Origin of the sequence: Actinomadura rubrisoli (assembly GCF_004349215.1) — a bacterium.
GTDB lineage: Bacteria > Actinomycetota > Actinomycetes > Streptosporangiales > Streptosporangiaceae > Spirillospora > Spirillospora rubrisoli.
On the sequence record NZ_SMKU01000037.1, the window covers coordinates 1 to 42714 of the forward strand.

Consider the following 42714-nt stretch of genomic DNA (forward strand, 5'->3'; position numbering starts at 1 on the left):
GCGCCAGCTCGCCCACGGGCGGGGCGGGCGTGCCGGGGCCGCGGTGCCGGAGCACGGCGCCCAGCAGGCGGCGGCCGGAGAGGGGGACGCCGAGCGCGCGGGCGCGGGCGGCGGCCTCCTGCGGGTCGGAGTAGGCGTGCGCGAGGATGCGGGCGATGATCGTGCCGTGGGCCTGGCGTTCGACGCTCTCGGCGTGCCGGTCCAGGAGGCGGCCGAGGGCGAGGGTGGTGGCGGCCCGCTCGATCAGGACGGTCTCGCGGGCGGACGGCGGGGACCCCAGGACGATGATCAGCCGCCCCCAGTCCTCGCCGCGCGCGCCGACCGTCGTGACCAGCCACCCGGACGTGGCGTCGAAGCCGGTGCGCTGCTCGGGACGGACGGCGCGCGAGCGGGTCTCCCAGGCCGACAGCAGCTCGGAGGGGTCCCCGCCGTCGGCGTCGGCGGCGAGGACCTGGTGGGACAGGTTCTCCAGGACGACCGGGTGCCCGCCCAGCGCGGCGACCTGGCGGACGACCTCGTCGGTGGAGGCGCCCTCCACCGACAGCTGGGTGAAGATCTCGTGCAGCTGCTCGGACGCGCGCAGCTCGGCGAACTGCTCCTGGACGATCCGGCCGTGCACGGACTCGGTGATGTCCACGAACGCGGGCTCGTGGGCGAGGACGATCACGGGCAGGCCGTGGTCCTCGGCGGCGGCGATCAGGGCGGGCGGCAGCACGCTGGCGTAGCGGCGGCCCAGCTCGATCATCAGGCCGCTGGCGCCGACCTCGGCCAGCTCGCCGATGTAGGCGCGCAGCCGCTCCGGCTCGTCGGGCAGGGCGATGCCGGTGGTCAGCACCAGCTCGCCGCCGTGCAGCAGGTGGGCGATGTCGGTGACCTCGGCGACGTGCACCCAGCGGACCCGGTTGCCGGTGCGGTCCGCGCCCGCGACGACGTGCGGCTGGCCGCGGCGGACCGCGTCGAGCTGGAGCACGTCGTCGAGAGTTGGCAGCATCAGCTGTGATGATATCCGGCCCCTGAACCCCCGTATGGGCCGTCACCAGGGCACCGCCGTCCAGCACACCGTCAAACCTTCGTGCCGGGTCGTGACACTCTGCCTGTGGCCGGGCGGGCTCCCGGCGGCACAGACTGAGGGCATGTCGGAACACGCGAACCTGCTGCGCCGCCACAGGGCGGTCATGCCGTCCTGGCTGGCGCTGAACTACGAGAGTCCCATCGAGATCGTCGGCGGCAAGGGCGCCCGCGTGACCGACGCCGAGGGGCACGGCTACCTCGACTACTTCACGGGCATCCTCACGAACATGATCGGGTACGACGTGCCCGAGGTGCGGGAGGCGGTGGAGCGGCAGATCGCCACCGGCGTCGTCCACACCTCCACCGCGTACCTACTGCGCGGGCAGGTCGACCTCGCCGAGAAGATCGCCCGGCTGTCGGGCATCCCGGACGCGAAGGTGTTCTTCACCAACTCCGGGACCGAGGCCAACGAGACGGCGCTGCTGCTGGCCGCGTACGCGCGGCGCAGCGACCAGGTGCTCGCGATGCGGCAGAGCTACCACGGCCGGTCCTTCGGCGCGGTCGGCGTGACCGGGAACCGGGCGTGGACGAACATCTCGTACTCGCCGCTGAACGTCCACTTCCTGCACGGCGCCGACCGGCGGCTCCCGCAGTTCGCCGGGATGTCGGACGGGGCGTACGTCGACGCGTGCGCCGAGGACCTGCGGCACGTGCTGGCCACCGCGACGGGCGGGGACGTGGCGGCGCTGATCGCCGAGCCGGTCCAGGGCGTCGGCGGCTTCACGATGGCGCCGGACGGGCTGTTCGCCGCCTACAAGGAGATCCTGGACGAGTACGGGATCCTGTTCATCTCCGACGAGGTCCAGACGGGCTGGGGACGGACCGGCCAGGGCTTCTGGGGCATCGACAACCACGGCGTCCAGCCGGACATGATGACCTTCGCCAAGGGCCTGGGGAACGGCTTCGCGGTCGGCGGCGTCGTGGCCCGCGGCGAGCTGATGGACGCCCTGCACGCGGTGGGGCTGTCCACGTTCGGCGGGAACCCGATCTCCATGGCCGCCGCCAACGCGACGCTCGACTACGTTCTGGACCACGACCTCCAGGCCAACGCGGCGCGGCAGGGCGAAACGATCATCGGCGGGCTGAAGGGGGCCGCCCGGCGCTTCCCCGTGGTGCGGGAGGTCCGGGGCAAGGGCCTGATGTTCGCGGTGGAACTGGCCGACCCGGGCACCGGCGAGCCGAGCCCGTCGCTGGCAGCTGCGCTGATGGAGGCGGCCCGCGAGCGGGGGCTGCTGGTCGGCAAGGGCGGCTTGTACGGCAACGTGGTGCGCATGGCACCACCGCTGACCCTGACCGACGCCGAGGCCGCCGAGGGCCTGGGCATCCTGATCGCATCTCTCGAAGCAGTGAACGAGGCCGCCGCATCATGACCGACGCCAAGCACATCACCCACTGGATCGGCGGCAAGCCGTTCGACGGCGACGCCGACCGCCGGGGCGAGATCTACGAGCCGTCCACCGGGCGCGTCTCGGGGACGGTCGACTTCGCCGGGCAGGCGGAGGTCGACGCCGCCGTCGCGGCGGCCAGGGCGGCCTTCCCCGCCTGGCGCGACGCCTCCCTGACCAAGCGGGCGAAGGTCCTGTTCCGGTTCCGGGAGCTGCTCACCGAGCACCGCGACGAGGTGGCCCGGCTGATCTCGTCCGAGCACGGCAAGGTCGTCTCGGACGCGGCGGGCGAGGTGGCCCGCGGGCTGGAGGTCGTGGAGTTCGCCTGCGGCATCCCACACCTGCTCAAGGGGGGCTTCTCCGAGAACGTCTCCACGCGGGTGGACGCGTACTCGATCCTCCAGCCGCTCGGCGTGGTCGCCGGGATCACCCCGTTCAACTTCCCGGCGATGGTGCCGATGTGGATGTTCCCGGTGGCGATCGCGTGCGGCAACACGTTCGTGCTCAAGCCCTCGGAGAAGGACCCGTCGGCGTCGGTGCGCATGGCGGAGCTGTGGGCCGAGGCCGGGCTGCCGGACGGCGTGTTCAACGTCCTGCACGGCGACAAGGCCGCGGTGGACGGGCTGCTCGCGCACCCGGACGTCAAGGCGGTCAGCTTCGTCGGCTCCACCCCCATCGCCCGCTACATCTACGAGACGGCGGCGCGGGGCGGCAAGCGGGTGCAGGCGCTCGGCGGCGCCAAGAACCACATGGTCGTGCTGCCCGACGCCGACCTCGACCTGGCCGCCGACGCGGCCGTGTCGGCGGGCTTCGGCTCGGCGGGGGAGCGCTGCATGGCGATCTCCGTCGTCGTCGCCGTCGACCCGGTCGGGGACGAGCTGATGGCCAAGATCCGTGAGCGCGTCGCCAGGTTGAAGATCGGCCCGGGGGACAACCCCGAGTCGGAGATGGGGCCGCTGGTCACCCGGCAGCACCGCGACAAGGTCGCCTCCTACCTCGACAGCGGCGTCGAGCAGGGCGCCACCCTCGCGATCGACGGGCGCGGCACGCCGGTGCTGGGCGGCGGGGGCGACGGGTTCTGGCTCGGCCCGTCCGTGCTCGACCACGTCACCCCGGAGATGGACGCCTACCGGGACGAGATCTTCGGCCCGGTGCTGTCGGTCGTGCGGACCGGCTCGTACGAGGAGGCCGTGGGGCTGATTTCCGCCAACCCGTACGGGAACGGCACCGCGATCTTCACCAACGACGGCGGGGCTGCGCGCCGCTTCCAGAACGAGGTGGAGGTCGGGATGGTCGGCATCAACGTGCCGATCCCGGTGCCGATGGCCTACTACTCGTTCGGCGGCTGGAAGGCGTCCCTGTTCGGCGACAGCCACGCGCACGGGATGGAGGGCGTCCACTTCTACACGCGGACGAAGGCCATCACGGCACGGTGGCTGGATCCGAGTCACGGTGGCGTGAACCTCGGGTTCCCCACCAACGGCTGACGCCCTTCCCGCCCCCGGCGCCGGCGTCGTCGCGCTCCTCGCCCTCGCCGCCGGTGCCGCCGTCGCCGCCGGCCTCCCCGGTGCCGTCGGGTTCGCCCTCCGCGTCCGCACGTCCGGTCTCGTCCTCGGACGCGCGGGCGCGGAGGGCCGACAGGGCGAGGCCGACCGCCAGGCAGGCGAACGGCATGGCGGGCACCACGTAGCGGTAGTCGAAGTCGGCGCTGGCGATGGGGAACAGCAGCAGCGTCACGCCGGTTCCCCACGCCATCAGCACCTCCCGGCGCCGCCGCCGCGCCACCGCGACCCCGGCGGCGCCCAGCGCGAACAGCGCCCCGAGCGCCGGTCCCGGCACGAACCAGCGGTCCTGGTAGTCGATCATGCGGCCGGCGTGCGGCTGGACGACCTCGCTCGGGGTGTCGGTCCGGCCGTAGCGCATCGCGTCCGACAGCGCCGTCCCCCCGCCGCCCCAGCTCCGCCCGCCGGGGAAGACCTGCGGGCGGTCCGGGAAGTGGTACAGCCCCTCGGTCGCGGCGGTCGGATGGGGCGAGCGGTCCCAGGCGAACGCCATGCCGACGCCGTGCCCGACCGTCCGCAGGTAGGCGCCGGGCTGGGCGAGGATCGCGCGGATCGAGAAGTCGCGCAGGGCGGCGTTGGCCTTCGGCGTGACGACGCTCCCGTAGATCACGCGGGGCGGGACCTCGGCCCGCCAGATGAGGTGGCCGGGCGGGTCGTGCTCGGCCTTCGTCGCCGCGTCGAGGCAGAGCGCCTGCTCGTTCGAGGGCAGGTCGATCTTCGAGCAGTCGGCGAAGCCGGCCGTCCGGCCCCACAGGTAGATGCCGTCGGACGTGGTCAGCGCGTAGGTGCCGCGCTCGGCGTGGAACCACATCGCGTACGCGACGAGCGGGACGGCCGCGGCGGCGCCGAACGCGAGGGCGGGCCGCCACCCCTGGCGCCGCATCAGCAGGCAGAGCAGGACCACCGGGACCAGCGGGGCGCCCGCCGAGCGGACGAGGACGGCGTAGCCGAGCAGCAGCCCGGCGGCCAGCGCCATCCACCAGGTCGGTCCCGCGTCCTTGCCGGGGGCCGCCTTGACGCGCCACAGCAGCAGCGTCAGCGCGGCGGCGATGAGGAAGGTGAACAGCGCCTCGGACATCAGCAGGTGTTCGAGCTCCACCTGGTACGCGTCGTACAGCAGGGGCAACGTGACGATGGCCGCGCCCCATCCGGGCAGGCCCGCGCGGCACAGCACCGCGTACGCCATCACCGCGACGGCCAGGCCCATCAGGTGCTGCACCGCCACCACCGCGGTCAGGCTGTGCAGCGGCTCCATCAGCCGCAGCAGGAACGGGTAGCCCAGGGTCTTGCTGGGGGACGGCTGGGGATGCAGCGCGTAGGCGACATAGAAGTAGGAGTCGCCGGTGAACCACAGGCCCTTGGGGTAGGCGCGCATCGCCGTCCAGCGCAGGAGCGCCCCACCGGCCAGGGCCAGCAGGAACGGTGCGTGGCGGAGGTGGGGATGGTACGCCCGGATCGCCTTAAGGGCCGCGAGAAGCCGTGAGGGCACGCGGATCCGCCTCGCCGGTCGGTGACAAGGATTGTCACGCTAGGTCGCCGCGGTGTCGTCCAGGTGAACGCTGAGTGACCTCAGGCGAGCCGCGACGGGCCCGCGACGCGAACGGGCAGGTCCGGCGGGCCGCCCCCGGCCCGGCCAGAGACTTTCTCCCATCCGGACATTTTCGTCGTCAATTTTCGTCCGGACGGCTCGGACAAATAATAGCTACAACCATTGACTGGATCTGTGCCGGGCGACACAATCTGACTGTCTCAATTAAATGCAACGAATAAAAAGGTCAGGACCCGAACTCGGGTTCATGGCCGCGGGGCCGGCGCAGGGAGCCGCGCTATGACTGCTGACGACCACGCCGCGGAGGTCGACGCGCTCGGGAGGCGATTTCCGGGCTGGACCATCTGGTTCGGCTTGTTCACCGGGCGCTGGTGGGCGCTGCCGCCCCGCGACCGCGACGTGGGCGACCTCCTGGAGGCCGACACCCCGCAAAGGCTCATCGCACGGATCGAGGTGGTCAGGCAAACGGTACCGAGGCGACCCTTGATCGACGACGGCCCGTGGCCGTACACAGACCCCCGGCAGGACGCGCGACGTCCCTCGAACCTCCTCCGTCTCGAGGGCGTCACACCGTCGCCGTTCGGCCGGGTACCGGTGAGCGCGTGGCCAGGCAGCACTGCAAGGTGATTCCGCTGTTCCCCAACCTCGTCACGCCTCCCGGTGCCGCCGCGGCCCCGTGAAGGACAGCAGCCCGCGCCATATCCCTCTCCAGCAACCTCCGTATGTGGCGCGGACGCCAGCACACGCTGTCCTTCCCGGGTCGCGGCGGTTTCTCCATTATTAAACCGTCCGAAAATGGCCAGACTAAGCGTCGTTTCCAGGCGGCCCGTTTCAGGGCGGGCGGAAGGGGCGAAAAAGTCCCCGGCCCCGATCTCCTGTAATCGGCGGTGCGCCCGCCCCGACTCGGCGGGAAAGTTCCGGTGCGGCGGCGATTCGATCGCGGAAGGCCCCCGGGACCGATGAGAGAAGCGGCGGAGGGCGGCCCGGACGGCCGTCCGGGCCGGGTACGGAGATCACGCAGGGCCGGAGACGCTACGCTGCGCCGACGGGCCCGTTCGCGAGGGGGACGGTCCGGCGGACGGATCGGGAGCGACATGCGGCGGATGGCCACGGCGCGGGCCAGGATGACGACGGCGCTGGTGGTGGCACTGGTGCTGACGGGCGCCTGCAGCGGTCAGGACGAGCCGGTCGGCACCGTCAAGGTGGCCAGCACGCTGGGCCCGGGCGAGGGCAACCTCAACCTCGTGACGCTGCCCGGCGCGATGGAGAGCGGCGGCAACGACCCCCGCGTCGACTGGGTCACCCCCTTCCAGGAGCGCACCGGCTGCAAGGTCGCCTGGAAGGTCGCGCGGAACCCGCGCGAGATGACCGACCTCATGAGCGACAAGGACCGCCGCTACGACGGCGTCGCCGCCTCGCCCGAGGTCGCGGGCCAGCTCGTCGCCACGCACCAGGCCACGCCCGTCAACACGAACCTCGTGGACGGCTACAAGAAGCTGGAGCCGCGGCTGCGGGCCCTGCTCAAGCACAGCGGCAAGTACTACGGCGTCCCGTACATCTGGGGCTCCAACCTGCTCATGTACGACACCCGGGCCGTCCAGGCGCCGTCGAGCTGGGCGGCGCTGTTCGAGCCCGAGCAGGCCCGCAGGTACTCGGGACGGGTCATCGTGCGCGACAGCCCGCTGGCCATCGCCGAGGCCGCCCTCTACCTCAAGGGCAAGGACCGCAAGCTCAAGATCGGCGACCCGTACTCGCTGACCGCCAAGCAACTCGCCGCGGTCGGACGCGTGCTCGCCAAGCAGCGCCCCCACGTCAAGGACTACTGGGCGCTGCCCGCCGACGCCGTCAGCGCGTTCGCCGGGGGAGAGGCCGTGCTCGGCGAAGCCTGGCCGTACCAGGTGGACGTCCTGACCCGCGCGTCCAAGCCCGTCCAGGGCGTGGCGCCGTCCGAGGGCGTCACCGGCTGGATGGACGCGTGGATGATCGGCGCGCGCGTGCAGCACCCCAACTGCATGTACCAGTGGCTGCAATGGACGGCCTCCCCGGACGTCCAGCAGCAGGTGGCCGAGTGGACCGGCGTGGCCCCCGCCAACCCCCAGGCATGCTCGGGCGACCGCCTCAAGTCCGGCTTCTGCAACGCCTACCACGTCGGCGACCGCGCCTATCTGGACAAGGTCATCTTCGCCCACACCCCCACCAAGGAGTGCCGCGGCCCCGGCGACAACAAGGGCAAGCACGAATGCACCGACTACGCCGAGTGGATGAAGACCTGGATCGAGTCCACAAAGCAGTAACGGCCCTGCCCCTGCCCCCGCGCCGGGGTCCGTCCCAAGAGAGCCCGGCGGCGGTGTCACGACAGGCTCAACCGTCACGCGATCGCGCGACCTGACCTGTGGGGCGAAGCCGAAGGCGAGCCCCTCCGGGAAGATCGCGAAGCGATGTCGCGATTCGCCCCAAGAACGGTCAGGGGGCGAGCCGTCAGGCGAGCCCCCTGGGCCGGGGTTTGAATAAATAAGAGGCGCGCCCGACCGCCCCCAGCCGGGCGCGCCTCCTTGGGGTGGTCCCGGGCTTCCCCCCGAAGGCCCGGGTCACCCTTCTCCTGGAGAGCTCTTCATGTCGGCGGCGCGTAGGCCGCCGTCGTCATTCACGAACTGCCGACAGGGGGAGCCGATGTCGGCGGTTCCCGCCCTCCCCGCTGTGCATGGGGTGCCGGGCGGGGGTCGCTTCACGAGTGGCTTAACCGCCATGCGATCGGGGGCCCTGACCGGGGGTGCGAAGCCGGAGGCGAGCAACCCCGAGAAGATCGCGAAGCGATGTCGCGATCGACCAAGCACGGCCAAGCTGCGAGCCGCCAGGCGAGCAGCTTGGGCCGGGATTGAGTAGACGCTGCCGCCAGGCGGGCACCTTGGCCCGGGATTGCGTGAACACTGCGCAGTCGTCGCAGGCGAACACTCCGGACGAATCGGGCAGGCGGCCGACGCGGACGCGCGGCCGGGGCCATCTCTTGCGGCAGACGGCGCAGGCGTCGCCGAGGCGCTGGGCGGTGCTCAGCGCGCCCGGGTCGAGCGTCGGCTCGCCCCTCTGGCCCATGTCCCCATCCCCCCGGCGGGAGTCGACCCCGCGTGACTCCTTTATAGGCGGGGAAGTGTGTTGTCCCTGTTACCGCAGGTGAAAGGGGTGGCAAAGCCTCGCATGCCGCCCGCCGTGTCGGTTCCCCGGACAAGATCGTCCAACGCTATGCGCTCCACGAGGGGGCACTTTGCCGTTCTTTGGGCGATCAATGCGTACAAAGGAGGCATGTCGGTCCGGAACGTCCTGCCGCGCGTCCGGCCGCACGGGCCGCGCTCCACCCGGGCGCGGGCGACGCTGGCGGCGACGAGCCTGATCGGCTCCCTCCTGGTGGCCGCGGCGGCCGTGTCGGCCGTCGTCCTGCGCCTGCTCATCGGCCCCCGCCACGACGCCGCGCTCGCGTCGACCATGGCGGTGCTGTGCGCCGTCGCCGTCGGCCTCGCGGTGTGGGGTGCCCGTCGCGCCGCCGGGCGGGCGCTGGGGCGGGTGGCGCGGCTGGAGGCGGAGATGCTGGACATCACCGTGTCCGACCCGGCCCGCCGGGTGGCGGTCCCGGCGACCGGCGACGAGGTCGCGCGGCTGGCCGGCCGGGTCAACGCCGTCCTGGCCCGGCTGGACGGCGCCGCCGCGCAGCGCCGCGCGTTCATCGCCGACGCCTCGCACGAGCTGCGGACGCCGCTGACCGGGCTGCGGACCCGGCTCGAACTCGCCCTCGGCGATCCGGACCCGGAGGACGGCGACCTGCTGGACACCCTGCGGCACGCGCTCGACGACACCAAGCGGCTCCACCAGATCGTGGAGGACCTCCTCGCCCTGGCCCGCCTGGACTCCGGCGACCGCGCACTCCACGAGGCCGTGGACCTCGGGGCGGTGGTGGAGGCCGGGCTGTCCCGGCGCACCCCGCCGGTCCCGGTGGCGGTCAAGGCCGAGTCGGACCTGGTGGTGGAGGCCAACCGGCCCCAGCTGTGCCGCGTGCTGCTCAACCTGTTCGCCAACGCCGAGCGGCACGCCGTCGCGATGATCGAGGTGGAGGCGCGGCGCGAGGGCGGCGAGGCCGTCGTGGAGGTCCGCGACGACGGGCCCGGCATCCCGGCCGCGGACCGGGACCGCGTCTTCGAGCGCTTCACCCGTCTGGACGCCGCGCGCAGCCGCACCGACGGCGGCAGCGGCCTGGGCCTCGCCCTCGCCCGCGAGATCACGCTCGCCCATGGCGGGCGCCTGTACGTCGGCGAGGGCGCCTTCGGGGCCCGCCTGGTCCTGCGGCTCCCGCTCCTCGGGGCCGAGGCCGAGCGCCCCTGAGGCCCCGCGGCGCCGCGCGCTCCGAGCGGCGATGCCCGACAATGGGCGGGTGATGTCTCCCTCAAACGCCTCCCGCGACGTGGTCGTCCTCGGTTCGACCGGCTCGATCGGCACCCAGGCGCTCGACGTGATCCGACGCAACCCCGGCCGGTTCCGGGTGGCCGGCCTCGCGGCCGGCGGCGGCCGGGTCGGCCTGCTGGCCGAGCAGGCGCTGGAGTTCCGGCCCGAGATCGTCGCCGTCGCCAAGGCGTCCGCCGCGCAGGAGCTGCAGCTCGCCTTCTACGCCGAGGCCAAGCGGCGCGGCTACGCGTCCGGCGACTTCGCCATCCCGAAGATCGTGGCCGGTCCCGAGGCGGTGGCCGAGACCGCCGGATGGCCGTGCGACGTGGTGCTGAACGGGGTGACGGGGGCGCTCGGCCTGGCCTCGACGCTGGCCGCGCTCGACGCGGGACGGACGCTCGCCCTGGCCAACAAGGAGTCGCTCATCATGGGCGGCCCGCTGGTCAAGGAGCGCGCGCGGCCGGGGCAGATCGTCCCGGTCGACTCCGAGCACTCCGCGCTGGCCCAGTGCCTGCGGGGCGGGCGGGCGCAGGAGGTGCGGCGGCTCGTGGTGACCGCGAGCGGCGGCCCGTTCCGGGGACGCGGGCGCGCGGAGCTGGCCGATGTCACCGTGGAGCAGGCGCTGGACCACCCGACCTGGGACATGGGGCCCGTCATCACGATCAACTCCGCGACCCTGGTCAACAAGGGCCTGGAGGTCATCGAGGCGCACCTGCTCTTCGACATCCCGATGGACCGGATCGAGGTCGTGGTGCACCCGCAGTCGGTGATCCACTCGATGGTGGAGTTCACCGACGGCTCGACGCTGGCGCAGGCGAGCCCGCCCGACATGCGGCTGCCGATCGCGCTCGGCATCGACTGGCCCGACCGCGTCCCGGACGCCGCCCCGGCCGTCGACTGGACGAAGGCGCACACCTGGGAGATCGTCCCGCTGGACGACGAAGCGTTCCCGGCCGTGGCGCTCGCCCGCCGCGCCGGTGAGCTGGGCGGCACCGTCCCGGCCGTGTACAACGCCGCGAACGAGGAGTGCGTGGAGGCGTTCCGCTCGGGGCGTCTGCCGTTCCTCGGGATCGTCGACACGGTCGTGCGGGTGGTGGAGGAGCACGGGTCCGGCGCGTCCGGCGGGCTGACGCTGGACGACGTCCTCGACGCCGACGCGTGGGCCCGCACCAGGGCCAGGGAGCTGACCGGCACCTGACCGGCCCGGAGCGCCGGATGATCGGCGGGCCGCGCGCGGCGGCGTTCTTCGGGGGTTCGGGGGTAGTCCCCAGGGACCAGAAGACCCCGGGGTGTCCGGGGACGAACCCTTTGGGAGGGCCCCGATGGCCTTTCTCCTCGGCGCCGCCGCCTTCGTCGTCGCGCTGCTGGTGTCGGTGATGCTCCACGAGGGCGGGCACCTGCTGACCGCCAAGCGGTTCGGGATGAAGGCCACGCAGTACTTCGTCGGGTTCGGACCCACGCTGTGGTCCCGGCGCCGGGGCGAGACCGAGTACGGCGTCAAGGCGATCCCGCTGGGCGGCTTCGTGAAGATCGTGGGGTACACGCCGCTGGAGGAGATCGACGCGGCCGACCGGGAGCGCGCGTTCTACCGGCAGCCCGCCGGCCGCCGCGCGATCGTCATCGGCGCGGGCGTCGCCGTCAACCTCGTGTTCGCGTTCCTGCTGCTCATGGCGATGGCGATGACGGTCGGGGTGCGCGAGCCCGGCGCGGTGACGACCACGGTCGACGAGGTCACCGCCTGCGTTCCCGACCGGGTCCAGGACGACTGCTCCGGCGGCGGGCCGCGCTCCCCGGCGGCCGCGGCCGGGCTGCGCGCCGGCGACCGCGTCCTGTCGTTCAACGGCACCCGCGTCGGCGACTGGGACGAACTGCGCGACGCGATCGGCGAGGCCAGGCCCGGGCAGACCGTCCAGGTGGTGATCCAGCGTCCGGGCGCGGCCCGGCCGCTGACGCTTCCGATGCGGCTCGCGGACGTGGACGGCGCGCCGTTCGTCGGCATGTCCGCGCGCGTCGTCGGCCAGGGGTACGAGCGGACGGGCCCGCTGAACGCGGCGGTCTTCGCGGCACGCGGCATCGGCACGGCCGTCGCCGGGATCGGCGAGGTCATGGCCGACCTGCCGTCCGCGATCCCCAAGCTGTTCTCACCCGAGCGGGAGAGCACGCCCGGCGGGCAGGTCGGCAGCGTGGTGGGCGCGACGGACGTGTCCGGCCAGATCTTCTCCTCGGAGAGCTCCGCGCGGGACAAGCTCACCCTGTATCTGTCGCTTGTCGTCTCGGTGAACATCTTTCTAGGTGCGCTCAACGTCTTGCCGCTGCTGCCCTTGGACGGCGGGCACCTGGCCGTGGTCGCCTACGAGCGCGCCCGCGCGCGCGTCGCCCGCGTCCGGGGCCGTCCAGACCCGGGGACGGTCGACATGACGAAGCTCCTTCCCCTCACCTACCTGGCCGTCCTGGTGCTGGTGGGCCTCGGGGTGCTCCTGATCCTCGCGGACCTCCTGAATCCCCTGCGGATACCGCAATGACTCCGAAGGTTTACGCACCGTAGTTGAGCGGTCACACTATTGCGTACCGGTTGTCGTCACCGCATTCCTCCAGGGCGCCTAGTCTTGGACGGGCCGGGGCGACCCCGTCGCGCGGCGAGTCAGAGGAGAGGGATGAGCGTTTCACTGGGAATTCCGACGGTCCGGGGCGACGACGGGCAGGGGGCGCCGCGTCCGGTGGCGGCGCGCCGCCGGTCCCGGCAGATCATGGTCGGGAACGTGCCGGTGGGCGGCGACGCCCCGGTGTCGGTGCAGTCGATGACCACGACCCTCACCGCCGACGTGAACTCCACGCTGCAGCAGATCGCGGAGCTGACCGCGTCGGGGTGCCAGATCGTGCGGGTCGCCGTGCCGTCGCAGGACGACGCGGACGCGCTCCCCGCGATCGCGCGCAAGTCGCCGATCCCGGTGATCGCCGACATCCACTTCCAGCCCAAGTACGTCTTCGCCGCCATCGACGCGGGCTGCGCGGCCGTCCGCGTCAACCCCGGCAACATCAAGAAGTTCGACGACAAGGTCGGCGAGATCGCGCGCGCCGCGCAGGCGGCGGGCACGCCGATCCGGATCGGCGTCAACGCGGGCTCGCTCGACAAGCGGCTGCTGGAGAAGCACGGCAAGGCCACCCCCGAGGCGCTGGTGGAGTCGGCGCTGTGGGAGTGCTCGCTGTTCGAGGAGCACGGCTTCCGCGACATCAAGATCTCGGTCAAGCACAACGACCCCGTCGTGATGATCGAGGCGTACCGGCGGCTGGCCGCCGCCTGCGACTACCCGCTGCACCTCGGCGTCACCGAGGCTGGGCCCGCCTTCCAGGGCACGATCAAGTCGTCCGTCGCGTTCGGCGCGCTACTGGCCGAGGGCATCGGCGATACGATCCGGGTGTCGCTGTCGGCGCCGCCGGTCGAGGAGGTCAAGGTCGGCACGGCGATCCTGGAGGCGCTGGGGCTGCGCACGCGCGGCCTGGAGATCGTGTCCTGCCCGTCCTGCGGGCGCGCGCAGGTGGACGTGTACACGCTGGCCGAGCAGGTCACCGCCGGGCTGAAGGACTTCCCCGTCCCGCTGCGCGTCGCCGTGATGGGCTGCGTGGTGAACGGGCCGGGCGAGGCGCGCGAGGCCGACCTCGGTGTCGCCTCGGGCAACGGCAAGGGCCAGATCTTCGTCAAGGGCGAGGTCGTCAAGACCGTCCCGGAGGCCCAGATCGTCGAGACCCTGATCGAGGAGGCCATGCGCATCGCCGAGGACATGGGGTTCCAGATCACCGAGGACGGCGAAGTGATCGGCGGGGACGGGGCGGCCGGCGGCCCCGGCGCCGAGGTCGTGGTGAGCTGAGCGGTCCGCGCCGGGCCGGCGCCGTTGGAGCGGTGAGCTGAACAGGTAACGGCCAGACCGTTAGAAGGCCCCCGGGTGCGAACCCGGGGGCCTTCTTCACGCTGTGCGTGTGCCCGGAACCTGAACGTTCGCGTGCATCACAAAGTTCCGAGGATCTTGTCACGATTTTGCATCCACTTGTGACAGGGCCTGTCGGCCTGTGCGAATCCATCGTCACAATCTTCACTCATTTACCCGTATGTCTGACTCACCCTGAGTCGGGCCGTAATAGGGGGATATGTGAAGAGGATCGTCGTCGTGGCCGCTGTGGCCGGGCTCGGTCTCACCGGGCTCGGAGCCGTCAGCGCGCAGGCGGCCGCGGGCCCGTCCGGCACGGCAGGGGGCTTCGACCCGGCCGCGGCCAAGTGGCACGCGTGTCCCGCGGATTTCGTCAAGCAGGTGCATGACCTCTACGACGTGCTGTACCCGGTCTCCAAGATCGTGCAGTGCGGCGAGCTTCAGGTTCCGCTGGACTACGCCAAGCCCAAGGGCAAGAAGATCACCCTTCAGCTGACCCGCACCCCGCACACGGGCTCGGGCGCGGCGAAGGGCGACATCGTCGTCAACCCGGGCGGTCCGGGCGGCGGCGGCGCGCTGTTCGGGCCCCGGGTCTTCGCGCAGAACTCGGCTCCGATGCGCGAGGCGTTCAACGTCGTCGGCTTCGACCCGCGCGGCGTCGGCAGGAGCGTCCCGGCGCTGAGTTGCGACCCCAACTACACGAACGCCCCGCGTCCCGACTACGGCACCGGTGACGCCAAGTCCGTCGCCGTCTGGCTGAAGAAGGCCAAGGGCTACGCGGACGCGTGCAAGAAGACCGACAAGATCGGGCTGCTGAACCACATCAAGACGATCGACTCGGTGAAGGACGTCGAGTCGATCCGCAAGGCGCTCGGCAGCAAGAAGCTCGACTACTACGGCGCCTCGTACGGCACCTACCTCGGCTCGACGTACGCCACGGTGTACCCGAAGAACGTCGGCCGCATGGTGCTGGACGGCAACATCGGACCGTCCGACGTCTGGTACGACGCCAACCTGAATCAGGACGTCGCGTTCGACGAGAACATGGAGTACTACTTCGGCTGGATCGCCCGGTACGACTCCGTGTACCACCTGGGCACCAAGCAGGCCGACGTCCGCAAGTTCTTCTACGGGCTGCGCGCCAAGCTCAAGACCTCGCCGGTCTACTACAAGGACCCCGACAGCGGCCAGACCATCGCCGTCGGCCCGGACGAGCTGACCGACACCATCCAGAACGCGGCGTACCGCCGCAACCAGGCCCTCTGGCACGGCTACGCCACCGGCCTGTCGGCCTACAAGAGCGGCAACAACGCCACGTTCGCGCTCACCTTCGGCGCCCAGACCACCGGCGGCGCCGACGACAACGGCTACGCGGTCTACAACGCGGTGCAGTGCACCGACGTGCAGTGGCCGCTCAGCTGGAAGAAGTGGCAGCGCGACAACGAGAAGATCAACAAGAAGCACCCGTTCCTCACGTGGGGCAACGCCTGGTACAACGCTCCCTGCCTGTTCTGGCCCGCCAAGGCCGGCAAGCCGGTGAACGTCGGCCACACCAAGGACCTGCCGAGGAACATTCTGATGTTCCAGTCCACCGCCGACGCGGCGACCCCGTACGAGGGCTCCCTGGAGCTGCACCGCAGGCTCAAGGGCTCGCGCCTCGTCGTCCAGGACGGCGACCGCACGCACTGCATCGTGCACCGCGGCTCGGCGGCCGTGGACGCCTACTTCGACGCGTACTTCCTCAAGGGGCAGCGCCCGAAGGAGTCGACGGTCCACGTCCCGCAGCTCGGCGACCCGAAGCCGCCGTCTCCGGCATCGTCCACGAGCCTGTCCGGCGCCGGTGCGCTGGCGAACGACGTGATCCGCTGACGCGGCACGCCGTTCTGACCGGCTGAACACGAGGGGCCCTGGGGAGCGATCCCCGGGGCCCCGATTCAAGGGGGTTTGGTGAAGAGGATCGTCATCGTCACGGCCGCGGTGGCCGTGGCAGCCGGCGGCACCGCCGCCGCCGTCTCCACGAGCGCGTCCGCGGGCACCACGAGTGCGGCGGACCCGGTCGCGGCCACGGGCATCGCCTGGGGCAAGTGCCAGGTCACCGGGCCCAACGACCCGATGGGCAAGGCGGAGTGCGCCCAGGTCGCGGTGCCGCTCGACTACAGGAAGCCGAACGGCCGCAAGATCTCGATCGCGGTCTCCCGCTTCAAGCACACCGACACCAAGAACTACCAGGGCGTCTTGTTCGTGAACCCGGGCGGCCCCGGCGCGAGCGGCCTGCCGTACGCGCCGGCCCTCGCCCGCTGGCTGGGCGGTGTCGGGCACGCGGCGACCGCCGCCAAGTACGACATCATCGGCTTCGACCCGCGCGGCGTCGGATCGAGCCGGCCCGCGCTGACCTGCGATCCCCACTACTCCGACCCGATCCGCCCGGACTACGTCCCGGGCTCGGCCAAGGAGGAGCTGGCCTGGATCGCCAAGTCGAAGAAGTACGCGAAGGACTGCGCCAAGAAGTTCGGCTGGATGCTGCCGCACATGCGCACCACCGACGCCGCCCGCGACATCGAGACGATCCGCGCGGCCCTCGGGCAGCAGAAGATCAGCTGGTACGGCTTCTCGTACGGCACCTACTTCGGCGCCACCTACGCCACCCTCTTCCCCAAGCGCGTGAAGCGCATGGTGCTGGACGGCAACGTCAACCCGAAGACGGTCTGGTACGACTCGCAGCTCGAACAGGACAAGGCGTTCGAGCGCAACATCAAGGCATGGTGGGCCTGGACCGCCAAGTGGGACTCGGTCTACCACCTCGGCACGACCGAGAAGGCCGTCGAGGCGCAGTACTACAAGGCCCGCACCGACGCCAAGAAGGCCCCGATCGGCGGCAAGATCGGCCCGGACGAGCTGGACGACATCGTCCTGAACGCCGGATACAACACCGGCTACTACATCCCGTACGCCCAGGCGCTCTCGCAGTGGATCAACGGCAAGGACGCCTCCGGCCTGCTCGACTGGCTGAACACGGGCGGCGAGGACAACGGCTTCGCCGTCTACAACGCCGTCCAGGCCGCGGACGCCAAGTGGCCGCGCAACTGGAGCAAGTGGCACAACGACGCCGCGAAGCTCTACAAGCAGGGCTACCGCTTCAACACCTGGAGCAACGTCTGGTACAACGCCCCGATCGCCTTCTGGCCGTTCCAGGGCGGGCCGAAGCTGAAACTGGGCGCCAAGGGCCTGCCGGGCATCCTGATCGTCCAGTCCACGCTGGACGCGGCGACCCCCGTCGCGGGCGGCCTGGAGATGCACAAGACCCTCCCGTCCTCGCGGCTGGTGGAGGAGGTCGGCGGCAAGACCCACGCCAACACCCTCAACGGCAACGCCTGCCTGGACGACAAGGTCGCGGCCTACCTCGACAGCGGCGCGCTGCCGAGGAGCCACCACGGCCCCGACGCCTACTGCAAGGCGGTCCCGGAACTGAACGACCCGGACCCGACAGCGAACTCGGCGAAGGCCGCCGGTGCCATCGCAGGCAAGGACCTCCCCATCGGCCGTCCATAAGTCAAATGCGGATCCGCTCTGCGGTTCGCTGATGTGCGGCGTGCTCGTCGATCCCCTGCGGGGGCGGCGGGCGCGCCGCGGATTGTTGGGGATGGTCCTGGTTCGAGGGAGAATCGCGCAATCGGCTTGTTCCTGGGGCTCGCGGGGGCGGGGCGGTAGAAAGCGGGTGTGCTGAACCTCGCTGGAAAGAGGGCCGCCGCCGGGACGGCCGCCGCCGCAGTCGCGCTCGGCCTCACCACGGCCGCGGCGCTGGAAGCCCCCGCGAGCGCGGCGGCGCGTGGAGCCGCCGCGGCCCCCGGGACGCAGGCGGGGCCCGACCCCGCGCCCCGTCCCGCCGGGCTCGCCTGGACGTCCTGCCCCGCCAAAGACCCGGTGGAGGGGGGACGCCTCAAGGGCCTCCAGTGCGCGACCATCCGGGTGCCCCTCGACTACACCCGGCCGCAGGGCGAGCAGATCACCCTGGCCCTCACGCGGGCCCCGCACACCGCGTCCCGCTCGCAGGGCGCGGTGCTGCTGAACCGGGGCGGCCCCGGCGCCCACGGACGCGACCTGCCGGGCGTGTTCACCTCCGGGCTGCCCAAGAAGGTCGCGGCCGGCTACGACTGGATCGGCTACGACCCGCGCGGCGTGGGCGCGAGCAAGCCCTCGCTGACCTGCGCCAAGAGCTACCAGGACCCCGGCCGCCCGCGCCCCGACCCCATCCCCGCCGACGAGCGCGAGGAGCAGGCCCTGACGCGGCGGGCCAAGGCGTACGCCGACGAGTGCGCGAGGAGGTACCGCAAGGTCCTGCCGCACATGGGCTCGGCGGACTGGGCCCGGGACATGGACGCGATCCGCCAGGCCCTCCGCCAAGACAAGATCAGCTTTTTCGGCTACTCGTACGGCACCTACCTCGGCGCGGTGTACGCGACGATGTTCCCCCAGCGGGTCCGCCGCATGGTGCTCGACAGCGTCGTCCGCCCGAGCGGGGTCTGGTACGACGACAACCTCGACCAGAACGTGGCGTTCGAGAAGCGGATCCGGGCGTACTTCGCCTGGATCGCCCGCCACCATAAGGTCTACAAGCTCGGCGCGTCGGCCGACCGGGTGGCCGCCGCCTACGCCAGGGCCCGCGCCGCGGTGAAGGTCAAGCCCATCGGCGGACGGGTCGGCGCCGCCGAGCTGGACGATGTGTTCCTCGCCGACGGGTACGGCGACTACGGCTGGGCCGTCCACGCCGCCGCGCTGTCCGCCTACGTCGTGCGGCACGACCCCGCCCCGCTGCGCAAGGCGTGGCAGCCGCCCGGACCGCTGGACCACAACAACTACGCCGTGTACAACGCCGTCCAGTGCCGCGACGCGGCGTGGCCGCGCGACTGGAGCCGCTGGCACGCCGACAGCGAGCGCCTCTACCGCGCGGGCTACCGGTTCGAGACCTGGAGCAACACCTGGTACAACGCGCCGTGCGCGTTCTGGGGCGTCCCCGGCGGGCCGCCGCCCGCGGTGGGCACCGCCGCGGCGCCGCCGATGCTGCTGGTCCAGGGCACCGAGGACGCGGCCACCCCGTACGCGGGCGCGCTGGAGACGCACCGCAGGTTCCCGAGGTCCCGGCTGCTGGTGGAGACCGGCGGCGGCAACCACGGCGTCTCGCTGACCGGCGACAAGTGCGTCGACGCGGCCGTCGCCCGCTACCTCGGCACCGGCGGCCTGCCCGCCGGCCGTCCCGGCGCGGACGCGAAGTGCCCCGCCGGGCCGCCGCCGGAGCCCACCGCCGCCAAGAACGGCCGGCGGGACGGGCAGGGCGCCGCCCAGCGGTGAGCCGGGCGGCGACGCGAACCGGTCGGACCCGCGCTTTGTCGGGGGGCCTGGGGGGTCGTCCCCCCAGAATGTGAGGGTAACCGGACGGTGAGGGAACCCGTGGCGGTCTCCGGCCTGGCGACGTCATAGGCTTGTCGGCGTGGTGCTGACAGTGAAGGCCGCACGGGGCCCGGTCCCGTCCCGGAGCCGGTAGCCATGCGCATGCTGGGGTCGCTGCCGGTACGGGTCCTGGACGACCGGTACCGCGCCGAGGCGCTCGCGATCCTCGACGCCGACCCGGTGGAGAACGTGTTCGTCAGCTCCCGGGTGCACGCCGCCGGGCTCGACCCGCGCCGCCTCGGCGCCCAGATGTGGGGCTACCTGCGCGACGGGCGGCTCGTCTCGCTGTGCTACTCCGGCGCCAACCTCATCCCCGTCGCCGCCGGGCCGGAGGCCGTCCGCGCGTTCGCCGAGCGGGCCCAGGCCCAGGGGCGGCGGTGCTCGTCCATCGTCGGGCCGGTGGACTCCGTCGGCGAGCTGTGGGAGATCCTGGGGCCCTACTGGGGGCCGCCCCGGGCCGTCCGCGCGGCGCAGCCGGTCATGTCCACCTCGTCCGTCCCGGCCGTGGAGCCTGACCGGGCGGTGCGGCGGGTCCGCATGGAGGAGTTCGACGTCGTCTACCCGGCCTGCGTTGCCATGTTCACCGAGGAGGTCGGCGTCTCGCCCAACACCGGCGACGGGGGAGTGCTCTACCGGGCCCGGGTCGCCGAGCTGATCCGCGACGGCCGCGCGTTCGCCCGGATCGAGGACGGCCGGGTCATGTTCAAGGCCGAGATCGGCGCCGCCACCCCGCGGGCCTGCCAGGTGCAGGGCGTGTGGGTGCCGCCCGACCTGCGCGGGCAGGGCCTGTCGGTCGCGGGCATGGCCACGGTCGTCCAGGAGGCGCTGCGCAGCATCGCGCCGACCGTCTCCTTGTACGTCAACGACTACAACACGCGGGCGCGGGCGACCTACCGGCGGGTCGGGTTCACCGAGCTCGGCTCGTTCATGTCCATTCTGTTCTAGAACATTCGATATTGCGGTCTTGTTCGAGCGTGCCAGGTATATCCAGATACCTGACTGAACGCTCGTAGCCGGGTACCATCCGCCCGTGGAGTTCGCCGGTGCATTGCGGCAGGCCATCCAGGCGAGCGGGCTGACCCTGGAGCGGATTCGCCACCGGCTCGGCCAGCGCGGTCTGACGGTCAGCGTGGCCACCCTCAGCTATTGGCAGCGAGGGCGCAGCCGCCCGCGTTCGCGTGCCGTCGTGGCGACGCTGGAGGAGATCCTCCAGGTGCCGGCCGGGACGCTGACCGATCTGCTGGACGACCCCGCGCCCAGCGCGCCCCCCGTGCGCGGCGGTGCGGGACGAGGGGGCCTCGCGACGGGCCCGCCCGGCCCGGGGGACCGAGGCCGCGCCGCGAGCGATCTGTGGCCCGATCCCGACCGCTACGCGTGCCTTGTCGGCCAGCTCGACCGGTCGGGCGACCACCGGCTGGAGCGGCTCAGCATCCACGACGTGTACCGGCTGGACGAGGTGCGCCGCTCGTGGAGCCTGTCCGTCCGGACGGTCCTGCGCGCGGCCGGCGACGACATCGACCGCGTCGTCTGCGTCCACCAGACCGCCACGTCCAAGGACGGGGAGGCGGAGATCACCGGGGTGCGGTACTGCCGTCCCGGCCGGGTCCGCACCGACGACGGGCTGATGGCGTTCGAGCTCGTCCTCGACCGGGTGCTGGCGGCGGGCGACACGGCGGTGGTCGAGTACGAGCTGGGCCCGGTGGTCGAGGCCGACGTCGCCTACGAGCGAGCCCTGGACGGCTGGGTGGCCGACAGCTACGACCGGCGCTTCTCCCATCCCGTCCACGACTACGTCGCGATCATCCAGTTCGAGGGCGGGCGGCTCCCGGCGCGCTGCTACGGCTTCACCGCCGAGACGTCGGACGCGCCGCGCCGGCGCCTCGGCGAGCTGTGGATCGGCACGTCGGGCAGCGCGAACCTCGCGGTCGGCAACGTGCGGCGCGGCATCGTGGGCATCGAGTGGGAGTGGCATTAACACTGAAATCCAGTCGGCGCCGAAATATTGACGGTTTCTCATGTTCTGCCTGAATATTCACAGCGTTCGTGCTTCGCGAATCGGTCGGCCCCATACGGTCGGGCGCTTCACCACCGCCACGGCGGCGGCGGACACGGACAGTGACGAAAAGGCGTCCTACGGCAACCTTCTGCTCAGCCAGTGTGACTTCTGGGAGGCCAGCGGAATACTCCGCCCGCGCGTAAACCGGGCCCCGACCACCGCATTGCGGCAGTCGGGGTTCCGGCTTGTGACAAATTGCCTGTTGGCAACACGGCCGCAGGGCCTTACAGTGAGCCCTGAAACTGCAAGCGCAGTTGTCAAGGCCGTTGACGGGGGCCGGCCGGAGCGGATCCGGAGGCCGAGTGATGCAGAGCGTGACGGAGGACGATCTCCTACAGGTGCTGCAATACGGTCCCTTCAACGTGGCATTGCACGCGGCCATCCAGGCGCGTGGTCTCAGCCTGGAATCGTTGAGGCGGCGCCTGGAGGAACAGGGCATCGCGGTCAGCCTGTCCACGTTGAGCTATTGGCAGCGGGGGCGGACCAGACCCGAGCGCGCCGACTCGCTGCGGGCCGTCCGCGGCCTGGAAGTGATCCTGGAGCTGCCGCGGCATTCGCTGCTCACGCTCTTGAAGCCCACAGCGGAACGGTCCGCCGGGCCGTGGCTGCCGGTCGAGGAGCTGTGTCCCGAGCCCGGCGTGAAGGATCTGCTGGACGAGATCGGCGACCGCGGCGAGCGGCTGCTCACCGGCCTCAGCCTGCACGACCAGCACGTCATCGGACGGCGCCGTGAGCTGCTGGAGGTGCGCACCCGCGCGGTGTTCCAGGCCCAGCAGCGCGGCGTGGACCGGTGGATCGCCGTCTACCACCACCCCCAGGGCGTCCTGCCGTCCTCGCGCACCGCGCGCGGCTGCCGGTTCGGACGCGTCCGGATGGACGAGGCCAGCGGTCTGATCGCCGCCGAGCTGCTGTTCGACCGCGCCCTGGGCCGCGGCGAGACGTACCTGCTGGAGTACGGGTTCGGGTTCGACGAGATGGGCCCCACGGTCACCGAGGAAGGGCGCGGGTTCCGCACGCCGCAGCACGAGTTCCTGATCGAGGTGCGCTTCCATCCGGCGATGCTCCCCGCTCGCTGCTACCGCACGTGGCGCCCGGACGGGCACACCGCGCTGAAAGACTCAGCCGACCTGCGAATGTCCAGTTACCACAGCGTTCACTTCATTGAGTTCGGCATGGCGGCCGGCTATCACGGCATCCGCTGGGAATGGGATTGAACTCAACTGAATACCCATGCGGATAGGCGCTACTTGACCAGGAGGTCGAGCAGGCGGTCCAGTTCGGCCTCGGGGTTCTCGGTCAGGCCGGCGTGGACCGGGCCGGGCTGGACGGTCGTGCTGCGCGGGGCCGTCAGCCAGCGGAACCGCGCGCCCGGCGGCTCCGCCCCGGCCTGGCCCGCGCGCTCCCCGCCGAAGCAGATCGCGTCCACGCCTTTCAGCGCGGCCCGCACGCCCTCCAGGTCGAGGGACGAGTCGAGCGCCAGCAGCCGCCGCTCGTCCAGATGGACGCGGCAGCCGAGGTAGTCCCGCGCGCGGCAGTACACCACCACGCCCACGTTCATCGCCTCGCCGCGCTCGACCCGGGGGATCACGCGCAGCGCCGCGTACTCGAAGACGGTCGGCTCGGCGGGCGTCCTGATGTTGCTCACGATCGCCCGCCCAGCCATCCCGGACGGTTCTCGCCGCGCCGCGCGCCCGTGCGCCGCGTGCGGCCGCCGGCGTCCAGGTCGGGCAGCCAGTCGCGCGGCTTCCCGGCGCGCGGCAGAAGGATGTCGATGTAGGCGTCCCGGAGCGCGTCCGGGCCGTCGAACCCCGGCTCGCCTTCCAGCCAGCGATCGGGCACGAGCCCGGCCACCTCCCGCAGCAGCCCCTCGGTGATCTTCGGAGCCAGTTCCGCCTCGGCCGCCTCCAGCCGCGTCGCGTACGGCGTCAGCACGTGGTCGTCCAGGTCGTAGGGGCCGGAGAACAGCCGCGCCGCGTTCGCCCAGGCGTGGTGGAAGATCAGGCTCGCCCCGTGGTCGATCAGCCAGACGTCGCCATGCCAGACGAGCATGTTCGGGTTGCGCCAGCTCCGGTCGACGTTGCCGATGAACGCGTCGAACCACAGCACCCGGGACGCGAACATCGGGTCGGGGCCCCAGCCGAGCGGGTCGAACCCCAGCGATCCGGGCAGGAAGTCGACCCCGAGGTTCCAGCCGGGGCTCGCCTTCAGCAGGTCCTGCACGTCGGAATCGGGCTCGTGCCGTCCGATGGCCGGGTCCAGGTCGATGAGGACCTGGTCGGGCACGCGCAGCCCGAGCCGGCGGGCCAGCTCGCCCGCGACGACCTCGGCGATGAGCGCCTTGCGGCCCTGCCCGGCGCCGTGGAACTTCATGACGTACGTCCCGAGGTCGTCGGCCTCGACGACGCCCGGCAGCGACCCGCCCTCGCGCAGCGGCGTCACGTAGCGGATGGCTGTCACATGAGGCAACACGCACGCCACGCTATCGGGTGGGCACGCACCCGGAATAATCGGCGGCATGGGCGTTGAGCTGGTCGACCTGTCGGTACCGATCGTCACGGGCATGCCCGTCTACCCGGGGGACCCAGAGGTGGAGGCCGTCCCCGCGCTGACGGTCGCCGGCTCCGGCGTGAACGTCCTGCGCCTGCACATGGGCTCGCAGTCGGGCACGCACGTGGACGCCCCGTTCCACATAGACGACGCGCTGCCCCGCCTGGACGAGCTGCCCCTCGAACGCTTCACCGGCCCTGTGGCGGTCATGGACGCCCGTGGCCTCCCTCCGCGCACGCCCATCACCCCCGACGCCCTCCCGGACGTCCTGGCCCCCGGCATGGTGCTCCTGATCGCCACCGGGTGGTCGGAGCACTGGGGGACCGGCGCCTATCTCGCCCACCCCTACCCTTCGCCGGAGACGGCCGAGGCGATCGTGGCGGCCGGGGTCCGCACCGTCGGCATCGACGCCCTCAGCGTCGACCGCACCCCGCCCCCGGGCGACGAGGACTTCTCCCTGGCCGCCCACCGCGTGCTCTGCGGGTCCGGCACCGTGATCGCCGAGAACCTCACCAACCTCGCCCGCCTCCTGGACGCCCAGGACGAGGGCTGCGCGATCGAGGTCTCCCTCTTCCCGATCGCCCTGTCCGCCGCCGACGGCGCCCCCGTCCGCGCGATAGCCCGCGTGGACGACCGCGCCGTCCTCGTCTAAACGCGTCCCGCTGGACGGGCGGTCGGCCTTCGGACGAGGACGAGCGCCACGATGACGGCCGCCGCGGCGAGCGCGGCGTCGATGAGGTAGCCGGTGGAGTATCCGCTCACGGCCCGCTCGGCGGCGTCTCCACCGGCCGACCGCGCGCGGGCGGCGGCGACGGCGGCGACCGTGGCGATCCCGATGGCGAAGCCCACCTGCTGGGCCGTGTTCACCAGGCCGGAGGCCAGGCCCTGGTCCTGGTGGTCGATCCCGTGGGTGGCGGCGATGGTCACCGCGACGAACGCGAGTCCGAGCCCTAGGCCGGTGAGGGCGAAGCCGGGCAGCACGTCGGCGGCGTAGTCCCCGTCCGCGGAGATGCCGCTCAGCAGCAGGCACCCGGCGGTGAGCACGGCGAGGCCGCAGGCGAGGACCGTCCCCGCGCCGGTGCTGCCGGCGAGCCTGGAGCCGAGCGTGGAGCCGGCGATGACCAGGACGCTGTTCGGCAGGAACGCCGCACCGGTCTCCAGCGGGGAGAAGCCGAGCACGTCCTGGACGTAGAGGGTGGTGAAGAACAGGTTGGACGCGACGACGGCGTTGAGCGCCATCGCCGCCGCCAGGGCACCTGGCACGCCGGGCGTCCGGAAGATCGCGAATCTGACCAGGGGACGGCGGACGCGCCGCTCCGTGACCGCGAATCCGGCGAGCAGCGCGGCCGCGCCGGCCAGGAGGGCCGCGACGCCGGGTGCGGCGTAGCCGTCCTGCTCGCCGCGGGTCAGCCCGTACAACAGGAGTCCCAGCCCGGTGGTGAGGAGGACCGCGCCGGGCAGGTCCAGCCCGCGGCCGTGCCCGGCCGGCCGCCTGGTCGGCCGCCCGGACGGCAGCAGGCGCAGCGCGAAGACCGGGGCGATCAGGCCGATCGGCACGTTGATGAAGAACACCCACGGCCAGCCGAGCGTGTCGGTCGGGCCCCCGCCCAGGATGAGCCCGCACGCGCCGGCCGCACCACCGGTCGCGCCCCACGCGCCCAGGGCGCGGTCGCGTGCCGGGGGTTCGGTGAACAGGGTGGTGATCAGGGCCAGCGCGGCGGCGGAGACCATCGCCCCGGCCAGCCCCTGGAACGCGCGCGCGGTCAGGAGCACGGCGGGACGCGAGGCGAGCCCGCAGGCCAGGGACGCGGCGGCGAACACCGCCAGGCCCGCGGTGAACAGCAGGCGCCTGCCGAACAGATCGGCCGCCCGGCCGGCGAGGATGAGCGTCCCTCCGAAGACGAGCGCGTACAGCGAGATCACGTACTGCAGCCCGTCCTGCGAGGCGAAGCGCAGCTCGTCCTGGATCGCGGGCAGTGCCACGTTCACGATGGTCGTGTCGAGGATGACCATGAACTGGGCCAGGCACAGCAGGCCCAGCGCCCGGCCTCGCTCCATGCGCCCTCGCCTCCACGCGCGGACCGGGAGGGACCGCACCCATGACGACCGCCGCACCGCCGCCCGGCGAGGACCGGCCGCCCGTGCTCGGGCGACCGGCGGAGCGGGCGGACGCGTCGCGCAACCGGGCGAAGATCCTGGCCGCCGCCGAGGATCTTGTCCGCTCGCGCGGCATGGCCGCCCTGACGATGAACGAGGTCGCCGCCGCCGGGGTCGGCGTCGGCACGGTCTACCGCCGCTTCGGCGATCACGCGGGCCTGGTCGAGGCGATGATGGACGACCGTGAACGCCGGCTCCAGCGGGCGATGTCCGCCGGACCGCCCCCGCTCGGGCCCGGCGCGCCCGCGCCCGAGCGCATCCGCGCCTTCCTGCACGCCTATGCCGACGTGCTCGACACCTACGGTCCGCTCATGGCCGCGGTCGAGGCGACCATGCCGACCCCGCGCCGCTACCGCACCGGTCCCTACGCCGTCCACCACGAGCATCTGGCCGCTCTGATCACCGAGGCCCGGCCCGGTGCGGACGCCTTCTACCTCGCCGACGCGCTGCTGGCCCCTCTCGCCGCGGGGCTGTTCACCCACCAGCGTCAGCATGACGGGATGAGCAGCCGCCGCATCAAGGCCGGTCTCGACGACCTCCTCCGAGGCTTCGGCCTCGACCGTCCGAGCCGGCGGTAAGGCCCGCTTGGGAGCGGGCGGGTCAGCGCAGGGGGCGGGCCTTGGCGGAGGCGCGGACGGTGGGAGAGTCGGCGTCCGGGATGAGCAGGCGCGGCGCGCCGCCGCGCAGGGGCACGGACCAGACGTCGGCGTTGCGGCCGCCCGCGCCGCCCTTGGGCACCGCGTACATCACGTGGCCGTCGTCGAGCCACGCCGCCTGGTCGTCCACGCTGCGGTTCTCCGGGAGCGGGGTCTCGACGCCGGTCGCCAGGTCGAGGACATGGAAGCGCCAGACGTCGGAGCTGAGACCGGTCCGCTTCTTGTAGACGAGGCGCTGGCCGTCCGGGGACAGCGACGGGCACTCGACGTTGTCGCGCAGGGCGGTGAGGGTGCGCCGCCCGATGTCGCCCTCGACGAGGTATCTGCGGTTCTGCGTGGCCACGGTGGCGAAGAACCGCTCTCCGCCGGGGACGAACGTCACGCCCCACACGTTGCGGTCCACGTTGTTGTTCGGCTGCCCGTTCAGCAGGAACGTGAACTCCTCGACGTTGCCGACCGGGTCGCCGCCGACCCGTCCGATGACGGTCTCGGTGGAGAAGCCGTCGGAGAGGTACGAGTGGCCCGTCACGAAGGCCGTCGTGGCGTAGTAGCGGCCGTCCTCGGAGATCCGGGCGCGGCTCGGGATCCCGTTGAGCGGGACCTGCTCGCCGGGCCTGAGCCGCTCGTCCAGGACGGAGACGGCGAACAGCCGGATCGGGTTGCGCGTCTGGCGCAGGCACAGGCCGCCCGCGGACGAGGCGGCCGTCCGCTCGCAGCGGGCCCCGAGGACGACGCGCTCGCGCCGCGGGTCGGACGCCGGAAGCGCGGCGAGGTGGCCGAACGCGGACCCGGCGCGCAGCGACCGGAACACGATCAGCCGCCCCTTGGGAAGCTGCGCCGAGACGTCGCCGCGCCCGCCGCCGTCCGCGCCCGCGCGCAGCACCGAGGAGGTGACGCAGCTCGCGGCCACGGCGACGACGAGGATGGCGAGCACCGCCATGATCTTGCCGTTCTTGGTCCCGCGCGGGCCTGGCTGGGTCATCGGGCCTCCGTCCGGTGGTCGCGGGCTCGGGTGATCAGCGATGCGGCCGCGAGCAGCGCGGCCGTGAGGGCGGCGGCGAAGGTCCACACGGCGGCGTCGCCCTCGGCGGCCGTCCAGACCGCGCCGAAGGCCACCGCGCCGAGGGCGCGCCCGCCCGCCACCGCCGCCTGGACGACGGAGATCCCGGTCGCCGTCAGCTCGGCGGGCAGCAGCGGCGCGGCCGCCGCGGGCAGCACGCCGTCGGTCGCCGCGTAGTAGGCGCCGAGGAACACCAGGCACAGCGCGGCACCGGCGGCACCGCCCGCGAGGATCGCGGTGAGGTAGGCGCACAGCAGCAGGCCGTACCCGGTGGTGAAGACGCGGTTCCTGCCGTACCGGTCGGAGACCCGGCCGAGCGGCACGGCCAGGGCGAGGTAGACCAGGCTCGTGCAGACGAACAGCAGCGGGAACCAGCGGATCGTGACCGAGTCGTTGCGCAGCAGGACGAGGTAGAGGAAGCCGTCGCCGATCGTCGCCGCCGACAGCACGGCCGCGGCGCACAGCAGCCGCCGGAACCCGCCGATCCGCAGCAGCTCCGCGACGTCTCGGAGCGAGACCGGCCGCTTCCCCTCGCGCGCGCCCGGCGCACCGGTCTCAGGCACGCCGCGTGCGTCCGCGCGGCGTTCCGGGACGCGGTGGACGAACAGCAGCACGCCCAGGACGGCGACGCAGAACGAGACGACGAAGACCATGTCGAAGTCGCCCGGCGCGAGCGCGAGCAGGCCGAACGCGACGACGGGCCCGAGCAGCGCGCCCGTCGCGTCCAGGGCCCGGTGCACGCCGAAGGACCTGCCGAGCCGGTCCCGCGGACCCGCGGTGGCGATGAGCAGGTCGCGCGGCGCGGTCCGCAGCCCCTTGCCCGCGCGGTCCACGCCCACCGCCGCCGACAGCGCCCCCGCGCCCGCCACCGGGAGCAGCATCAGCTTGGCGGCGGCCCCGAGGGCGTACCCCGCGCCCGCCACGAGCTTGGGACGGCGCAGCCGGTCGGCGAAGAAGCCGCCGAGCAGCCGCACCACGACGGTCGCGCCCTGGTAGAGGCCGTCCAGCAGCCCGTACGCCAGGGGAGTGAGCCCCAGGGCGAGGGTCGCGTACAGCGGCAGGACGGCCGTCACCATCTCGGTGGAGACGTCGGTGATCAGGCTCACCAGGCCGAGCACGACGACGACCCGGGGCACCCGGGCCGTCGTCGGTCTCGCACCGTGCGGGATGTCGCGTACTGATACGTACACGTGGCCTCCGGAGGAAACCAGCGGGTGGGCGTCGTCGAAGGGCGGTTTCGGGTCAGCCGGTGCCCGGCAGCGGCTTGTCGGCGGAGAAGGCGTCCAGGACGTTCCCGGTGATGGTGGCGATGTCGTTGTCGTACTTGTTGTAGAACAGGCTGCCGGCCCAGGAGATGGAGCTGGCCGAGAAGACCGCGCCTCCCTTGGGGTACTGGGTAAGGGTGACGTCACCGCGGACGAGCCAGTTGACGGTGCCGCCCTCCATCAGGTTGGCGGTGTTGTTCTCCTCCTTGACGAACATGTACTCGTCGCCGAAGCCGGTGCCCGAGGCCAGGACGATCGTGTTGTCGGCGGTGCCCAGGCCGTAGTCGGCGCGGTCGACCTCCTCGCCCATCGGTCCGCCCGGGCTTTGCAGGGAGACGAAGTCTCCGATGGGGCCGGTGGCCTTGACGCCGTCGAAGACCCAGGCCGCCCTGGGGCCGCGGCTCTCGGGCGTGCGGTCCAGCGGGCGGCTGTACATGCCGGTGCCCATGCGGGAGCCGAAGCCCTGGGCGGTGAAGCCGACGCCGACCAGCTGCTGCGGGGGCCGGCCGCGGAAGCGCCACAGGCCGCCGTACTCGCCGGTGGTGCTGTGGTAGTACTCGCCGGGTGCGCCCTGCCAGGCTTCGGTGCCGTCGTGGCGGCGCAGCTCGGAGTAGGTGCCGGTGCGGTCGAGCGGGGTGACCCAGTAGAAGCCGTTGCCGCCCAGGTACATCATGCGGCCGCCGTCGTTCAGCCAGCCCTGCATGGCGTCGAGCATGGATTCCGAGGTGTACTCGGGATGGCTGCCGGTGAGGACGACCTTGTAGTCGTCCAGCAGCTTCCTGCCCTCCTTATGCAGATCGTGGTCGGTGATGTAGTCGACGGTGCGGCCGGTGGACTCCAGCCAGTCGGTGATGTGGGTGTCGGCCTCGAACTGCCACGGCCTGCCCTCGCCCTTGCTCCCCGTGGAGTACGGGCGCATGTTGTTCATCGGACGCAGCCGCGACGAGTAGACCACGCCGCTGCCGTCGGTGTGCCGGGAGTACTGGCTCAGCCCGTTCGAGAAGTTGCCCGTCACGCCGTAGGCCAGGTAGCTGAACGTCGGCACCAGCAGCGCGACCTTCGAGCCCGGCTTGCCCTGCTTGGGACGGACGACGAATGTGGCGTGGTAGACGCGCCCGCCCGCCTCCAGCTTGGCCGCGTACACGCCGCTGCGGGCGTCGGCGGGCACCCGCCAGGTGAAGCTGGGCTCCCAGGCGGCGTCGCCCAGGTCGTCGTCGTGGAAGTACATCGCCCCGTACTGGTCGCGCGCCCGGGTGTAGTTCTGCTCGTCGGCCTTCCAGTTGTGGCCGGTGACGGCCCGGACCGGCAGGTTGACCGCGCGGCCGCGCAGCCGGTTGCCGGAGGTGTCCACGACCTGGTCGGTGTCCATCTTCTGGGAGAAGTCGAAGGCCGCCACCGCCCCGTCGGCCTGTCCGCCGCGTCGCAGGGCGGCGATCTCCTTGTCGTCCAGTGCCCGGTCGAACACGCGCGGGGCGTCGACCTTGCCGTTGTAGAACCCGGCCGGCTTGCCCCCGCCGCCCTGGTAGGCGGCGATCAGCAGCGGGGCCTTGGCGTTCTTCAACCCGCGGGCCCCGATCGTCCGGGTGACGACGGCCTCGGAGTCGTTGGGGTGGCCGGTCAGCGGATTCTGGTACAGCTTCACCTTGCCGGTCCCGGCGTCATAGGTGACCGCGGCGAAGTACCAACCGGAGGAGTTCACATGCTGCGGCCGGACGCCGCCGCCGGGCTCGACGCCCCGCAGCGCCGGAGCCCACGGCTTCAGCTTCACGCCGGTGCTCGCGGTGTGGGCGCGCCCGGACCGGTCGGCCAGCCGCACGCCCAGCCCGCCGTCCCGGTCCACGACCATGCCGTACCCGGCCTGGTCCTCCTCCGACCACTTGGTCACGATCCCCTGCACCGCACCCGTGCCGACCGGGGTCCGCTTGTAGGCGATGGGGTTGAGCTTGGAACCGGGGACGGTCGTCGGCGCGATCCACGCCGCGATGGTGAAGCTCCCGTCCGGCCGCAGGGCGTCACTGTCGGGGACGGTCACGTGCGAGCCCAGCGGCAGCGTCTGATACCGGCCCGGGTACTCCTTGTTCACCTCGGACGGGACGACCTGCTCCTTGATCCCCGGCCCGCGCGGATCCGCGTCGCCGTGCACCACCCGCACGATCGTCGCCCGGAACGCCGGGCTCTTGGTGCTCACCCGGACCTTCACGGACTCGCCCGGCTGGACGGACATCCGGTCCGCGTACCCGCTGATCCCGAGGCTGTCCAGCGCCTCCTGAGGCGTCGTCGGGTCGGCCGGGAGCGGGGGCGGGTCGACCTTCGGGGTCTCGGGCCGCTCCGCCGTCGCCCCCGCCCCGGCGGACAGGGGCCCGGACCCGCCGGCCACGGCGGCCAACACCGCGATCACCAGGGTCGTCACCGCTCGACTGCGCGCAATCACTCGATCACCTCTCCACTGGCCCTGGACCCTGGACGCACTTGGACGGTGTACCGCCTCACCGGTCACCGAAGACGTGATCTCAAATTAGGACGAAGGGGAGGAAGCTCCTAGAGTGCGTATATCGGTCAGAGGACCGAAAGTGGCGCACCGGGCCTGCCGTTGCGCCCGGAATTCCATCGCCGCCCCTCGCCGCCGTGGCTAGCATCGGCCGTATGGACGAGTTCCTCGGCTGGGGCGTCGCCGCGAACGTCGTCCAGGAACGGCTCGCCGGGCCCGACCTGGAGGTCCGGCGCGGGCTCAAGCATTTCGCCGGTGGCGCCAAGGTGTGGATATCGCTGCCGTTCAGCGGCGACGGCGGCGAGCGCCTGTACGTCGTCGGACGGCACCGCGGCAGCCACCGGTACATCCGGATCATCATCCAGTCGTGCCATCTCGAACACGCACGCGCCAAGGCCGTCTACAGCCCGGCGGTCCACCGGCTCCTGGCCGAGCCGGTGGCACGGATGCTGTTCGACTCCGAGGAGGACGCGGCCGACTGGGCGGCGCACCTGAACACCCGGGGAATCGAGGCCCACTTCGACGGCCGGCGCTGGTACTGGGTGCCGGACCCTCCGCCGATGGAGTTCGAACTCGACGGCAAGACGTACTACCTCGCACATTTCAACCACCGCCGGGCGCGCTACTCGTCACTGCCCCCTCCCCACGAGCCCTGACAGCGAACGCGGCTGAATGGTCGTGAGCTGGGGTGTTCATCGGCCAATGATCTCTCGCTATGGCAGTGGCGGGCGTGGGCCTGGTGGCGTCGTTGCCAGTTCGACCAGCGCAGATCGTGTCCGGGCGGTGCGCGCCGGGTGGCGGCCAACCGGGCCATGAGGCGCTGGACCTCGGCCAGGGTCAGCGGGATGAGGCCGGACTCGGTGGGGTGGGCGGCAGCGGCGGAACGGTTGCGGCGGATCAGCAGCCACCGTTATCGGGCCCGGGCCCGGCTGACGGCACGGTCGATGTCGATCAGTGCCCACTGGCAGAACCGCTGTCCCTTGGCGCCGGGGTCGATGGGCAGGCCGCATTCAGCGTGCTGGACCGCCGCGACCGTACTGGGGATGACAGTCCGCTCGACCTGACCTCCATAGACCTGCACAGCAAAGCCCTGCCCGGGACGCCAAGGTCAAAGGTGTCCCGGGCGGCCGGTCAGCGACGTGGCTGGTTTCCCGTGTGCCTTTGTAGGTGAGAGGAGGCACCCTTTGTCCGGTGCGACATGCTCGTAAAGCGCGACAGGTTCCTAAAGCGCGACATGTTCGCGGCCCGGTGCCCCTTGGCGCGGGTGGCGCGACGAGCGTTACTTGAGGGTAGGTGTCCCGGCCGACGCCGTGGAGGGTGCAGATGACCGGTCGGTACCGGCGGGCCGTGCATTGTTGAGCCAAAACAGGACCGGGTCGACCATGGCAATCGACCAGCAAGAAGGGAGATGGGCAGTACCGGTGACCACCGGCCCGACCAGCGCGGCCTCCGATACTGCCACCACGACCACAGCCTCGTTACAGGTCAGCGCCGACGCCGGTGACTATCCCGCAGCGACCTCGACAACGTTCGCTTGAGAGGAAGGAGCGTGGAAGAGTACCGAATTCCCCAGGGGCGGCTTCCCGTCCAGCACGGTGGACATCGCGCTGGGCCACATCCACAGCTTCGTGCAGTTGTTCGTGCACACCCGCGGCCTGTCGGCGCAGCAAGCCATCGACGAATGTGCGCGGATGAGCGAAAGACCTGGTCCGCAGATACCAGGAAGCCGAACAGGAACTGAGCGCGCTGATTCCCGATACCTCACGGCAGCGAGCACAGATTGGGCGGGCTTTCAAGTTGTTCACATGAACCGGCAACCAAAGCGACGGTGAAGACGTGAGTGCATCTCTCAATAGCGGTTTGTTTGATTCCAGACTACCGCAAGGACCCAGGCTCGATGCCCATGCCTGGCTGGATTTCGAGCGGCGGCAGCCACAATCATTGGAGGAGCTCCAAGCGCGATATGGGCCCATGTTCACGGTTTGGTCCGAGGGTAGGGCTCCGCGTGTCTACGTCGCAGATCCAGCCGCACTACGCCAAGTCTTCATCTCCCACGGCACCGACCTTCGGGCACAGGGACCGAGTCTGTTCAAAGATCTGATCGGCCGTCGATCACTGGCCTTCCAAAATGGAGAATCCCACCGCCGCGCACGTCACATACTCGGACGTGCGCTGGCAGCCCAGGATCATCGCAATCAGGCAGAGATAATCGCCGGCATCACGCGGGCGCAGATTTCCCGCCAACGCCAGATCCCGCTCGATGCCTTCACAAGCGACCTGACCCGTAAGATCATCATTTCGCTGCTATTCGGAGAAGCCGCGCAAAGTCGCTGCACGCAATTGCCGGACCAGCTCGAACGTTCCATGACGAGCTTGCACAATCGCTACAGCGCCGAACTCGTGGGAGACCGCCACCAGGCCCTCTGGGCTCATCGGGCCTTCACGCGGGCACGTCGGGCCCTCCGGGAGACACTCCTGGAAGAGATCAAGGCCGCGCGGCGTGCGCCCTCGCCCTCAAGCATTCTCGCCACGCTCCTGGACGGCTCAGAGGGCCAGGACCTCTCCAACGAGGAACTCCGCATGCATCTGATGACACTACTCGTCGCCGGTCACGAGACCACCTCTGCAGCCCTTTCCTGGGCATTGCTGCACGCCACAAGCCAGCCGCACTATGTCAACAAGATCCGTGAGGAAACCTGGCACCAACCCGTCGCGACCTACCCCACAACGCCTTTCCTGCAAGCCTACTGCCACGAAGTCCTACGGCACACATCACCCGTTCCCAATGGCCACACCCGCCGTACCCTGCGGGAACTGAACATAGCCAAGTACACCTTCCCGTCCGGCACCGAACTGTGCCCCTGCATACACAACTTGCACCACAACCATCGCCTCCATCAGCAACCAGACCACTTCCGCCCCGAACGTTTCCTCAACGCCGCTACGAACACCGACACCTACCTCCCCTTCGGAATCGGCTCCAGAAGATGCCTGGGCGAGTCACTGGCCATGCAAGAACTCGCCATCGCGGTCGCGATCACCACGCACCATCCTGACCTGAAAATCGAGGCCCCCGAAACCGCAAACCCCGAAAAGGTATCCATGGGGCCAACAATCCGCACACCCGATTCAATGATCCTTCGGACCTGAACCCACCGGCGAGGAGAAGGCCGACAAGACCGGCAGATCTCGGAGATCTGCCGTGTCGATCCGGATCGTCGGCTGGATCATCGGCCGCCCATGAGGGCTCCGCGCGTGTCGATGGCGGTGATGCACTGAGCGGGCGTTTACGTAGACTTGGTGGGAACGAGTCTTTTGCGGCCAAGGGCTTGTGATGCACTTCGCGCTAGTCGTCGCACATCCACAGCCGGCACTTGTGGTCCGCGATTGCCGCCTTCAGCGGCTTGGCCTGCCGAAGCGGATTGCCGACGATGCGCCATGCCTGGCGGCTTATCTGTGCCCAGTCCGCGTCGACCCTGCGAATGCGTGGCCGGTCTACCACGGGACGGTTTCGCCGTGGCGGTTCAGGAACCGCAGGCCGGGGGCGCCGACCTGGGCTTCGAGGACGTCGACGACGGCCGGGATGCTGTCCCGGGGGAGGAGGGGCGCGCCGGGCCCGCCGAGCGGGGTCTGGTTGTGGCCGGGGTCGATGAGCAGCTTGGTGTGCCCGTCGTCGGCATGGCGGTTGGCGTAGCTGCGCATCAGCTGGTTGAGCGCGGCCTTGCTGGCCTTGTAGAGCTCGAAGCCGTCCTCGGTGTTCCGCGAGATGCTGCCCTGCTCGGAGGACATGACCGCGACGGTGCCGCCGGGCGCGACGAGCCCGCGGAGGGCCTCAAGGGCGCGGAGCGGGCTCAACGCGTTGGTGATCATCACTTCGGTGAACATCTCGGTCGAGACCTCGTCGATCGGCAGATCGCCCCGGTCGATCGCGGCGTTGACGAAGAGCAGGTCGAGCCGGCGGCCTTCCAGGCGTTCGCGCAGAGCGGCCAGCTTCTCGGAGCTTGTCATCTCCAGCGATTCGACCTCCAGCCGTCCATGCGAGGCGTCGGCGTCGGCTTGCAGCTCGCCGCCGCTCTGGCGCGTGGTGGCGATGACCCGCCGGCCGCGTCGAGCGAGCTCGTTGGCGAGGACGAGGCCCAGACCTCGGGAGGCTCCGATGATGAGGGCTTGGCGGTTGGACATGGCGGACACATTCACTCCATGTTTAGACGAGACGTTGCGTCTAGTCTACGTCATGGCAGCTCGGACCGGTAATGTGTCCCGTATGCCCGCCGCGAACTCCCAGCCCCGCAGGGCGCGCTCCGGCAACCGGCGCGACGAGGCCGCGCGTCTGGCCGTGCTCCACGCGGCGGACGATCTGCTCGTCGAGCGCGGCTTCGGCAATCTGACCGTCGAGGCGATCGCGCGTCGTGCCGGGGTCGCCAAGCAGACGATCTACCGCTGGTGGCCCTCGAAGGTCGAGATCCTCCTCGACACGCTCATCGAGGACACCGAGAAGCGGCTTCCCATGCTGACGGAGAGGACCACGGCGGAGAGCATCCGCGGCTACCTGCTCGGCTTCGCGCGATTCCTCACCGGCGACCCCGCGGGCAAGATCCTGCTCGCGCTCATCGCCGAGGCGCAGCACGATCCCGGTACGGCCGAGAGCCTCCACAAGCGTTATCTCGGTCCACGCCGTGATCAGGAACGCGACATGCTCGTGCGCGCGATCGACGCCGGCGAGGTCTCGCCCAGGCTCGATCCCGACGCCACGATCGACGCTCTTGTCGGCCCGATCGTCTATCGCGCTCTGACGGGGTCGAGCATCCCCAGCGGTCTGGTGGACACCCTTGTCGCAGACCTGCTCCTGCCCCGCTGAGTGAACCGCTTTCCATGGTCCAGCCCAAGACATTCCTAGCGATAGTCCAACTTCCGGTAAGTTGTCGTTTCGAGTGAATTGAGATGCCGAAGACCCCTATGCATGGGAACTTCAGTATCCGTTCGAAAGACCTCGAACGCCCGACGGTTCGCCGTCGGCAGGTGCGCGACAAGCGCCCTCCTGACCGGCGTGCTCGGGCTTGCCGCGCTGCCAGGGTGCAGCGACGACAGCCATCCCGCAGGGCGGCGCGGGGCGACCGAATCCAGCGGTCACGGAGCAAATCGATTCACCGTTGCGGGGACCGGCGATTTCCTCCTGCACGAGGTCGTGACCCGGCAAGCCGCCTCGGACGCGCGCGCTCAAGGGAAGAACGGGTTCGACTTCACTCCGATGCTCGCCCAACTCAAGCCTGTCATTAGCAAGACGGATCTGGGAATCTGCCACATCGAGACGCCATTGGCCCCGCCCTCGGGGCCTTTTGTCGGCTACCCGGCGTTCAGTTCCCCGCCACAGATCGTGGACGCGGTACACCGGCTCGGCTACGACACCTGCTCCACGGCCTCCAACCACTCCCTCGACCAGGGAGAACCGGGCGTGCGCCGCACGATCGACGACCTGGACAAGGCGGGCATCCGGCACACCGGCACGGCCCGTGACGCGGAAGAGGCGAAGAAGATCAACATCTTGGACGTGAAAGGGGTGAAGGTCGCGCAACTCTCCTACACCTACGGCACCAACGGCATACCGAAGCCACCGGCAAAACCCTGGCTCGTGAACGACGGCCTGAACCCCGAAAGGATCATCGCCGACGCGGCGCGCGCCAAGGAGTCCGGGGCCGAAATCGTGATACTCAGTCTCCACTGGGGAACGGAGTACCAGCACGAGGCCACGCCCGAGCAGCGCCGCCTGGCGACGACGCTGCTGCGCGCCCGCGATGTCGATCTGATCCTGGGCTGCCACGCACACGTCGTCCAGCCTTTCGAGCAGATCAACGGCAAGTGGGTCGTGTACGGCATGGGAAATCAGATCGCCAATCCGACCGCGAACTCTCGGGCCACGCACGAGGGAATCGTCGCACGGGTCACCTTCACCCGAGATTCCGGGAAGCAGTGGAAGACGCAGCCCTCCTTCGTCCCCACTCTCGTCACGCCCGGCTCCGTCAGGCTCCGCACGCTGAGCAGCAATTCACCGGACCAGGCCACAGTGAACCGCACCACGCAAGTCGTACGAAGCCTCGGATACAACGTCCCACTCGCCCCGTCCCGGAACTAGAAGTCATCTGGACGAGAGGTCGCGGCTATCGTTCGGACGGCTTCACCGTTTTGAGCAGCAGGCAGAACTCGTTGCCCTCGGGGTCGGCGAGCACCTCCCAGGGCTCCTCGCCCGTCTGCCCCACATCGGCCCTTCGGGCCCCGAGGTCGAACAGGCGCTGGAGTTCCTCGTCCTGGTCCCGGTCGACCGGGTTCACATCGAAGTGCAGGCGCAGCTTGCCCGGCGCCAGGTCGGCGGACCGGCTGAGGACCAGCGTGAGCCCGGGATTGTCCCGCTCGGTGCCGGCGGCGCCGATCTCGATGCTCCCGTCGTCCTCTGTTTCCAGGACGACGAAGCCGAGGACCTGGCACCAGAACTCCGCCAGGCGCTCGGGGTCCCGGCAATCCAGGACGAGCTCGGTTATGCGACATGCCATTGCGCGAGCCTACTCCGCCGTGCGCCGTCACCCGGGCGGAGACGCCTGCGGCGGAGGCCCGCGGTCACATCTTGGCGATGACCTTCTCGGCGAAACGCTCCATGGTGGCGATCTTGAGGGCCAGAGGGTCGGGGTGGGCGGCCTTCTCCTCGGGGGTGGCGAGCCACCAGGGGGCCGAAAGCGTGCCCTGGACGCCCCGGTCGGCCCATTTGCGGTAGAGATCGGCAGTGGGGAGCGCGCCGATGGGGGCGATGACGGCCAGATCGTCCAAGGTCCGGCCGTGTTCGGCGAGGAAGCCGGTGAGGCGGGCGAGGAGCGCTTCGAGCTGCTCTTCGGAGTAGATGCGGTTGCCGATCCAGCCGTCGCCGACGCGGGCGGCGCGGCGGAGGGCGGCGTCGCTGTCGCCGCCGATGTAGACGGGCACCGGCTCCGCCGGGACGGGGGTGATGCTGAGGGGGCCGAAGTCGTAGAACGGGCCGTGGTGCTCGACCGTCCCGCCCTGCCAGAGGGTACGGAGCGCGGGGATCATCTCGTCGAGGCGTCGGCCGCGGGTGTGGAAGTCCTGGCCCGTCTGGAGGAACTCGTCCTTGCACCAGCCGACGCCGACGCCGAGGATCGCGCGGTCGCCGGAGAGGGCCGCGGCCGTCGACACCGCCTTGGCGACGGTGAACAGGTCGCGGACGGGCGGGATGTAGACGTTGGTCGCGAACCTGACCCGCTCCGTCACCGACGACATCGCGCCGATCGTCACCCAGGGGTCGGGCCAGTGGGTGTCCTGGGAATAGGGCGGCGTGCCCGTCCGGGTGTAGGGGTAAGGGGTCTCGTAGTCGGCCCAGAACAAATGGTCCGACACCGTGACGACGTCATAGCCGAGCCGGTCCGCCGCACGGGCGAGGCCGGTGTACTCGCCCGTATCGGCGAACGACGCGCCGAGCCAGAATTCCATCAGTCCTGGAATTCCGGGATGACCTTGGTGGCGAACATCTCCAGATTCCGCTTGACGGTGTCGAGCGGAAGGACGCCCTGCTGGCCCTGCATGAACAGGCCGAACCATTCGAGGTCGGGCATCCGGTCGAGCATGCGCTGGATGCCGCGCTTGACATCGTCCGGGGTGCCCAGGAGGGCCATCTCGACCTCGTTCATGCGCTTGAAGTCGCCCTTCTCCGGCGAGATGGGCTGGTGCCTGTCGTCCTCCTTCTTGCGCAGCACCTCCAGGTAGCCGAAGGGGCCGAAGAAGGACGCGAAGTCCTTCTGCATGCCCTTGCCGTAGGTGGCGATGGCCTCCTCGCGGGTGTCCGCCATACCGACGATCTTGAGGATGCCGGTGTGCTCGCCGAGCTTGTAGTCCTTGCCCTGGCGCCCGCATTCCTCCTGGTAGAGCTTCGCCTTGGCGGCGTGGTCGTCGGGGTTCGGGGTGAACATCCAGGGCATGATGCCCTCCTGCGCGGCCCGGATGACCGACCGGTCCGAGACGGTGAACGGCTGCCACAGCTCGGGGTGCGGGTTCTGGTAGGGCTTGGGGCAGACGGACACCTGCTGGATGATCCCGTTCTCGTCGATCTCGCCGGGGGCGCCGAACGTCTGCGTCCACTCCTGGGCGGGCCAGCCCTCGATGCCGCTGTAGGGGGCGGGGACCTCGTAGTCGAGGACGTCGCTCTTGTAGCGGAGCGAGTCCTGCGCCCACGCCATCTTCATGATCTTGAGGACCTCGCCGAACACGTCGAAGTTGCGGTCGTCGGACTTCGAGCCGTCCGAGCGGGCCGCGGCGGCGTGCCAGCGCTGCCCGAGGACGTTCATCCAGCGGTTCTGGTAGCCGCGGGCGACGCCGAGGCGCAGCCGTCCCTTGGAGAAGTGGTCGAGCAGGGCGACGTCCTCGGCGGCGCGGATCGGGTCCCAGGCGGGCAGGACGATCCCGAGCGGCGCTAGCAGGATCCGCTCGGTGCGGGCCGCGAGGTCGGTCAGGAACATCAGCGGGTTGACCGAGAACTCGAAGCCCTCCGAGTGGAAGTGGTGCTCGGTCATCATCAGGGCGTCGAAGCCGATCCGGTCCGCGTGCACCGCGATCTCGCGGACCTCGTGCAGCAGCCGCTGGTACGACTCGACGTCCCGTCCGATCGGCCGCTTGGCCTTGGCGTTCTCCTCGGCGGCCCAGCCCGACCCGGGGATCTGCGGGTTCAGGAAGATGGAAAACTTCACGCGGACTTCTCCTTGTCGAGTTCCTCGAACCAGTTCTTGACGGCGTGCAGGAATCTGTCCGGCCGCTCCTCGTGCAGCCGGTGCCCGCACTCGGGCCAGGCGACGGCCCTGGAGGCGGGATGCTCGAACAGGGCGCCCTCCCAGGACGCCCGTTCCTGGTCCGCCCAGACGGTCAGCACCGGGCAGGTGCGGGCGGCGACGCGGGCGTCGGCGGCGGGCCGGGCGCCCCAGGCGTCCGCGTCGGTGAACATCGCGGGGAACGCCTGGGCGAGCACGTGCGCGGGCGTCGCGAGGATCTTGCGGGTGTGGGAGGTGCGGACGAACTCCGGGGTGGACGCGACGTACAGCACCGGCTCCATCGCGAGGGCGGTCCCGTGGGGGTCGCGGCGCAGCCCGTCCGCCATGCCGGGGAGGAACCGGGCGATCTCCTCGGGCTGCCCGTAGCCGGGGTCGGCGCAGACGAGCGCCTCGACGCGTCCGGGATGGGCCAGGGCCAGGGCCGTCACGACCATCGCTCCCATCGAGTGGCCGAAGGCGATGACGCGCCGGACGCCGAGGTGGTCTAGGAGCCGGGCGAGGTCGGCGGCCAGGTCCTCGGGGCGGTAGCCGGACCCGGGGGCGGACGACATGCCGTGGCCGCGCAGATCGGGCGCGATCACGCGGTGCCCGGCCGCGCGCAGGCCGGCGATGTGCCACGCCCAGTCCTGGGAGTCGGCTGCGTAGCCGTGGACGAGCAGGAGCGGCGTGCCGGGGCCCGCGCCGGGCTCGGGGGCGTCGTCGGTGTAGAAGAGGCGCACGTCTCCCAGGTCGGCGACTGGCATGGGACCCCTCCCCGGACGCGGCGCGACAGACCGAACAAGCGCACGCTACCTCACATCCAAATAGCCGAGCAATCGCTTGGTTACCTCGCTAGGGTGTGACGTGCATCGCGCGGGACGGCCGGGCGGGAGAGGAGGCCGCGGGCATGCGGCTGGGGATCACGATGTTCGCGACGGACCGCACGATGGAGCCGCACGCGCTCGCCCGGGAGGCGGAGGCGCGGGGCTTCTCGTCCCTCTACGTCCCCGAGCACACGCACGTCCCCGTCTCCCGGAAGACCGCCCCGCCGACCGGCGCCGAGACCCTGCCGGAGGAGTACGCGCGGACGCTCGACCCCTTCGTCGCGCTCGCCGCCGCCGCCATGGTGACCGAGCGGATCAGGCTGGGGACGGGCGTCCTGCTGCCCGCTCAGCGCGAGCCGATCGTCACGGCGAAGGCCGTCGCCACCCTCGACCGGCTCGCCGGGGGACGGTTCACGCTCGGGGTCGGCTACGGCTGGAACGCCGAGGAGGGCGCGGGCCACGGCGTCCCCTGGAAGCGGCGGCGGGCGATGGCGCGCGAGCACGTCCTGGCGATGCGCGCGCTGTGGACGCGGGACGAGGCGTCCTTCAAGGGCGAGTTCGTGGCCTTCGAGGCGAGCTGGTCATGGCCCAAGCCGACCGGGCGGGTGCCGGTGCTGCTCGGCGGCGCGCCCGGCCCCACTCTGTTCGCGCACATCGCCGAGTACGGGGACGGATGGATGCCGATCGGCGGCGCCGGGATCCGCGAGGCGCTGCCCGTCCTGCGCCGGGCCTGTGAGGACGCCGGGCGCGCGATGGTGCCGGTCGTCCCGTTCGGGACGGTTCCGACGCGCGGGAAGCTCGGCTACTACGCCTCGCTCGGGATCGAGGAGGTCGTGCTGCGCGTGCCCGCGGACGGCCGCGACGTCGTCCTGCCGCTCCTGGACGACTACGCGAGCGCGTACCTCTGACCTTTCCAGCCGCCCCGGCCGATCGCGCGGCCGGGGCGCCGCGTCAGCGGATCATGCGGAAGCAGAAGAAGGTCGGGAACCGGTAGTACTGGCTCTTGCCCGCCTTCACCGCGCCCAGGATCAGGAACACCCACTGCCCGATGAGCAGCTCCAGGTACGGGACGATCAGCGGGATGAGGAAGGCCGGGGTGTCGGCGGCGATGGCGACCGGCACGCAGACGGCCGCCACGGCCAGCAGGTGGATCAGCAGCGTGATCTGGAAGTTCAGCGCCTGCGCCGCGTGGAAGCGGGTGAATGCCGACTCCCTCTTCTTCACGAAGTAGATGATGAGCGGCGCCAGGAAGCCGATCACGAGCATCCCGACGTAGCAGAAGATCGCCCATGTCGTGTCGTTGCCCTGGACCTGGGTGGGCGGCCCGTACGGGACGCCGGGCGGGCCGTATCCCCACTGGGGGTCGTACGGGCCGCCGCTCTGCCCGTCGTACGGTCCGCCCGGTGGCGCGCCGTAGGGAGGCTGTCCCGGAGGCTGTCCGGGAGGCGGCCCGTGGGGCTGCCCTGGCGGCTGGCCGTAGGGGACCGGATGCGGCGGGGG

Annotated in this window: 34 protein-coding genes; 20 read left to right on the forward strand and 14 right to left on the reverse strand. The window is 71.1% G+C overall.

Translation table 11 applies throughout. From position 1 onward, the window contains the following. On the reverse strand, positions 1–991 hold a 991-nt coding region (locus tag E1298_RS10460), incomplete at its 3' end, for a PucR family transcriptional regulator ligand-binding domain-containing protein (protein ID WP_207944549.1). 142 nt (positions 992–1133) lie between these two features. Here E1298_RS10460 and E1298_RS10465 point away from each other — a divergent pair. Continuing rightward, on the forward strand, positions 1134–2441 hold the full coding sequence (locus tag E1298_RS10465) for an aspartate aminotransferase family protein (RefSeq protein ID WP_131891791.1): 1308 nt from the start codon (positions 1134–1136) through the stop codon (positions 2439–2441). Further along, positions 2438–3943, forward strand: coding sequence for a CoA-acylating methylmalonate-semialdehyde dehydrogenase (locus E1298_RS10470; protein WP_131891793.1), 1506 nt, complete (start codon positions 2438–2440; stop codon positions 3941–3943). The genes E1298_RS10465 and E1298_RS10470 overlap by 4 nt, the downstream gene beginning before the upstream one ends. Here E1298_RS10470 and E1298_RS10475 read toward each other — a convergent pair. Further along, positions 3879–5507 (reverse strand): phospholipid carrier-dependent glycosyltransferase, encoded by a 1629-nt coding sequence (locus tag E1298_RS10475; protein WP_131891795.1) that lies wholly within the window; start codon positions 5505–5507, stop codon positions 3879–3881. The two genes, E1298_RS10470 and E1298_RS10475, sit on opposite strands and share 65 nt — an antisense overlap. A 1154-nt stretch (positions 5508–6661) precedes the next feature. Here E1298_RS10475 and E1298_RS10485 point away from each other — a divergent pair. The 11 genes from E1298_RS10485 to E1298_RS10540 all read left to right on the forward strand — a co-directional run bounded on the left by E1298_RS10485 (position 6662) and on the right by E1298_RS10540 (position 22633). After that, positions 6662–7861, forward strand: coding sequence for an extracellular solute-binding protein (locus E1298_RS10485; protein ID WP_131891799.1), 1200 nt, complete (start codon positions 6662–6664; stop codon positions 7859–7861). 1003 nt (positions 7862–8864) lie between these two features. After that, positions 8865–9935, forward strand: a complete 1071-nt coding sequence (locus E1298_RS10495) for a sensor histidine kinase (protein WP_165975400.1) — start codon at positions 8865–8867, stop codon at positions 9933–9935. Between the two features lie 52 nt (positions 9936–9987). Then, on the forward strand, positions 9988–11193 hold the full coding sequence (gene dxr, locus E1298_RS10500; protein ID WP_131891854.1) for a 1-deoxy-D-xylulose-5-phosphate reductoisomerase: 1206 nt from the start codon (positions 9988–9990) through the stop codon (positions 11191–11193). Positions 11194–11317: 124 nt separating this feature from the next. Further along, the gene (locus E1298_RS10505) at positions 11318–12517 is read left to right on the forward strand and encodes a M50 family metallopeptidase (RefSeq protein ID WP_131891805.1); all 1200 of its coding nucleotides are present in this window, start codon (positions 11318–11320) and stop codon (positions 12515–12517) included. 132 nt (positions 12518–12649) lie between these two features. Beyond that, the gene (gene ispG / locus E1298_RS10510; RefSeq protein ID WP_131891807.1) at positions 12650–13861 is read left to right on the forward strand and encodes a flavodoxin-dependent (E)-4-hydroxy-3-methylbut-2-enyl-diphosphate synthase; all 1212 of its coding nucleotides are present in this window, start codon (positions 12650–12652) and stop codon (positions 13859–13861) included. Between the two features lie 279 nt (positions 13862–14140). Beyond that, a complete protein-coding gene (locus tag E1298_RS10515; RefSeq protein ID WP_165975402.1) occupies positions 14141–15787 on the forward strand; it encodes an alpha/beta hydrolase in 1647 nt (548 codons plus the stop codon). A gap of 78 nt (positions 15788–15865) precedes the next feature. Beyond that, a complete protein-coding gene (locus E1298_RS10520; RefSeq protein WP_243725502.1) occupies positions 15866–17467 on the forward strand; it encodes an alpha/beta hydrolase in 1602 nt (533 codons plus the stop codon). Positions 17468–17635: 168 nt separating this feature from the next. After that, entirely contained in the window at positions 17636–19264 is a 1629-nt protein-coding gene (locus tag E1298_RS10525; protein ID WP_131891811.1) for an alpha/beta hydrolase, read from the forward strand. 201 nt (positions 19265–19465) lie between these two features. Beyond that, complete coding sequence (locus E1298_RS10530; protein ID WP_131891858.1) at positions 19466–20308, forward strand: GNAT family N-acetyltransferase; 843 nt, start codon at positions 19466–19468, stop codon at positions 20306–20308. Between the two features lie 85 nt (positions 20309–20393). After that, the gene (locus E1298_RS10535) at positions 20394–21338 is read left to right on the forward strand and encodes a helix-turn-helix domain-containing protein (RefSeq protein WP_131891813.1); all 945 of its coding nucleotides are present in this window, start codon (positions 20394–20396) and stop codon (positions 21336–21338) included. A 386-nt stretch (positions 21339–21724) separates the two neighbouring features. Next, the gene (locus E1298_RS10540; RefSeq protein ID WP_131891815.1) at positions 21725–22633 is read left to right on the forward strand and encodes a hypothetical protein; all 909 of its coding nucleotides are present in this window, start codon (positions 21725–21727) and stop codon (positions 22631–22633) included. 29 nt (positions 22634–22662) lie between these two features. Here the strand turns inward: E1298_RS10540 and E1298_RS10545 are convergent, their stop codons facing one another. Both E1298_RS10545 and E1298_RS10550 read right to left on the reverse strand, forming a co-directional pair. Further along, positions 22663–23082, reverse strand: a complete 420-nt coding sequence (locus tag E1298_RS10545; protein ID WP_131891817.1) for a DUF3037 domain-containing protein — start codon at positions 23080–23082, stop codon at positions 22663–22665. Then, positions 23061–23936: a HipA family kinase gene (locus E1298_RS10550; protein ID WP_341770613.1), complete on the reverse strand. Its 876-nt coding sequence runs from the start codon at positions 23934–23936 to the stop codon at positions 23061–23063. Before E1298_RS10550 ends, E1298_RS10545 begins: the two co-directional genes overlap by 22 nt. Here E1298_RS10550 and E1298_RS10555 point away from each other — a divergent pair. Next, the gene (locus E1298_RS10555; protein ID WP_131891821.1) at positions 23935–24618 is read left to right on the forward strand and encodes a cyclase family protein; all 684 of its coding nucleotides are present in this window, start codon (positions 23935–23937) and stop codon (positions 24616–24618) included. The two genes, E1298_RS10550 and E1298_RS10555, sit on opposite strands and share 2 nt — an antisense overlap. Here the strand turns inward: E1298_RS10555 and E1298_RS10560 are convergent. Further along, positions 24615–26024: an MFS transporter gene (locus tag E1298_RS10560; protein WP_131891823.1), complete on the reverse strand. Its 1410-nt coding sequence runs from the start codon at positions 26022–26024 to the stop codon at positions 24615–24617. The two genes, E1298_RS10555 and E1298_RS10560, sit on opposite strands and share 4 nt — an antisense overlap. Positions 26025–26065: 41 nt before the next feature. Here E1298_RS10560 and E1298_RS10565 point away from each other — a divergent pair, with 41 nt between their 5' ends. Further along, the gene (locus E1298_RS10565) at positions 26066–26701 is read left to right on the forward strand and encodes a TetR/AcrR family transcriptional regulator (RefSeq protein ID WP_131891825.1); all 636 of its coding nucleotides are present in this window, start codon (positions 26066–26068) and stop codon (positions 26699–26701) included. Between the two features lie 22 nt (positions 26702–26723). On the opposite strand, the gene E1298_RS10570 is transcribed toward E1298_RS10565, so the two are convergent. Genes E1298_RS10570 through E1298_RS10580 form a run of 3 tightly spaced genes read right to left on the reverse strand, consistent with a single transcriptional unit; the run spans position 26724 to position 31514 of the window. Next, positions 26724–27761 carry a TolB family protein gene (locus E1298_RS10570; protein WP_131891827.1) on the reverse strand — a complete coding sequence of 346 codons (1038 nt, stop codon included), beginning with the start codon at positions 27759–27761 and terminating at the stop codon, positions 26724–26726. Then, the gene (locus E1298_RS10575) at positions 27758–29029 is read right to left on the reverse strand and encodes an MFS transporter (RefSeq protein WP_131891829.1); all 1272 of its coding nucleotides are present in this window, start codon (positions 29027–29029) and stop codon (positions 27758–27760) included. The genes E1298_RS10570 and E1298_RS10575 overlap by 4 nt, the downstream gene beginning before the upstream one ends. Positions 29030–29081: 52 nt before the next feature. After that, the gene (locus tag E1298_RS10580) at positions 29082–31514 is read right to left on the reverse strand and encodes a LamG domain-containing protein (RefSeq protein ID WP_131891831.1); all 2433 of its coding nucleotides are present in this window, start codon (positions 31512–31514) and stop codon (positions 29082–29084) included. Positions 31515–31747: 233 nt separating this feature from the next. Between E1298_RS10580 and E1298_RS10585 the strand changes: the two genes are divergently transcribed. Further along, on the forward strand, positions 31748–32248 hold the full coding sequence (locus E1298_RS10585) for a hypothetical protein (protein ID WP_131891833.1): 501 nt from the start codon (positions 31748–31750) through the stop codon (positions 32246–32248). A 1180-nt stretch (positions 32249–33428) separates the two neighbouring features. Beyond that, a complete protein-coding gene (locus tag E1298_RS10590) occupies positions 33429–34742 on the forward strand; it encodes a cytochrome P450 (protein ID WP_131891835.1) in 1314 nt (437 codons plus the stop codon). A 345-nt stretch (positions 34743–35087) separates the two neighbouring features. On the opposite strand, the gene E1298_RS10595 is transcribed toward E1298_RS10590, so the two are convergent. Further along, the gene (locus tag E1298_RS10595; RefSeq protein ID WP_131891837.1) at positions 35088–35774 is read right to left on the reverse strand and encodes an SDR family NAD(P)-dependent oxidoreductase; all 687 of its coding nucleotides are present in this window, start codon (positions 35772–35774) and stop codon (positions 35088–35090) included. Between the two features lie 82 nt (positions 35775–35856). Here E1298_RS10595 and E1298_RS10600 point away from each other — a divergent pair, with 82 nt between their 5' ends. Continuing rightward, positions 35857–36450 (forward strand): TetR/AcrR family transcriptional regulator, encoded by a 594-nt coding sequence (locus E1298_RS10600; RefSeq protein ID WP_131891838.1) that lies wholly within the window; start codon positions 35857–35859, stop codon positions 36448–36450. A gap of 189 nt (positions 36451–36639) precedes the next feature. Continuing rightward, positions 36640–37722 (forward strand): CapA family protein, encoded by a 1083-nt coding sequence (locus tag E1298_RS10605; protein WP_165975403.1) that lies wholly within the window; start codon positions 36640–36642, stop codon positions 37720–37722. Between the two features lie 25 nt (positions 37723–37747). On the opposite strand, the gene E1298_RS10610 is transcribed toward E1298_RS10605, so the two are convergent. From E1298_RS10610 to E1298_RS10625, 4 genes are all read right to left on the reverse strand, one after another. Then, a complete protein-coding gene (locus E1298_RS10610) occupies positions 37748–38137 on the reverse strand; it encodes a VOC family protein (RefSeq protein WP_131891842.1) in 390 nt (129 codons plus the stop codon). A gap of 64 nt (positions 38138–38201) precedes the next feature. Then, positions 38202–39083: a TIGR03619 family F420-dependent LLM class oxidoreductase gene (locus E1298_RS10615; protein ID WP_131891844.1), complete on the reverse strand. Its 882-nt coding sequence runs from the start codon at positions 39081–39083 to the stop codon at positions 38202–38204. Continuing rightward, on the reverse strand, positions 39083–40333 hold the full coding sequence (locus tag E1298_RS10620) for an LLM class flavin-dependent oxidoreductase (protein ID WP_131891846.1): 1251 nt from the start codon (positions 40331–40333) through the stop codon (positions 39083–39085). Before E1298_RS10620 ends, E1298_RS10615 begins: the two co-directional genes overlap by 1 nt. Continuing rightward, the gene (locus E1298_RS10625; RefSeq protein WP_131891848.1) at positions 40330–41154 is read right to left on the reverse strand and encodes an alpha/beta fold hydrolase; all 825 of its coding nucleotides are present in this window, start codon (positions 41152–41154) and stop codon (positions 40330–40332) included. Before E1298_RS10625 ends, E1298_RS10620 begins: the two co-directional genes overlap by 4 nt. A 143-nt stretch (positions 41155–41297) precedes the next feature. Here E1298_RS10625 and E1298_RS10630 point away from each other — a divergent pair, with 143 nt between their 5' ends. Next, positions 41298–42122 carry an LLM class F420-dependent oxidoreductase gene (locus E1298_RS10630; RefSeq protein ID WP_131891850.1) on the forward strand — a complete coding sequence of 275 codons (825 nt, stop codon included), beginning with the start codon at positions 41298–41300 and terminating at the stop codon, positions 42120–42122. A gap of 43 nt (positions 42123–42165) precedes the next feature. On the opposite strand, the gene E1298_RS10635 is transcribed toward E1298_RS10630, so the two are convergent. After that, positions 42166–42714, reverse strand: a 549-nt coding sequence (locus tag E1298_RS10635; RefSeq protein ID WP_131891852.1) for a DUF4870 domain-containing protein, incomplete at its 5' end; no start/stop codon positions are given.

Excerpts from the sequence above, each read along its gene's own strand:
- E1298_RS10585 (WP_131891833.1), top strand. The coding sequence starts at position 31,748 with ATGGACGAGTTCCTCGGCTGGGGCGTCGCCGCGAACGTCGTCCAGGAA.
- ispG (WP_131891807.1), top strand. The coding sequence starts at position 12,650 with ATGAGCGTTTCACTGGGAATTCCGACGGTCCGGGGCGACGACGGGCAG.
- E1298_RS10505 (WP_131891805.1), top strand. The coding sequence starts at position 11,318 with ATGGCCTTTCTCCTCGGCGCCGCCGCCTTCGTCGTCGCGCTGCTGGTG.
- E1298_RS10610 (WP_131891842.1), bottom strand. The coding sequence starts at position 38,137 with ATGGCATGTCGCATAACCGAGCTCGTCCTGGATTGCCGGGACCCCGAG.
- E1298_RS10595 (WP_131891837.1), bottom strand. The coding sequence starts at position 35,774 with ATGTCCAACCGCCAAGCCCTCATCATCGGAGCCTCCCGAGGTCTGGGC.
- E1298_RS10470 (WP_131891793.1), top strand. The coding sequence starts at position 2,438 with ATGACCGACGCCAAGCACATCACCCACTGGATCGGCGGCAAGCCGTTC.
- E1298_RS10530 (WP_131891858.1), top strand. The coding sequence starts at position 19,466 with ATGCTGGGGTCGCTGCCGGTACGGGTCCTGGACGACCGGTACCGCGCC.
- E1298_RS10625 (WP_131891848.1), bottom strand. The coding sequence starts at position 41,154 with ATGCCAGTCGCCGACCTGGGAGACGTGCGCCTCTTCTACACCGACGAC.
- E1298_RS10560 (WP_131891823.1), bottom strand. The coding sequence starts at position 26,024 with ATGGAGCGAGGCCGGGCGCTGGGCCTGCTGTGCCTGGCCCAGTTCATG.
- E1298_RS10495 (WP_165975400.1), top strand. The coding sequence starts at position 8,865 with ATGTCGGTCCGGAACGTCCTGCCGCGCGTCCGGCCGCACGGGCCGCGC.
- E1298_RS10540 (WP_131891815.1), top strand. The coding sequence starts at position 21,725 with ATGCAGAGCGTGACGGAGGACGATCTCCTACAGGTGCTGCAATACGGT.
- E1298_RS10545 (WP_131891817.1), bottom strand. The coding sequence starts at position 23,082 with ATGGCTGGGCGGGCGATCGTGAGCAACATCAGGACGCCCGCCGAGCCG.
- E1298_RS10550 (WP_341770613.1), bottom strand. The coding sequence starts at position 23,936 with ATGCCGCCGATTATTCCGGGTGCGTGCCCACCCGATAGCGTGGCGTGC.
- E1298_RS10555 (WP_131891821.1), top strand. The coding sequence starts at position 23,935 with ATGGGCGTTGAGCTGGTCGACCTGTCGGTACCGATCGTCACGGGCATG.
- dxr (WP_131891854.1), top strand. The coding sequence starts at position 9,988 with ATGTCTCCCTCAAACGCCTCCCGCGACGTGGTCGTCCTCGGTTCGACC.
- E1298_RS10465 (WP_131891791.1), top strand. The coding sequence starts at position 1,134 with ATGTCGGAACACGCGAACCTGCTGCGCCGCCACAGGGCGGTCATGCCG.
- E1298_RS10630 (WP_131891850.1), top strand. The coding sequence starts at position 41,298 with ATGCGGCTGGGGATCACGATGTTCGCGACGGACCGCACGATGGAGCCG.
- E1298_RS10615 (WP_131891844.1), bottom strand. The coding sequence starts at position 39,083 with ATGGAATTCTGGCTCGGCGCGTCGTTCGCCGATACGGGCGAGTACACC.
- E1298_RS10485 (WP_131891799.1), top strand. The coding sequence starts at position 6,662 with ATGCGGCGGATGGCCACGGCGCGGGCCAGGATGACGACGGCGCTGGTG.
- E1298_RS10565 (WP_131891825.1), top strand. The coding sequence starts at position 26,066 with ATGACGACCGCCGCACCGCCGCCCGGCGAGGACCGGCCGCCCGTGCTC.
- E1298_RS10570 (WP_131891827.1), bottom strand. The coding sequence starts at position 27,761 with ATGACCCAGCCAGGCCCGCGCGGGACCAAGAACGGCAAGATCATGGCG.
- E1298_RS10600 (WP_131891838.1), top strand. The coding sequence starts at position 35,857 with ATGCCCGCCGCGAACTCCCAGCCCCGCAGGGCGCGCTCCGGCAACCGG.